We start from the raw sequence: 55,312 nt of genomic DNA on the forward strand, positions 1-55,312 counted from the left end.
TCAGTCGGTCTTCTAAGGCTTCGACTGATAAGCTCTCTCTCTATGTGCGCATCTTGCGGATGGTCCACCAGACCGTCCGCTTTTTTTTGCCGCACACTGTAGGAGCGAGCTTGCTCGCGATGAATGCAAGGGTACCGCGTGTCTCCAGTTGCCCCGCGTTATCGTTGACGTTCATCGCGAGCAAGCTCGCTCCTACAGGTGGATAGATGCAAATGGTTTGGTGATTTCAGGATTCGCGGCACATGCATGAGCAACCGCTACAACGCTTTTTCAAATCCCGGCGCGAGCAACCGGTGTTCCAGTGGGAGCGCTTTCAACAGCGTGAAGTGCTGGTGATCGACCATCCCTTGTGCCAGGCGGTCTTCAGCCGCCAGGGTGCGCAACTGTTGCACTTCCAGCCCCAGGGGCAGAAGCCCTGGTTGTGGTGCGCGGCCAAATGGCCACAGGTCGGGGCGATTCGCGGCGGGGTGCCGGTGTGCTGGCCCTGGTATGGTCGGCACCCGAGCGAAAACGCCTGGCCGTCCCATGGTTGGGCAAGGCTGATCGACTGGAAACTGCTGGAAAGCAGTAGCGACGAGGAGGGCGTCAGCCTGCACTGGCGTTTGCAGCTCTGCGACTGGCAGGTCGACCTGCATGCGCGCCTGGGAGAAAGCATGGACCTGCGCTTGAGCACTGAGCATCAGGACAGCGAACCGTGCCAGTTGAGCCATGCGCTGCACGCCTATTGGCGTATTGGTGACGTCGGTGAGATAGCGCTGTCTGGGCTCGACGGCGCCGAGGGCTATGACCAGCTGAATCGTCAGGCCTGCCGGCAGGAAGGCGAGTTGCGGGTCGATGGCGGTTGCCAGCGGGTGTTCCAGCATGACGGTGAACTGCACCTCAAGGATCATGCCTGGCAGCGGGAGTTGTGCATCGACACCGGCGACAGCGCCGACACCGTGGTCTGGCATCCGGGGCACCGGCCGTTGCTGGGGGTGAGTTGGAATGAAGTGATGGGGTTTGTCTGTGTCGAGGCCGCCAGTGGCGGCACCGACAGCCTGTGCCTGGCGCCCGGGGAGCGGGCGCATCTGAGCCTGCAGGCGCGTGCTTCGGTTTAGGCGGCGTGGCGGATGACGTCTTCGCGGGCAAGCTCCGCTCCCACAGCTTGACCGCGAATCACCTGTGGGAGCGGAGCTTGCCCGCGAAGGCGATATCAGCGTTTCACCTTGCTCAGGGCCTCAGTTGAACTCGTCACCCACCGGATAACGGCTGGCGTTGAGGCTTTCCTTGATCTTGCGCAGGTGCGGCTGGAAATCCACGCCACGGCGCAGGGTCATGCCGGTGGCCAGCACATCCAGCACCGTCAACTGGATGATCCGCGAGGTCATCGGCATGTAGATGTCGGTGTCTTCCGGCAGCGGAATATTCAGGCTCAGGGTGCTCGCCTTGGCCAGCGGCGAACCCGCCGCCGTCAAGCCCAGCACAGAAGCGCCGTTCTCCCGGGCAATACGCGCCACTTCCACCAGTTCCCGGGTACGCCCGGTATAGGAAATGATCACGAACAGCTCACCGGTGTGGGCCACTGAAGCGATCATCCGCTGCATCAGCACATCGGCATGGGCGGTGACCGCCAGGTTGAAGCGGAAGAACTTGTGCTGGGCATCCAGGGCCACCGGTGCCGAAGCGCCCAGGCCGAAGAAGTGGATCTGCCGGGCCTGGATCAACAGGTCGACGGCGCGGCTGATCAGGTTCGGGTCCAGGGCCTGGCAGGCGCTGTCCAGGGACGCGATGGCACTGCCGAAGATCTTTTGCGTGTAGGCCTCGGGATTATCGTCGGCCTCCACCGCACGGCTCACATAGGCCGCGCCGCTGGCCAGGCTCTGGGCCAGTTGCAGCTTGAGTTCGGGGTAACCGCTGACACCGAACGAACGGCAGAAACGGTTGACCGTCGGCTCGCTGACCGAAGCCGCCTGGGCGAGGGCGGCGATGCTGAAACGGGTCGCCTGCTGCGGGTTGAGCAGGATGACTTCGGCGACTTTGCGCTCGGCCTTGTTCAGGTCTTCGAGGCGGCTCTGGATCTGCTCCAGTAAATTTCGCACGCGGTCCATTTGGTGATTCCTTGATTCGAGGCAACTTGGGTTCTGCAAGGCCCGGAACAATGCCCTTGGGCAGCTCCCGGCGGTGGCCTATCCTACTGATGGCGTGTGATGACCACCACTCGGAATCATCATATTGATAAAATGTTGTGGTTATTACTACATTTTTCCTTGAGTGATGCCTCGAAAAAAGGTATTTATCGTTTAACTTGATAAAAGAACAAACATCATGCCTTCGATAACGGTTGAACCGTGCACCTTTGCCTTGTTTGGCGCCCTGGGCGACCTGGCGCTTCGCAAGCTGTTTCCTGCCTTGTATCACCTCGATGGCGCAGGCCTGCTCCATGAGGACACGCGCATCCTGGCCTTGGCCCGGGAGCCCGGCAGCAATGCCGAGCACCTGGCGACCATCCAGGAAGAACTGCGGGTCTTTGTCGAGGACCGGGAAATCGACGAAGTGGTGCTTGAGCGCTTCCTCGCCCGCCTCAGCTACCTGCACGTGGACTTCCTCAAGCCCGACGACTATGTCGCCCTGGCCGAGCAAGCCGGCACCAGCCAGTGCCTGATCGCCTATTTCGCCACGCCGGCCTCGGTCTATGGTGCGATCTGCGAGAACCTGGCCAAGGTCGGCCTGGCTGAAAACACCCGGGTGGTGCTGGAAAAACCCATAGGTTCGGACCTCGAGTCGTCGCGCAAGGTCAACGACGCCGTGGCACGCTTCTTCCCGGAAAACCGCACTTATCGCATCGACCACTACCTGGGCAAGGAGACGGTGCAGAACCTGATCGCCCTGCGTTTCGCCAACAGCCTGTTCGAAACCCAGTGGAACCAGAACTACATCTCCCACGTGGAAATCACCGTGGCCGAGAAGGTCGGTATCGAAGGCCGCTGGGGTTACTTCGACAAGGCCGGCCAGCTGCGGGACATGATCCAGAACCACCTCCTGCAACTGCTCTGCCTGATCGCCATGGACCCGCCGGCCGACCTCTCGGCCGACAGCATCCGTGACGAGAAGGTCAAGGTGCTCAAGGCCCTGGCGCCGATCAGCCCGGAAGGCCTGACCACCCAGGTGGTGCGCGGCCAGTACATCGCCGGGCACAGCGAAGGGCATTCGGTGCCGGGTTACCTGGAGGAAGAAAACTCCAACACCCAGAGCGACACCGAGACCTTCGTCGCCCTGCGCGCCGATATCCGCAACTGGCGCTGGGCCGGCGTGCCGTTCTACCTGCGCACCGGCAAGCGCATGCCGCAGAAGCTGTCGCAGATCGTCATCCACTTCAAGGAACCGTCGCACTACATCTTCGCCCCCGAGCAGCGCCTGCAGATCAGCAACAAGCTGATCATCCGCCTGCAACCGGACGAAGGTATTTCCCTGCGGGTGATGACCAAGGAGCAGGGCCTGGACAAGGGCATGCAACTGCGCAGCGGGCCGCTGCAACTGAATTTCTCCGACACTTATCGCAGTGCGCGGATTCCGGACGCCTACGAGCGTCTGTTGCTGGAAGTGATGCACGGCAACCAGAACCTGTTTGTCCGTAAAGATGAAATCGAAGCCGCGTGGAAGTGGTGTGACCAGTTGATCGCCGGTTGGAAGAAGTCCGGCGATGCGCCCAAGCCGTACGCGGCCGGGTCCTGGGGACCGATGAGTTCCATTGCTCTGATCACGCGGGATGGGAGGTCGTGGTATGGCGATATCTGAATTGAAACTGCCCCAGGGCGTACAGGCGCACGAGTTCAGCAGCCCGGCGCTGTTGGCCGAGGGCCAGGCGCAAGCCGTGGCCGAGCAACTGCGGGCAGCCATTGCCGCACGCGGCGCGGCGACCCTGGTGGTGTCCGGCGGGCGCAGCCCGGTGGCGTTTTTCCAGAGCCTGGTGAAACAGGACCTGGACTGGTCCCGTGTGGTGGTCAGCCTCGCCGACGAACGCTGGGTACCGGTGGAGCACGCCGACAGCAACGCCGGCCTGCTCAAGCGTTATCTGCTCCAGGGCCCTGCGGCCAAGGCGCGGTTTATCGGCTTGTACAGCGCCGCGGCAAACCTGGACGCGGCGGCCGAACAGGCCGATCAATTGCTTGCAGAGCTGCCGGCTATCGACGTGCTGGTCCTGGGCATGGGCGATGACGGTCACACCGCCTCGCTGTTCCCCGGCAGCCCGAACCTGGCGGCGGCCCTGCAAGTGGATGGCTGCCGGCGCGTCTGGCCGATGCTGGCGCCGACCGTGCCGCACCAGCGCCTGACCATGAGCCGGGCCCTGCTGGCTTCGGCGAGCTTCACCGTGCTGGCGATTTCCGGGCAGTCGAAACTGGCCACCCTGAATGCCGCATTGGCCGGCGATGATCTCGCCGCCATGCCGATTCGCGCTTTCTTGCAACCTACCCTGAATATTTACTGGTGCCCATGAGTCAAGGATCCGCTGCTATGACAAAAAATGTCCCGACCGTCTCCATGGCAGACAAGGTCGCCCTGATCGATGAGCTCTGCACCCGTGCACGGATTCTTCCGGTGATCACCATTGCCCGTGAGCAGGATGTCCTGCCGTTGGCCGATGCCCTGGCCGCCGGTGGCCTGACCGCGCTGGAAGTGACCCTGCGCTCGCAGTTCGGTCTCAAGGCCATCCAGATCCTGCGTGAAGAGCGTCCGGAACTGGTGACCGGTGCCGGCACCGTACTCGATCGGCAGATGCTGGCGGCGGCGGAGGCGGCGGGTTCGCAATTCATCGTCACCCCGGGCATTACCCGTGACCTGCTGGAAGCCAGTGTCGACAGCCCGATTCCGTTGTTGCCCGGCATCAGCAATGCCTCGGGGATCATGGAGGGCTACGGCCTGGGTTATCGTCGCTTCAAGCTGTTCCCGGCGGAAGTCAGCGGCGGCGTGGCGGCGATCAAGGCCCTGGGCGGTCCGTTCGGCGAAGTGAAATTCTGCCCGACCGGCGGAGTCGGCCCGGCCAATATCAAGAGCTACATGGCGTTGAAAAACGTGATGTGCGTGGGTGGTAGCTGGATGCTCGATCCCGAGTGGATCAAGAACGGCGACTGGGCGCGGATCCAGGAGTGCACCGCCGAGGCGCTGGCCCTGCTGGACTGATTCATCGTTACTGAATTTCGTTGTGTGTTCTACGGCTTTACGGTGCGCTTGGTCGGCGCACCGTTTTTTTTTTGCCCGATGAAAAGTTTTCCGGTCCGAAGGTTGGGTGTTTGTGCCGGCCCCTTCGCGGGCAAGCCCTGCTCCTACAGGGTTGTGTCCTACATAAAAGCGGTGAACGACAACACACCGTAGGAGCAGGGCTTGCCCGCGAACCCGCGCAGCGGGCCATTCAACCGCTTAGTTCGCCCAAGGCCCGCGCCAACAGCTTCAGGTCCTCGGCCGAGTTGGCCAGCCCCGGCGTGACCCGGATGCAATTGCCATGTGCCGTGCCTTCACGGACCACGGTAAACAGGTTGTACTCCGCCAGGAGTCGGTCGACCATCCGCTGCTGGTCCGGCTCATGCCGAAAGCGCAGCGAGGTGATACCGCAATACAGCCGCGGATCATCCGGTGTCAGCACCTCGATACCGGGCATCCCGCGTGCCGCGCCCACCCAGATATCCCGCAGGTAATTGAGTCGTGCGCCCTTGGCCTCCGAGCCACCCAGTGCCCGATGTTCCTCGAAGACCAGGGGCAAGGTCATCCAGGCTGGGATATTCGGCGTGCCATAGGGGGCGCGGGAGCGGATATCGGTGGGCGCATAGCGCTCCTCGCCCATGTCCGGGTCGATATCCGCCAGGCGCTTGGGATCGATATAAAGAAAGCCCAGGCTCAGCGGCGCGCCCATCCATTTCTGCAGGTTGAAACCGGCAAACAGGATGCCCAGTGCTTCGAGGTTGAAGTCGATCTGGCCCAGGGCATGGGCACCATCGAGAATCACGTCGACCCCATGCTCGCGGGCCAGGGTCGCGATGGCCTGCACGGGCATCACCAGCCCGCTGCGATGGGTGACATAGGTCAGGGCCATCAGCTTCAGTCGGGGATAACGTTCGAAGGCTTCCTGGTAGGTGCTCACCAGGCTGGCGAAACTCACTGGGGAGGGGTGGCTGATCTCGATCAGCTCGACGCCGCGGTTGCGCGCCAGCCAGCGCATGGCACCCAGTACGCTGGGGTATTCCTGGTCGCTGACCAGTAACTGATCACCGGGCCGCAGGGCGTTGTAGTTGCGGATCAGCGCGTGCAGGCCATCGCTGGCGCAGCGGGTCAGGGCCACGGCCTCGTGATGGCTGCCCAGCAGGTCGGCCAACTGCGCGCGAATCTCCAGGCTTTCGATGGTTTCGAAGCGCTGGCGCACATACACCGAGTTGCTGCGGTTGATGAACTCGATATGGCCTTTGTAGGCCTCCACGACACTACGGGTCATGCGGCCGAAGTAGCCGTTTTCCAGGTTGATCGGACCGGGCTCTACATCGTAGCGCTCGGCCACGTTTTGCCAGAAGTGTTCATCGCGGGCGTGTTCTTCATTCCTTGGCATGGCGCGGCTTCTCTCGACAACGGGGATCAATGGCGGGGTTTGGGTTTGCCGTGCTTGGCGCGTAGCGGGTCGAGCAGGTCGGACAAGCCGTTGTGGTCGATCTCCTGCATCAAGGCGAGCAGGCCACCGAGTTCACCGTGGGGGAACCCCTCGCGGGCGAACCAGTTCAGGTAGGGGCCGGGCAGGTCGGCGATGATCCGCCCCTTGTATTTGCCGAACGGCATTTCGCGGGTGACCAGCAGTTCGAGTTTCTCGGGATTCATGGGGCAACCTTGTCTTGCGCTGTTCAAGCGTCTTGAAAAATACAGGCATTCTGCATGCAGGCCAATTGACAGTTCATGCAAATAACCGCCATACAGATCTTTGGCTTATTTTCAAGTATATGAAATATAAGTAAAAAATAATCGATCAAGGCTTGGCATGGTGACTGCAACAGTTCTTGGTAACTTTCACCACCAGAAGGAATTGAGCCATGACCAACATCAATAAAGAAGCCGTATCGATTCTCAATGATCTGATCGAAGTCAGTAAAGACGGTCAGAAAGGTTTTCAGACCTGTGCTGAAGACATCAAGAATCCCGAACTGAAGGCGTTGTTTGTGCACCGTGCCAGCGAGTGTGCGGCATCTGCCGCGGAACTCCAGGCCGAGGTGCGCAAATTGGGTGGCGATCCGGAGACTAGCACCAGTGTGGCCGGTGACCTGCACCGTCGTTGGGTGGACGTGAAAGCGCTGTTCACCGGCAAGGGTGAAGAGGCGGTGCTCAACGAGGCCGAGCGCGGTGAAGACCACGCCAAGAAAGCCTACAGCGAAGCGCTGGTGAAACTGGCCAAGCACAATCTGGTGGGCCTTACCGACCTGGTGAACCGTCAGTATCAGGGTGTGCTGCGCAATCACGACCAGGTGAAGGCGCTGCGTAATATCGCCCGCGCCAGCTAAATTTCACGCTGCCATAAAAAAACGCCGGTTGATCCGGCGTTTTTTTATGCATCAGCCAATGGTGATCGGCGGCGGGCTGGTCAGGGTCACGGTCTGCTGCTTGCGTGGTGCGAGGATTTCGGCCTCGCCGTCGACCACCAGCTCATCGCGCTGGTTGAACACCCGGGTGGCGATGCGCACGCGGAATTTCGGCAGCTTCTCGAGGATCTCCAGGCGCACGGTCAGGGTGTCGCCGATCTTCACCGGCTTCTGGAAGCTCATCTGCTGGCCCAGGTAGATGGTGCCCGGCCCGGGCAGCTCGCAGGCCACGGCGGCGCTGATCAGCGCACCGCTGAACATGCCGTGGGCAATACGCTCCTTGAACATGCTCGCCGCGGCGAACTCGGCGTCCAGGTGCACCGGGTTGTGATCGCCGGACATGGCGGCGAACAACTGGATATCGCGCTCTTCAACGGTCTTGCTGTAGCTGGCGGTCTGGCCGACTTCAAGGGCTTCGTAAGGCGTGTTGGTAACCTGGGTCATCGCAAGGTGGTCCTGTAAGGGTGTTATCTGAAATCAACGGATTGATTTCAAAGTTGATGATTGAGCCGGCGATCATTCCGAGCGCGACGGGCGACGATGGGCCAGGGCCTGTTCCAGCCACTGGATCAGGTCTCGGGTGACTTCCTCGCGGTTGGTCTCGTTGAACACTTCATGCCGTGCCTGTGGGTAGACGTTCAATTGCAGGTTCTGGCTACCGGCGGCGCGCAAAGCGTCGGCCAGATCCTTGAGACGCTTGCCCTCGCTGACCGGATCACATTCGCCGCCGATCACCAGCAGCGGCAGGCCCGGGTCGATCTGCGCGAGGTTTTTCGCCTTGCTGATCTGCTGCAGGCCGCCGAGCAGATCAATCCACAATTGGTTGGTGCAACGGAAGCCGCATAGCGGGTCGTTGACGTATTTGTCCACTTCATCCGGGTCACGGCTCAGCCAGTCGAAAGCCGTGCGATTGGGCTTGAAGGCCTTGTTGAACGAGCCGAACGACAGCCAGTCGATCAGCGCGCTACGCCCGGTAGGGCCCTGGCGCCAGCGTTCGAAGCGGGCAATCGCGCTGGCCGCGCGGTACAGCGCCACCGGCTGGAAGTTCGAGCCGCTGAGGATCGCGCCCTGCAGGCTGGCGCTGTGGTGCAGCAGGTAGGCCTGGGCGATGTAGCTGCCCATGCTGTGGCCGAGCAGGATGATCGGCACCCCGGGGTGTTGCTCGCCGATGCGCTGGTTGAGGCTGGCCAGGTCACTGACCATCGCGCACCAGCCGTCCTGGTCGGCGTAGTGGCCGAGGACGCCGTGTTCGGCGGTCTTGCCGTGGCCGCGCTGGTCGAAGGCATACACACCATGGCCGGCGGCGCACAGGGCCTCGGCCAGGCGGGCATAACGACCGCTGTGTTCGGCCATGCCGTGGGACAGCAGGATCACGGCCTTCGGTGGGCCGTCCGGCAACCAGCGATTGACGTACAGGCGGCTGTGGTCACTGACGGTCAACCAGAAGGTGTCATGGATCATGGCGGTTCCTTTGCGCGGGGACGAGGCGGACATCGGCCGGGGCGTGTTGTCGCTCCATTGTATAGCGCATCCTCGCACAGGAAGCAGACCCTCCTGCGCATTGGCAGCAAGATTCATGATGTTAATGACTGTGTCCGGCATATTTGCCTGATGCCCGTTAGCTGCTAACGTCCGCTAAGCACCGCTTTTTTCGCCTTGGGCGCAGGCGGCCCCGCAGAGGCTCAGGTAAGAGGACAAAAACAATGCAACCTGATTTCTGGAATGACAAACGCCCCACCGGCGTACCCCTGGACATCGACCTGGGCGCCTACAAGTCGGTGATCGAGGTGTTCGAGCGCTCCTGCAAGAAGTTCGCCGACCGTCCGGCCTTCAGCAACATGGGCGTGACCCTGACCTACGCCGAGCTCGAGCGCTACAGCGCGGCCTTCGCCGGTTACCTGCAAAGCCACACCGAGCTGAAACCGGGCGATCGCATCGCGGTGCAGTTGCCCAACGTCCTGCATTACCCGATTGCCGTGTTCGGCGCGTTGCGCGCCGGGCTGGTGGTGGTCAACACCAATCCGCTGTACACCGTTCGCGAGATGCGCCATCAGTTCAAGGACTCCGGCGCCCGCGCGCTGGTGTACCTGAACCTGTTCGGCCAGCGGGTCCAGGAAGTGCTGCCCGATACCCAGATCGAGTACCTGATCGAAGCGAAGATGGGCGACCTGATGCCCGCCGCCAAGGGTTGGCTGACCAACCTGGTGGTGGACAAGGTGAAGAAGCTGGTCCCGGCCTATGACCTGCCCCAGGCGGCCTCGTTCAAGAGCGCCTTGCGCCTGGGCCGGGGCCACGCCATCCGGCCGTTGAGCGTCGGCCTGGAGGATATCGCGGTGCTGCAATACACCGGCGGCACCACGGGGCTGGCCAAGGGTGCGATGCTGATCCACGGCAACCTGGTGGCGAACATGCAGCAGGCCCGGGGTTGCCTGTCCCAGCCCGGCGACGACGGCCAGCCGCTGCTCAAGGAAGGCCAGGAGGTGATGATCGCGCCGCTGCCGCTGTACCATATCTATGCCTTCACGGCGAACTGCATGTGCATGATGGTTACCGGCAACCACAACGTGCTGATCAGCAATCCACGGGACATCGGCGCCTTTATCAAGGAGTTGAAGAACTGGCGCTTTTCCGCGTTGCTGGGGCTCAACACCCTGTTCGTGGCGTTGATGGAGCATCCGGAGTTCAAGACCCTGGATTTCTCCAGCCTGAAACTCACCAACTCCGGCGGCACCGCGCTGGTCAAGGCTACCGCCGAGCGCTGGCACAAACTCACCGGTTGCCGCATCACCGAAGGCTACGGGCTGACCGAGACGTCGCCGATCGCCTGCACCAACCCCTATGGCGACAAGGGCAAGCTGGGCACGGTGGGTTTGCCGGTGCCCGGTACGGCCTTGAAGGTCATTGACGACAACGGGGTCGAGCAGCCGTTGGGCGAGCGTGGCGAGTTGTGTATCAAGGGGCCGCAGGTCATGAAGGGCTACTGGCAGCAGGTCGAGGCCACGGAACAGGTGCTGGATGCCGAGGGCTGGTTCAAGACCGGCGATATCGCGGTGATCGACCCGGACGGCTTCGTGCGTATCGTCGACCGCAAGAAGGACATGATCATCGTTTCCGGTTTCAACGTGTACCCCAATGAAATCGAAGATGTGGTGATGGCCCACCCGAAAGTCGCCAATTGCGCGGTGATCGGGGTGCCGGACGAGCGTTCCGGCGAGGCGGTGAAGTTGTTCGTGGTGGCGCGGGATTCGGGGGTCAGCCTCGAAGAACTGAAGGCCTACTGCAAGGAAAACTTTACCGGCTACAAGGTACCCAAGCACATCGTGCTGCGTGATTCGCTGCCGATGACGGCGGTGGGCAAGATCCTGCGGCGGGAGTTGCGGGATATCGCCTAGGCCGCGATAGATGTGGCGTTATTGAGGGGCTCTTCGCGGGCAAGCCCTGCTCCTACAGTTCGTCGTCGTTCACCGATTTTGTGTACGACACAATACTGTAGGAGCAGGGCTTGCCCGCGAAGCTTTTTGGGCCTGAAACCCTCGATCCAGAGCGAGATTCCAACAAATAGAATCTTTACTCTAAAAATGACCATTGGTATTTCTTGAGTCATTTTTATGACCGTAAGGGCCTCGTTTGGCTCTAGGCGACCCTCGGCAAAGCTGCTACTCTCGGCGCGCTTTGTGACTTCTCGGCGTAGGTTAAAGCCGGATTCACCCAATAAAAAACACAGACAAATAATAATCGCATCAAATGCGGTGCTGAATTCGCGTTGCTGAGGAGTAGGCTTCCATGATCGAAGACTTTTGGAAGGATAAGTACCCGGCTGGGATTGCTGCCGATATCAATCCCGACGAGTACCCGAATGTTCAGACGGTATTGAAACAGTCTTGCCAACGATTCGCCAGCAAGCCGGCCTTCAGCAACCTCGGCAAGACACTCACCTATGGTGAGTTGTACGAACTGTCGGGTGCTTTTGCCGCTTACTTGCAACAACACACCGACCTGCAACCGGGCGATCGTATCGCCGTGCAGTTGCCCAACGTGCTGCAATATCCGGTCGCGGTCTTCGGTGCCATTCGCGCCGGGCTGATCGTGGTCAACACCAACCCGCTGTACACCGCGCGGGAAATGGAACACCAGTTCAACGACTCCGGCGCCAAGGCCCTGGTGTGCCTGGCGAACATGGCGCACCTGGCCGAAACCGTGGTGCCCAAGACCGGCGTCAAGCACGTTATCGTCACCGAAGTCGCCGACCTGTTGCCGCCGCTCAAGCGCCTGCTGATCAACAGTGTCATCAAGTACGTGAAGAAGATGGTCCCGGCTTATCACCTGCCCAAGGCCGTCAAGTTCAACGACGTGCTGAGCAAGGGCCATGGCCAGCCGGTCAATGAAGCCAACCCGGCCAGCAGCGATGTCGCCGTGTTGCAATACACCGGTGGCACCACCGGCGTGGCCAAGGGCGCGATGCTGACCCACCGCAACCTGGTGGCGAACATGCTGCAGTGCAAGGCGCTGATGGGCTCGGACCTTAATGAAGGCTGCGAGATCGTCATCACCCCGCTGCCGCTGTACCACATCTATGCCTTTACCTTTCATTGCATGGCGATGATGCTGATCGGCAATCACAACATCCTGATCAGCAATCCGCGCGACCTGTCGGCGATGGTCAAGGAGCTGTCGAAGTGGAAGTTCAGCGGCTTTGTCGGCCTGAACACCCTGTTCGTTGCTCTGTGCAACAACGAGGGTTTCCGCAAGCTGGACTTCTCCGCGCTGAAGGTCACCCTGTCCGGCGGCATGGCCCTGCAACTGGCCGCGGCCGAGCGCTGGAAAGCCGTGACCGGCTGCGCCATCTGCGAGGGTTACGGCATGACCGAAACCAGTCCGGTGGCAACGGTGAACCCGAGCCAGAGCATCCAGATCGGCACCATCGGCATTCCGGTGCCTTCGACCCTGTGCAAGGTGGTCAACGATGCCGGGGAAGAACAGGCCCTGGGCGAAATCGGCGAGCTGTGCATCAAGGGCCCGCAAGTGATGAAGGGCTACTGGCAGCGCCAGGACGCCACCGATGAGATCCTCGACAGCGAAGGCTGGTTGAAGACCGGCGATATCGCGATCATCCAGCCGGACGGCTACATGCGGATTGTCGATCGCAAGAAGGACATGATCCTGGTGTCGGGCTTCAACGTCTATCCGAACGAATTGGAAGACGTGCTGGCGACCTTGCCGGGTGTGCTGCAATGCGCGGCCATCGGCGTGCCGGATGAGAAATCCGGGGAAGTCATCAAGATCTTTATCGTCGCCAAGCCGGGGGTGACCCTGACCAAGGACCAGGTGATGGAGCATATGCGTGCCAATGTCACCGGCTACAAGGTGCCCAAGTTCGTCGAGTTCCGCGATGCGCTGCCGACCACCAACGTCGGCAAGATCCTGCGTCGCGAGCTGCGCGATAGCGAGCTCAAGAAGCTGGGCCTGAAGAAAATCGCCTGACCCGCTGAAACGACAAAGCCCCGCCATGCGGGGCTTTGTCATTTATGGCATTCGCTATTCAAGACTGCTGGAATGGCGAGAAATCCACACCGGTACCAGCCGGGCGTACGTCCTTGAGGAACGAGTCCTTGTCGGCGCTCAGCTCCAGGCTCAAGGTTGGGCGGCGCTTGCCGGCGTTGCGCACCACCAGGCCTTCCATCTTCTCGCGCAGGAACGCGGTCGTCACCTTCAGGTGCAGCAACTGGTCGTTGCTCGGGGTGTGCAACAACAGGTGTACCCATTCGTACTGGCCGATCGCCAGGCGAGCCACCGGGATATCGAACCACCAGATGTTCTTGTTGCGGTTCAGTTCGGTGAAGTGACAGTTGTTGACGCCCAGCACCGCGCCGCCCAGTTCCTGGTTGCGGCGGGCGATGGCCTGCTTTTTATCGAGTTTCATGACTTTCCTACCGTTATCGATCTTCAGCGCCAGAGCCTGAATCTGGCGCGCATTCTCAGGGGTTGGCGGGCAAACATAAAGCCAAACCTGAATTCTTCGATGAAAAGCCGTGGGCAAACACCGACTGTAAATAAATGAAACTCCGCGCGCAGGCCCTGGGTCAACCTTATGTCGAGACATGACACCCGCATTTCTTATTGGAGAAATATCATGAGCAGCACCAGCGATAAAATCAAAGGCACGGCGAACGAAGCGGTGGGTAACGTCAAGCAAGCCGTCGGCAAGGCCACCGGCAACAACCAGATGCGCGCCGAAGGCAAGGCCCAGGAACTCAAGGGCGATGTCCAGAAAGCTGTAGGAAAAGCTAAGGACGCCATCAAGAAAGGCGTCGACCGGGCCTGACCCTTCGCGGGCACGGACCATGCGGCCATCCCGGGATGGCCGTTTTCGCGTGGCGGCTACACTGGTTAAGATCGAGAAATGTTTTGAGGGTCGCCAACCGCGTTGCTTTGGGTTAGAAAGAGCTGTAGTGGAACCCCTTTGAGTCGCCTTGACTCGCTACCTTTATTTGCGGCGAAAGGAGACGCTATGATTTTCCCTGAGTTGCGCGACCTGCCCCTGCATCGCGTGATGATGCGCACGGTCACAGAATTCGTCGCCGACGAAATGTCGACCTATGCCTCGGCACTGGCCTACCAGATGCTGTTTTCGCTGTTTCCCTTCCTGTTGTTCCTGATCGCCCTGATCGGTTTCCTGCACCTGCCGGACTTTTTCACCTGGCTGCGCCTGCAGTCGGAGCTGGTGTTGCCGCCCCAGGCCCTGGACCAGGTCAACCCGGTGATCGACCAGTTGCAGCAATCCAAGGGCGGCCTGCTCTCCGTGGGTATCGTCATTGCCCTGTGGACTGCCTCGGCCGGCGTGCGCCTGATGATGAGCGCGATGAACGCCGCCTACGATGTGCTCGAGGGACGGCCGATCTGGAAGCGTTTTCCGCTGTCGATCTTCTACACCGTCGGCATCGCCGTGATGCTGCTGGCCGCCGCCGCGCTGATGGTGCTCGGGCCGCAGGTCATGAGCTGGCTGGCGGGACAGATCGGCATGGAGGAATACGTCGTCACGCTCTGGACCTGGCTGCGCTGGCCGGTGGTGGTGGTGCTGCTGATGTTCGCCGTGGCCCTGATGTACTACGTGATGCCGGACGTGAAGCAGAAATTCCGCTTTATCACCCCGGGCTCGGTGCTCGCGGTGGTGGTCTGGATCGTCGCGTCCCTGGGCTTCGGCTATTACGTGAAAACCTTCGCCGACTACAACGCAATGTATGGCAGTATCGGGGCGATCATCGTCCTGCTGCTGTACTTCTATATTTCCGCGGCGGTCCTGTTGCTCGGGGCTGAAATGAATGCGGTGATCGAACACATGTCGTCCGAAGGCAAGAATCCTGGCAAAAAGGACTTCCACGAGCATGACGACACCCTGCCTATCTCCGGATTGGGGCGGGACCACTCCCTCAAGCCGACTATTGACGAAACCTGATCATGATCCGTGAAATCCTGAAAATGGGCGATGAGCGCCTGCTGCGTATCGCTCCGCCGGTGCCGCCGGAATTGTTCAACAGCAAGGAGCTGTGGGAGCTGATCGACGATATGTTCCAGACCATGGAGCACGTCGGTGGCGTCGGCCTGGCCGCGCCGCAGATCGGCGTCGACCTGCAACTGGTGATCTTCGGTTTCGAGCATAGCGAACGTTATCCGGACGCCGAGGCGGTGCCGCAGACCATCCTGATCAACCCGCTGATCACGCCCCTGGGGCCGCAGCTGGAAGAAGGCTTTGAAGGTTGCCTTTCGGTACCGGGCCTGCGCGGCGCGGTGGACCGCTACTCGCGTATCCGCTACGAAGGCTTCACGCCCAATGGCGAACCGCTGGTGCGGATCGCCGAGGGCTTCCACGCCCGTGTGGTGCAACACGAATGCGACCACCTGATCGGCCGCCTGTACCCGTCGCGGATCAGCGACTTCAGCAAATTCGGTTTCACCGAAGTGCTGTTCCCCGACCTGGACCCGACGGCGGACGATTGACCGCCGAAGTTTCCAGTTTCCCTTACTGGGCCGCCACCTTGCCGGGTTTGACGAAGCGCAGGGTCAGGCGGTCCGATTCGCCGATGGCCACATACCTGGCTCGGTCCTGGTCACCCAGCCTCAGCGACGGCGGCAAGGTCCAGACGCCGCCGGGGTAGTCCTTGGTGTCCTTGGGGTTGGCGTTGATTTCGCTCTGGCCTTCCAGCGCGAAGCCGGCATCGGTGGCCAGTTTCACCACGTAGGCGGTGGGCAGGTAGCCGCTTTGCTTGATACTGGCCAGGTCCGCGCCATCCTTGGCCCGGTGATCCACCACACCAAGCACGCCGCCCGGCTTCAGTACCTTGAAGAAGGCGCTGAACATCGCCGGGGCGTCATCGGCCATGACCCAGTTGTGCACATTGCGGAAGGTCAGCACGCGGTCCGCCGAGCCAGGCTTGCCGAACACCGGTGCCTGGGGATCGAACTCGACCACGCCGGCCTTGGCGTAGTGGCTCGGGTCCTTGGCGAATTTCTGCTTCAGGTTGTCGGCCGAGCGTTTGGCGAACTCACTGGTCGCGGGCGCCTGCACGGCCGCAATGTAATGGCCGTGGCCCTTGAGCAACGGCGCGAGCACTTCGCTGTACCAGCCACCGCCGGGGGTGATTTCGATCACCGTCTGGTTGGCCTGCAAACCGAAGAACTGCAAGGTCTGTTGGGGATGGCGGTAGCCGTCGCGAGCGCTGTTTTCCGGCGCTCGCCACGGGCCTGCGAGAACCTTGGCGTATTGTGCGTCGGTGATGGCGCTATTGGCGGTGGCGGCCTGGCTGGCGAGAGGGGCGAGAAGGGCGGTCAAGGATAAAGCCACGAGCGTGCGTTTCATGATCATCCTGGTAAAAACGAGTGTGGGTTGGAGGCTAGCACGGGCAAATGCACCGCCGATCACACATTTTGCGCAGTCGACCTCACCAACGGTTCTATACCCAGGGCAATCATCGGCTTGCTGCGTGAGTAGCGCGCCAGGCGCTCCGCCAGCGGCTGGGGCAGGGCCGGGTCGCCGTGGAAGCCCAGGCGTTCATAGAACCCGCGCAGTTCGGGATGGCAGAACAGCCAGACCGGGCCGCAGCAGTTGCCGAGCGCTTGTTGCACCAATTGCGCGGCGATGCCCTGGCCGCGTCGTGATGGGGCGACAAACAGCCCGGTAAGCCAATGTCCCTGGGCAATCGGGGTCAGCGACAACCCGCCGATGATCTCCCCTTGCCGGGCCACCCACAGCTGTCCGTTGCTGGCCGAACGCATCGGCGAGTTGTGCGCGCGGTAGAACTTGTTCAGCAGTGGCCGTAGCGCTTCCGGCAGTGGGGCGTAGTCGGGATTGGGCATGGCATTTATCGCTGGAGGGGGCTGGCGCGGGATTATAAGAGAGCCGAAGTGCTCGGATGGGTGTATACCTGAGTCTACATCCATCTGGAGTACGCATCATGAGCAAGGGCATGGATTCAAAAAAAGCCACCAAGAAGAAACCCGCCAAGAGCGCCGACGAAAAGCGTGCGGCGAAGAAGGTCAAGAAGGTCGATGTGCTCGGCCACTGAGGGGTCTAAGGATATAACCAATCGATCTGCAAGATTTTCCGTCGGTAATCCACATCAGGGGATAAAGCCGGGGTTTATCCATCGGCTGAACCTGTGTGAAGCCGACCGATGCCCAATTATCTTGATGTTGCCCAACGCGAAGAAATCCTGCACCTGAAACAGACCTTCACCGGCCGTACCGAATGGCCGACCTGGCTATTGCTGATCGGTGTCTATTCAAGCTGGTTCGCCGTGCTGCTGGCCAGTCCCTGGCTCGGCCTGTGGCCGAGCACGCTCTTGCTTATTCCCATCGTTACGCTGTGGATGTCGGTGCAGCACGAATTGCTGCACGGTCATCCGACCCGTTTCGTCTGGCTGAACAAGCTGATGGGTTATGCGCCGTTCGCCGTCTGGTATCCCTACACCCTCTATCGTGACAGCCACCTGTTGCATCATCGCGACGAGGACCTGACCTTGCCCGGTATCGACCCGGAAAGCCGCTATTTCCGTCAGCAGGATTGGCAGCACCGCTCGGCTCTGCAACGCAGCGTGCACTATTTGAACAAGACGGTCCCGGGACGCCTGCTGCTGGGGGCGCCGCTGGCCTTGTTCGGCCTGGTCAAGGAGGAAGGCCAGCGCCTGCGCCGTGGCGAGCGCCAGGCCTGGCTGATGTGGCTGACCCACGGCACGCTGGTCCTGTTGATGTTGGCGTTCATCGCCCATTACAGCCTGATCCCGGTCTGGCATTACTTGCTGCTGATCAGCGTTCCGGCGCTGTCAGTGGGGGCGCTGCGGTCTTTTTATGAACACCGCCCGAGTACCTTGCCGGAGCAACGCACGGTGCTCAACGAAGCGGGCTGGCCCTGGCGTTGGTTGTTCCTCAATCTGAACCTGCACCTGGTGCACCACGACCTGCCGAAACTGCCGTGGTATTTCCTGCCGCGGGTCTATTACGCGCGGCGCGATGCCTGGTTGGCGCGCAGTGGTGGCTACCTGGTAAAAGGCTATGGCGAGCTGGCGCGACGGCATGCGCTGCAAGTCGTCGATAGCCCACGGCATCCGTTTGCCTGAGGACGATTCATGACTCACCGTTATGCAGAACTGTTGATGTATGTGGCGCCGCAGGAAGTGCGGGAGGCCAACGAGCGCTGGATCGAGCGGATTGTGGAAACGCTTGGCATGCGCCGTGGTTCTGCCCGGGGCCTGGATCTGATGCAGCTCTGGCTGTCGCCGCAGTTGTTGTTTACCCAGACCTGCGGTTATCCGCTGATGACCCTGTTGCGCGGCCAGGTCAGGCTGATCGGGCGTCCGCGTTATGAACTGGAATACGCCTCGGGCGGTGACCATTGCAGTCTGTTGCTGAGTCGTGAAAGCGAGGGCCGTCGTACCCTGGAAGACTTCTACGGCAGCCGCGGCGTGATCAACGATGAGGGCTCCAATAGCGGGATGAACCTGCTGCGACATTCCCTGGCACCCCTGCATCAGGACGGTCGGTTCTTCGCCAGTGTCGGGCAGAGTGGCGCTCACCGCGAAAGCCTGCGCTGGTTGCGCGAGGGCCTGGCCGACCTGGCGGCGGTGGACAGTGTGACCTTCGCCTACCTGGCACGTTTTGCAGCCCATGAGGTGGCCGGATTGAGAGTGGTGGCGCGTAGCGCCTTGAGTCCGTGCCTGCCTTTTATTACCCATGCCGAGTCGAGCGTCGAGGAGATCGAACGCATTCGGGCAGCGATGAACCTGGCGCTGCAGGCACTTCCCGATGTCGCGGCGACGTTGGGTTTGAGTGAAGTGTTGCCGGCGAGCGAGGCGGACTATCAGGTCTTGCTGGATTACCGGGACGAGGCCCGGGCGCTGGGATTTGCGTCAATTTATTAAATAGCTAAATAGAATATTAAAATAGTTTTTAAGTATTATTAAAGAATAAGCCGTGTTGGTAGGATCCCTGCCACCGGACCACCGGACATACAGCGCATCTCTCTTCAATTGGAGCCACTATGTCCGGCGCCGACACACCTCACCGCGATTACGTGGGCGGATTGTTCCGTAGTCATTACCCATGGCTGTGCGCCCGTTTGCGCCGCCACCTGGATTCCAGCGCCAGCGCCGAAGACATCGCCGCCGACACTTTCGTCCAGTTGCTGATGGCCCCCGACGCCGTGCCGATTCGTCAGCCACGGGCGCTGCTGACCACCATTGCCCAGCGCCTGATGTACCAGCTCTGGCGCCGCCGCGACCTGGAGCGCGCCTACCTCGATGCCTTGCAACAGGCCCCCGACGTCGAAGTGCCGTCGCCTGAAGACCTGGCCCAGATGCTCGAAGCCCTGGAAAACATCGACTGCCTGCTCGACGGTCTGCCGGACAAGGTCAAGGCCACCTTCCTGCTGTCCCAGGTCAATGGCCTGACCTATCCCGAGATCGCCGCCGAGCTGGGCATTTCCCAACGCTCGGTCAGCGACTACATGACCCGGGCCATCAGCCGCTGCCTGCGCGCGAGGAGCGATTGAGATGAGCCGCGAGCCGCAAGACCCGCTGATCGAAGAGGTCACCCGCTGGATCGTCCTGCTGCATTCCGGTCATGCCAGTGACGCCGACCAGCGCGCCTACCGCCACTGGCGCAGCCAGGACCCGCGTCGCGAGCAACTTTGCAGCCAACTGGAAACCCGCCTCGGGGTGTTCCGCATTCCCATCGCCCAGGGCGTCGATGCGCAATTGCTGCAGCGCACCCTGAGCGCGCCGCCCAACCGCCGCAAGGTTTTGCAGGGTGCGCTGGCCGGAGTCGGTGTGATCCTCGGTGTCGCTCTCCTGGCCCGTGACGGCGGCCTGCCGCTGGCCGAACTGAGCGCCGACTTGCGCACCGGCACCGCCGAGCGCCGCAGCCTGGAGCTGCCGGATGGCAGCCGCTTGCAGCTCAACGCGCAAAGCGCCGCCGACATCGATTTCAGTCCCCGGCAGCGGCAACTCCGGCTGTTGGACGGTGAACTGCTGGCGCAGGTCGCCAATGACGCGGCCCGGCCTTTTGTCGTGCAGACCACCCAGGCGCGGGTGCACGCCTATGGCAATCGCTTGCAGGTGCGCGAAAGGGCCGGCAGCGGCCATGTCGTCGCGCTCAGCGGTGCCCTGGAAATCCACGGACCCGCCGGCGAATACCTGCAATTGCCGAGCGGTCACGAGGTGTCCTACGACCGCTATCGATTCGGCCCGATCCTGCCCAGTCGCATGGGGGCCACGGCCTGGGTCGAGGGACTGCTGGAAGTGCGCGACGCGGCACTGTCCGAGGTGATCGAGGCTTTGCGCCCTTATCGCCCGGGTGTGCTGAGACTGGACCCGGCCATCGCGCAACTGCGGGTCAGCGGTCTGTTCCGGCTGGACAACCCGCAGCAGGTACTCGACACCCTGGCCCGCACCTTGCCGATTCGTATCGCCCGGCACACCGACCTGTGGGTGACCTTGAGCCCTGCCTAGGCGCTTGGTTCTAAGACCATAACCAAAGGGTCTGCAAGTTTTTCATCGGCCATTGCACATCACTCCCGTAAGCGCTGCCGAGGGAGCAGCGCTGTTCGATTCCATGGGGGGAATCACTTTGCGTCCGTACAACACCAACACAGCAGCACGCCGTTCACTGCGCAGTTTTGCCATCGCACCGCTGGCCGGATTGTTTCTCACCTGTGCCCAGGGCGCCGAAGAAGCCCGGCAGGTTTATCACATCGCACCCGGTCCGCTGGACGAGGTGCTGCTCAATATCAGCCGGCAAAGCGGCCAGGTGATTTCCTTCACGCCGCAATTGAGCAACTACTCGTCGGCCCAGGTGGACGGTTCCCTGTCGGTCCAGCAGGCGGTGAACGAAGCCTTGCGCGGGACCGGCCTGCAATTGCAGGTCAGCCCCGAAGGCGCGTTCATCATCAAGGAGGGCGCCGCTTCGAGCCAGGCCGCCAGCACCGCCAAGGCCGCTGCACGCAACACCGACGCCGCCGCGCCGACCCTCGACCGGGTGGTGGCCATCGGCACCCGCCGTAGCGATGCCACGGCCCTGACCAGCACCGCGCCGGTGGACGTGATCAATGCCGAGGAACTCAAGCAGACCGGTGCCACCAGCCTCAACCAGGCCTTGTTCCAACTGCTGCCGTCCTTCAACTTTCCGCAGAACCAGAGCGCGACCCGCGGCCAGGACCCCAAGGGGGCGTCCTTGCGCGGGTTGGCCCCGGACCAGACCCTGGTACTGATCAACGGCAAGCGCCGGCACGCCTCGGCGGTGGTGAACATCTCCGGCGGCGTGCCCTTCGTGGGCGCGCAGCCGGTGGACCTGGACATGATCCCGATCAGCGCCATCGACCATGTCGAAGTGCTGCGCGACGGCGCCTCGGCGCAATACGGCTCCGACGCCATCGCCGGGGTGATCAACATCGTGCTCAAGGAGCGCGACAGCGGCGGCCAGATCAATACCCAACTGGGAAAATTCGCCCAGGGCGACGGTTTCTCCAAGGCCGCAGACGGCTGGTATGGCGTGGGCCTGCCGGGGGACGGTTTCCTGACCCTGAGTTTCAACAGCCTGAACAACAAACCCGATGATATCGGCGACAGCTACCAGGCCAACGGCCAGACCCAGGACCCACGCTGGGGCGGCGCCGGCCGCGACAAGTACAACCTGGCGGCCAACGCCGAGATCGGCCTGAGCGAGCAATGGCGGCTCTACAGCTTTGCCACCTTCGGCCAGGACACCTCGGTCAACAACACGCCGCCGTTGCTGGCGGGCAACCCGAACAACGTGGCGGCGATCTACCCCAACGGCACCATTCCCAAGTACCGCTATCGCTACGAGGACGGTGCATTGACCGTCGGTTCGCGCTACGAGGACGCGAGCCTGGGGCGCTTCGACCTGAGCGCCACCTACGGTCGCGATACCCATGACGAAACCGCTTTCGACACGGTCAACCCGAGCTTCGGCGCGGCCAGCCCGACCCGCTTCAATGTCGCCACGCTGATCAACGAACAGACCAACCTGACCCTGGACTACGCCAAGGACCTGGATGTGGATTGGTCAAAACATCCGCTGACGGTCTCTGCTGGTGTTGCCTATCGCAACGAGCGTTATCGCCTGGAGGCGGGTGACGCCGATTCCTACTCCTTCGGTGGCATCAATGGTGTCCAGGTCGGCGCGGTGCAGGCTTCGGGGCTGACGCCGGACGATGCCGGAACCTACAGCCGGAATGTCGGCGGGGTGTATTTCGGCCTGGAAAACCAGCTCACCGACAAATTCCAGTTCGGCCTGGCCGGGCGTACCGAGCACTATTCGGACTTCGGTTCGGCCACCACCGGCAAGGTCTCGGCGCGCTATGACTTCACCCCACGGGTCGGCCTGCGGGCCACGGTGAACAACGCCTATCGCGCCCCGACCCTGGGCCAGATCGGCACTTCCTGGACCACCACCACCAACGTCGACTCCAACGGCAACCCGGTGCTGACCCGCATGCTGCCCGCCGACAACCCGGCGGCGCGGGCGTTGGGCGCGCAGCCGCTGAAACCGGAAAAGTCCACCAACTTCTCCCTTGGCCTGGTGCTGCGGCCTACCGACCAGGCCTCGGTGACCATCGATGCCTACCAGATCAGCATTCGCGATCGCCTGCTCTACAGCGGCGGTATCTCGGGGCCCCAGGCCGAGCAGATCCTCCAGGCCGCCGGCTACGGCCAGTACACCTGGGCGCAGTTCATGACCAACGCCGCCGACACCCGCACCCGGGGTATCGACATCGTCGGCAAGTACAACCTCGACCTGCAGCAGTTCGGCAGCCTGGCCTTGTCGGCGGGCTACACCAAGGCCAGGACCGTGATCGAGCGGATCAACTCCAACCCCTACGGCTTTGATGTGCTGACCCGTGAAGCGCGGGGCTTCCTCGAACACGGCTACCCGGAAGACAAGCTGGTGTTCGGCGCGGTGCATCGTTATGGCGCCTGGACCGTGGCGCTGAACGAGACCCGTTATGGCCAGTACCGCAAGTACGCGACCAGCGATGCCGCGGCGCAGTACGACCAGACCTTCTCGGCGCAATGGACCACCGACCTGGACGTGAACTACGCCTTCACCAAACAGCTGCGGCTGTCGGTGGGGGCCAACAACCTGTTCGACAGCAAGCCGGACACCTTCAACCCGCAACTGCGCCAGACGGCGGGGCAGCAATACAGCTTCCTGTCGCCGGCGGCACCGGAGGGGGCCTTCTACTACACACGGCTGAGCTACGACTTCTGATTTCCAGGGCGACACATCCCTCCCTGGAGGAACGCAATCCCTGTAGGAGCAGGGCTTGCCCGCGAAGAGGCCCTCAAGATCGCTAAAAGCTTCGCGGGCAAGCCCAGCTCCTACAGGTCCGTATTCCAAGGGGAAATCCCTGTGCGGCACAACGATTGACCATGAAAACCAAACCACCACGAGGTGAACATGAAATCCATCAAGACCCTGTTCGGCGGCTCCATATTGGCCCTGAGCCTGCTGTCCCAGCCGGCACCCGCCGCTGAAAAGAACGCCCCGATCCACTTCGGTGACATCACCTGGGAGAGCGGCAGCCTGATCACCGAAGTCCTGCGACTGATCGTCGAGAAAGGCTACGGCTACTCCACCGATACCCTGCCCGGCAGCACCGTGAGCCTGGAAGCCGCCCTGGCGAAAAACGATATCCAGGTCATCGGCGAAGAGTGGGCTGGACGCAGCCCGGCCTGGGTCAAGGCCGAAAGCGAAGGCAAGGTGTTCGGCGTCGGCGACACCGTCAAGGGCGCCACCGAAGGCTGGTGGGTACCTGAATACGTGATCAAGGGTGACCCGGCGCGGGGCATCAAGGCATTGGCACCGGACCTCAAGTCGGTGGCCGACCTGCCACGCTACAAGGACGTGTTCCGTGACCCGGAAGATCCGTCTCGCGGACGCTTCCTCAACAGCCCGACCGGCTGGACCTCGGAGATCGTCAACAGCCAGAAAATCAAGGCCTATGGCCTGAGCGACAGCTTCGTCAACTTCCGCACCGGCTCCGGCGCGGCGCTGGACGCGGAGGTGGCCTCCTCGGTCAAACGCGGCAAGCCGGTGCTCTTCTACTACTGGTCGCCGACCCCGCTGCTGGGCCGCTTCAACCTGGTCAAGCTGGAAGAGCCGCCGTTCGACGCCGAAGCCTGGAAGACCCTGGCCGACGGCAACAACCCGCACCCCCGTGGTACCCGCTCGATGCCGGCGCACCTGGCGATCGGCGTGTCCGCACCGTTCAAGGCGCAGTACCCGGATCTGGTGGAGTTCTTTACCAAAGTCGACCTGCCCATCGACCTGCTGAACCGTACCCTGGCCGAGATGGGTGAAAAACGCCTGCCGCCACGCCAGGTCGCCGAAGCCTTCCTGCGTGAGCAGCCACAGGTCTGGAACGCCTGGGTGCCCGCGGCCGTGGCCCAGCGTGTGAGTGGCAGCCTGTGATGTTCAAACGGTTATGCCTGCTGCTGGGCTTGGGCCTGGCCAGTGCCGGCCCGCTGCTGGCCGCCGATCCCGCCACCGTGCGGATCGGCTACCAGAAAAGTTCGGTGAGCATGGTCCTGGCCCGTGAGCACCATCTGCTGGAGCAGGCGTTGCCCGGCACCCAGGTGCAATGGATCGAGTTTCCCGGCGGCCCGCAACTGATCGAGGCGCTCAACGGCGGCAGTGTCGATATCGGCAACAGCGGTGATATTCCGCCGATTTTCGCCCAGGTCGCCGGCATCGACCTGCTGTATATCGGTGTCGAGCCCAGCGACGGCAAGACCGAGGCGATCATCGTGCCCAAGGACAGCCCGGTGCGGCAACTGGCCGATCTCAAGGGCAAGCGGGTCGCCTTGCTCAAGGGCTCCAGCGCCCACAATCTGTTCCTCAAGAGCCTGGTCAAGGCCGGCCTGAGTCTCAGTGACGTGAACCTGGTCTACCTGTCGCCGGCTGATGCCCGCGCCGCGTTCGAGCAGGGCAAGCTCGATGCCTGGGTGATCTGGGACCCTTACTACTCGGCCGCGCTGATCGATGGTCGGGCGCGTTTGCTCAGCGACGGCCAGGGGCTCAATTCCGGTGGCAGTTTCTATATCGCCAGTGGCACCTTTGCTCGTCAGTATCCGCAGGCTATCGGCCCGTTGCTCAAGGCCTTCGGCGGGGCCCAGCAACTGTCGTTCGACGAGCCGCAGGCGTCCATCGACAGCATGACCCGGGTCCTCGGCCTGCAACGCGGGGTGATCGAGGGCTACTTCGCCCACCGCACCCATGCACCGCTCAAAGCGGTCGACCCGGCGACGATGCTCGACCAACAACGCACCGCCGACCGCTTCTACGCCAATGGCCTGATTCCCAAGGCGGTCCAGGTCGACCGGATCGTCTTCAAGGCCCCTTGAACCCGCAGAGGAAACCCCCTCCATGCAACCTGTCTACATCGATTTTCTCAACGGCCTGGACATCGCCGCCCTGGACCTGGGCAACGACGAAATCCTCGCCGCCATCGAAGCCAGCCTGGCCATCCAGGGGCGGGGAGAGGCGGTGATCGAGCCGCGTACCCACCTGATTCCGGGTGGCGGCATCAACGGCCACTTCAATGTGCTGCGCGGCGTATTGGGCGGAGACATCGGTTATGCCGGGGTCAAGGTGGTCGGCGATTTCGTCGACAACTACCGCAAGGGGCTGCCGTCGGAACTGGCGATCCTCAACCTGCTCGACCCGGCCACCGGCGTGCCCAAGGCGATTCTCGATGCCTCGGCGATCACTGATATGCGCACTGGTGCGGTCACCGCCATCGGCGCCAAGTACCTGGCCAATCCCGGCAGCAAGGTGCTCGGGCATATCGGTGCGCGGGGCACGGCCTACTGGAATGTGCGCCTGCTCGATCATCTGTTCGACTTCGACGAGATCCGCGTGCATTCGCGGCGCGAGGAAAGCCGCGAGGCCTTTGCCGAAAAACTGCGCCGCGACCTGGGCAAGCCGGTCACCGTGACCCATGACTGGGAAAGCACGGTGCGCGGTGCCGATATCGTGGTCGAGGCCTCGCGCCTGGACCAGCCGCAACCGCTGTTGCGTACCGAGTGGATCAAGCCCGGAGCCTTTGTCGTGCCCTATGGCACCATGAGCGCGGTGGAGCTGTCGCTGACCGATATCATGAGCAAGCTGGTGGTGGACGATTGGGGCCAGTGCAAGGGTGGCATGTTCGGTTCACTGCGGGCTCATGTGGAGGCGGGCAAGCTCAGTGAGCAGACCCTGCACGCCGAATTGGGGCAGATTGTCGCCGGCTTGAGGAGCGCGCGGCAGAGTTCCGAGGAAACCATTCTGTTCTGGCACCGGGGCCTGAGTCTGAGTGATATCGCCCTGGGGCATGCGTTCTTGCAGAAGGCGACGCGTCTGGGGATCGGCCAGCGATTGAGGTTCGCATGACGGCGGTCGAGCTGGACGGACAAGGTCTGGCGCTGGAGGACTGGCTGCGGGTGGTACGCGATGGCGTGCCGCTGGTTTTCAGTACCGCCGCGCGCCAGCGGATCGCCGACGGGCATGCCTTGTTGCTGTCTCGCGCCGAAGCCGGGGAGGCGATCTATGGCGTGACCACCGGCCTCGGCGCGGCGGTGGATGTGCGTTTGCCGCTGGATGATGGGCAGCTGCAGCAGCTTATTCCCCTGGGGCGCGCGGTGGGTGTCGGACGCCTGGCGAGTGCCGAGGAGGTGCGGGCGATTCTGTGCTCGCGCCTGGCGGGATTGGCCCAGGGCCGCTCGGGGATTTCCCCGGCCACGGCGGATGCGTTGCTGGGCTTGCTTGAGGCCGGGATCTATCCCGAGGTGCCGTTGACCGGTTCCATCGGCGAAAGTGATCTGGCGCCGCTGGCCCATCTGAGCCTGGCCTTGCTGGGGCAGGGTTGGGTGAGCTGGCGCGGCGAGCGTTTGTCGGCGGCCGAGGTGCTTTCGCGCAATGGGCTTGAGCCGGCCCGGTTGATCGGCAAGGACGGTCTGGCGCTGGTCTCGGCGAATGCTGTCAGCATCGGATTGGGCGCCCTATTGGTGGCTGAGGCTGAGCGGGCGCTGGAGACTTTGCTGGCGGCCTTGGCGCTGTCCTGCGAGGGCTATCGCGCCAACCTCAGTCCGTTCCAGCCCTGGGCGTCGCGTTTGCGTCCGGCGGCGGGGCAGAGCGAAGCCTCGGCGGCCTTGCTGGCGTTGCTGGCCGCCGGCGAGCTGAATGAAGAAGGGGCGGCGAGGCGCTTGCAGGACCCCTTGAGTTTTCGCTGTGCAACCGTGGTCCAGGGCGCGGCGCTTCAGGCGTGGCAGCAGTTGCGCGATACCGTGGCGCTGGAGTTGGCGAGTGGCGCGGACAACCCGGCCTTGATCGTCGAGGCGCAGAGTGTGTTGGCCAATGCCAATTTCGACAGTACCCACCTGGCCTTGGCCGGGGAGGGACTGGGCCTGGCCTTCAGTCGGCTGGCGGCCTGTTCGGCGGAGCGCATGGCCAAGCTGCTGTCGCCGGGCTCCAGCGAACTGCCGCGCTTTTTGATCGAGCAACCGGGGCATGTGGGCCTGGCGGCCTTGCAGCGCACGGCGTCGGCGTTGGTGGCGAAGATCGGCCATCTGGCCAATCCGTTGCCGGCGGTGAGCATTGCGGTGGCGGATCGGGTGGAGGATTACGCCGGACAGGCACTGGCGGTGATCGAGAAAACCCGTGAGCTGACACGGCACCTGACCACGCTGGCGGCCATCGAGCTGATTGTCGCGGCGCAGGCGGTGGACCTGCGCGGCGCATTGCGTCTGGGGGAGGGCAGTGGGGCGATCTACCGGGCAGTGCGCAGTCAGGTGGCGCGGCTCGACCATGATCGCCCAACTGCCTGGGATGTCGAGGCGTTGCTGGGATTGATCGAGACGCGGGGGATCACCTGATGACTCAGGCCGCCAGTTCTACCGCTAGCGCAGCGATCACCGCCGGGCGCTGATCGATCCGGGCCATGAATCGTTGCAGTGCCGGCCACGGTCCCAGGTCCAGGCCAAGGAAGGCCGTCCAGCGCAGCACGGTGAACAGGTAGGCATCGGCCACGCTGAAGTGCTCGCCCAGCAGGTAGTCGCGCTGCTCCAGCGTCGTGCTCAGCAAGGCGAAACGCTTGTACAGCTTCTCCCGGAAAATCGCCTTCACTTCATCCGGTATCGCACTGTTGAACAGTGGCCCCATCCCGCCATGCACTTCGCCGGAAATGAAGTTCAGTGCTTCCTGCAAACGTGAGCGCTCCCAGCTGCCATTGAGCGGTGCCAGTCCGGCCTCGGGCTTGAGATCCGCGAGAAACTGCACGATGGCCACGCCTTCGGTGAGCACCTGGCCATTGTCCAATTGAAGGGCGGCCACATAACCCTTGGGATTGATCTTGAGGAAGTCCTCTCCGTGCTCGGTGACTTTGCTCTGGTTGTCGACCCGTACCAGCTCGAAGGGCAGGCCCAGCTCACGCAGGACAATATGCGGTGACAACGAGCAGGTGTTTGGGACGTAGTACAGCTTCATGACAATGAGACTCCCTGAATAGGAACTGTGTTCAGCCTTGACGGCCTTGGCGAGCGGCAGTGTCATATGGCGCCCTGACCTGGGTAAAATTAATTCTTGAGAAACCAGCCATAAGGTCAGCTACTGTCATGATGAATCTGCTGCATTGGCGTTTACTGGTAGCGGTACTCGATACCGGCACCCTGACCCGGGCCGCCGAACAGGTTGGCATGACCCAATCGGCGGCCAGCCAGGCGCTGGCGGCGATGGAGCAGATCCTCGGCGTCCAGCTGTTCACCCGCCATGCCCGCGAGTCATTGCCCACCGCCATCGGCCAACAGGTCCTGGCACAGGCGCGGGTGATGCTCGCGGCCCTGGAAAATATCCGCCAGTTGGTCGACAGCGAGAAAGGACTGGTCGGTGGCAGTATTCGCCTGGCGAGTTTTCCGATGATCCTGGGCTCCTTGCTGCCACCGCTGTTGCGTCAGTTCCGCCAGCGCCATCCCGGTATCGAAGTGGTGGCGCTGGAGGTCAGCGACCATGAAGTGCAGGCCATGCTCGCCAATGACACCGTGGATGTCGGCGTGGTGCTCAACCCCGACATCGAAAGTGGCGCTCTGGAGCTGGGGCACGACACCTGGGTCGCGGTGGTTCCCATGGCCCATCGACTGGCCGCCAGGGGCGCCGATGGCTGCGTGAGCCTGGCCGAGTTGGTCGCAGAACCCTTTGTACTGGCGACCGGCGGTTGCGCGGTCAACGCCCGGAGCATTGCCGCCGAAATCGGCCTGTCGCTGCAGGATATTCGCGTCGAGGTCCGTGAGTGGAGCAGCGCCTACACCCTGGTGCGGGAAAACCTCGGCGTGACGCTGGTTCCCGAACTGGCCCTGCCTGCCGAGCGCAAGGGCCTGCGGGTGTTGCGCCTGGAGGTGCCGATCGAACGACGCTTCGGCTTGCTGCCGTCGGCCGTGGGGGCTCGCTCGGCGGCGGTGCAGGCCTTGTTCGAAATGTTGCGCTGATCTACGGGGATCGGTATCGAATAAGCTGGCAACAGTTGGTTGCTGGCCACTGGTTTTTGCAGGAGCCGGCTTGCCGGCTGGACGTCAGCGATAACGCGGCAAGCCTGACACCGTGCGGTGCTTGGGCTGCCATCGCCGGCAAGCCGGCTCCCACTGAATCTGGGAACCGTGCCGGTCGGTTTACTGGCTGGCGGTGGCCAGGAAGGCTCCGGCCGCCTGCTGGTCGGCAGGGTTGGCCTTGTTGTCCGCGGTCTTCGCGTTGAACTCCATCTTCATGCGCTCGGCAATCTTGTCTTCGATGCCTTTCTGTTTTTCCGGCGACATGCTTTTCAGGTCGTCCTCGGTCAGTCCCTCTTCCTTGAGTATCTGATCACGGATGCGTTGGGCCACCGGCTTGCTCATGTAGTCCTTGAAGGCCTTCATCGCGTCGCTGTCGTTGCTCGCGGCGGCAGGCGGGGCCGTGCGGGTCGTCGGTGCGGTGGCGGTCAGGGTCGCCGGAAGCGCGACGGTCGGCACTGCCGCCTGCAGCTGCACACGGGTCTTGGCGAAGGCCGCATTGACGTTGTCGGCGATCTGGTCCGCGGCGTTCTGGGTGCCGGGGACGGTGCTGGCTGCACTGGCCGCCTGGGCATTCTGGATAAAACCACTGGACAGTGCGTTGGCGGCAGCGGTGGTCGGATCCTGGTCCGTGCGATGGCTGGGTTGAACCACTGGGTTATAACGGGCATTGATCAACATGGGATAAACCCCTGAATGAGGGAACATGACCCGTGTCAGCAATTTGTATGCCTGTTGGTACAAACCAAGGCTTATCAAGGCATGACGGGTACATGCCGGACAAACGGGCAGCGGCAGGCGGAGGCGCATTGCCGCCTGGGTTGCCGCTCCCGGCAGTGTGCTTCCGGCTTCAGCGGATCGGCAGGTCGAACTCGCGGAACGCGTCGTCCACCGGTTGATAACCCAGTACCCGGACGGTCTCGCTCAGGTCCAGGCGCTTGAAGCGGTTGTTGGAAATACCGTGGGCCACCAGGTGTTGCACGCCTTTGACCTCGATGGCCTTCTGCAACAACTGCACGGCGTCGCGTGGGCTGAGCCAGGCACTCAGGTCGCGGGCGTTGCGCAGGTCATGATCGTCGGGAAACTCGAAGGCGCCGATGCGCAGGACAATGGTCGATAAGCCGTGCCGTGCCGAATAGAACGCACACAGCGCTTCGCCATAACATTTGCTCACCCCGTACAGATTGGCCGGCATCACCGGCATGCCCGGGGTGATCTGCCGGTCCACCGGGTAACCCTCGATGGTCTGGGCGCTGCTGGCGAACACCACGCGTTTGCACTGGGCGTTTGCGGCGGCCTCCAGCAGGTAGGTGGTGGCCAGGATATTGTTCGGCAGCAGTTCCTCGAAGGAGGAGTCGGCAAAAGGAATACCCGCCAGGTGCACCACCACGTCGATACCATCGACCAGGGCCGCGAGTTCTTCCTTCTCAGCCATGTCCAGGCGGACAAAGCGGTGCTCGCCGATGGCAAAGTCCGGATGGTGGCGGTCGGCGAGAACAAAGTCGTATTGGTGTTGCGTCGCCTGGAAAAACGTCTTGCCGATACGACCGCAGGCCCCGGTCAGCAATACCTTGAGTAGGTTCATATACAACTTCCGTGTAGGTTTTCTGACCTTAATATGAAGGTTATGTGACGATTAAAGGTAGACCATGGCCGCCAGTCTGTCTGGTCAATAAATCTCTGGCTCAGGGTTCGCGTGGCGTTTTAGGATAGTGGCCTGTCGCTTTCATCCAACCCCCTGAGGTCCCCGCTAGATGCACAAGGCATTGCGTAAATTCGGCTGTGTGGCCGGATTGTTGACGCCCTTCTGGTTACTCGTCGGGCTGGCCCTGGCCGGGGCGCTGTATCCGGGCTATAGCCATCTCAACCAGGCCATGAGTGAACTGGGTGCGCTGGGCGCACCGACCCACGAGTTGTCGCCGTTGATCAACAACCTGCCGTTGGGGCTGTTGTTCTTCGCCTTTGGTGTGACGGTCTTTGCCTGTTTCGAAGGGCGCGGCCTGGCGCAGATCAGTGGGGTGCTGATTGCGCTGCACGGCATCGCCAGCCTGTTTACCGGTTACTTTTCCTGCGACGCCGGCTGTGGGTTGCAGCACCCGTCCTTCAGCCAGACCGTGCATAACAGCGCGTGGCTGATGATGTTTCTGACCCTGGTGATCGCCAACGCCCTGTGGGTGTATCTCGCCGCGCGCTTGCTGGGTTCGAAAGTCTTCGCCTGGTTTTCCCTGGCGTGCACCCTGGTGGCTGTGGCGGCGTTGCCGTTGATGGGGCAGGCGGTGGCGGCGGGCGAGGGCTTCGGTCTGTACCAGCGCCTGAACTACGGCGCTTCGGTGGTCTGGATCGGGGTGTTTGCCGCGCTGCTGCTGGTCAGGGAAAAGCGTCGCACCGATCAGGCTTGATGCCGCTCAATCCCCGCCGAGCCGGGGATTGATTTCTGTGGCTGAGGCCCTTCAACTGCTCTCACGCACCATCAGTTCAAAGCCCATATCCTGCACCGGCTGGGCCACCGGGTTGCCGGCCATCAAGCTCAGCATCTGTTCCGCCGCCCGCCGGCCGATGGCTTCCCGGGGCGTGCGGATGCTGCTCAGGCGCGGGACCATGAAGGCCGAGCCGGGCAGGTCGTTGAAACCCACCACCGCGACCTGCTCCGGAACCTTGATACCACAGCGTATTGCCTCTAGCAGGGCGCCCTGGGCCAGGTCGTCGTTGCCGAAGAAGATCCCGTCGACCTGCGGATGGCTCTGCATCAGTTGCAGGAACAGTTCGCCGCCCAGGCCCACCGACGAGGGGCGCGGGGTCAGCAGTTCCAGGTCCGGGTGGTACAGCCCGGCCGCCTGCAGCGCCTGGCGAAAGCCTTCGCCGCGCAGGAGTGTGCGCTGGTCCAGTTGTGCGCCGATATAGGCCAGGTGCTTGCGACCACGGGAGATCAGGTGCTCGGCCACGGTGGCGCCGGCGTTCTGTTGCGAGAAGCCGACGCAGTTCACCCCGGCGCCTGGGTCCAGGTCCATCATGTAGACGCAGGGCACGTTGCTCGCCTCGATCATCCGCCGCGCGCTTTCCGAACGGTCGAAACCGGTCAGCAACAAGCCCCGTGGCTGGTAGGACATGTAGTTGCGCAGCAGGTTTTCTTCTTCGTCGCGGGAATAGTGATAGTTGCCGATCAGCACCTCGAAGCCCCGCGGGCGCAGCACCGAGTGAATGGCTTCGAGGGTGTCGATAAACAGCAGGTTGGACAACGACGGCACCAGCACCACCACCGAATGGCTCTGGGCCGAGGCCAGGGCGCGGGCGGCCGGGTTGACCACGTAGTTCAGTTCTTCCGCCGCCTGTCGGACCTTTTCCACCAGGTCCGTAGCCACGCTGCTGATGCCACGCAGGGCCCGCGACGCGGTGATCGGACTGACGCCGGCCAGGCGCGCGACTTCGCTAAGGGTAGGGCGTCCCGTGGTACGGGTATTCTTATCGGTTTTGGTGGAGGTCATCGGACGGCTTGCCAAACAAAATTCAAGGCACTAAGGTAGCGCTGTCTCGACGAGCCTGCAATTGTTCGAGCGCGGTTGGCCTGATCGCGTCGGATGCTGTCGTGGATGTTTAGCGCATCACCCCATAAAAATGACAAGAAAGCGTCGGTAGTCTGTGTTTTGTGCTTTGCTTTCCGAGTATGGAAGCTTCGACAAAGACAGCGCTGTCTGCGTGCTGAGGTGTTACATGAGTCAACCCATCACTGCCCTGGTCATCATGGGCGTCTCCGGTTGCGGCAAGTCCAGTGTGGGCGAGGCCCTGTGCCGGCTCAACGGCGCGACCCAGATCGAAGGCGACAGCTTTCACCCCGCCGCCAATATCGCCAAGATGAGTGCCGGCATCCCCCTGACCGATGATGACCGTGCCGGCTGGCTCGACAGCCTGTGCGACGAGTTGCGCGCGGTCCTGGCCACGGGCGGGCATCCGGTGCTGACCTGTTCGGCGCTCAAGCACAGCTACCGCGAACGCCTGCGCAGCGCGGCACCGGGCCTGGGCTTCGTATTTCTCGAACTGAGCCGTGAAGTCGCCGCCGAGCGGGTGGCCCATCGTCCCGGGCACTTCATGCCCTCGACCCTGATCGACAGCCAGTTCGCCACCCTTGAATCGCCGGTCGGCGAGCCCCTGACCCTGGCCCTCGATGCTTCGACCCAGAGCATCGAGCGTCTGGCCCAGTCGGCCCATCGCTGGTGGCAGGCACACGGGCTGGAACGTTCGGCCTGATTTTCGTTTCGAAAAGATAGCGCTATCCCATTGGGCTATCGTCAAATCACGCAACGCATAAAAACAACAAGCAGGAGACACCTTATGTTCGGACTGTCCCACGAGACCTATCTGTTGCTGGATGCAGTGGTCACGATTATCGGGCTGATCGTGTTGATCACCCGCTTCAGGATTCACCCCTTTATCGGCTTGATCATCGCCTCGGCGTTTCTCGGCCTGACCTCGGGCATGCCCGCGGACAAGATCATCAAGGCCTTCCAGGACGGCTTCGGCGGCGTGCTGGGGTTTGTCGGAATCATCCTTGCGCTGGGGACCATGCTTGGCAAGATGATGTCCGATTCCGGCGGTGCCGATCAGATCGCCCAGACCCTGATCCGCGCCTTCGGCAAGGAGCGGGTGCAGTGGGCGATGATGTGCTCGGCGTTCCTGGTGGGCATTCCGCTATTCTTCGAGATCGGCTTCGTGCTGCTGATTCCGCTGGTGTTCATCGTTGCGCGGCGGACCGGCGTGCCGCTGATCAAGATCGGTATTCCGCTGTTGGCCGGGCTTTCGGCGGTGCACGGCCTGGTGCCGCCGCATCCGGGGCCGCTGCTGGCTATCGGAGTGTTCAACGCGGACATCGGCAAGACCATTTTCTACGGCCTGATCGTCGCCCTGCCGACCGCCATCATCGCCGGTCCGATCTACGGGACCTTCATCGCCAAATACATCCCGGGCAACCCTTCCCAGGAACTGGTCGACCAGTTGGCCCGTGAGCCGCAAGTGAAAGCGCTGCCGAGTTTCAGCGTGACCCTGGTCACCGTCTTGCTGCCGGTGTTCCTGATGTTGCTCAAGACCTTTGCCGACATTGCCCTGCCGGACGGGCATTTCTTCCGCATCTGGATGGACATGATCGGTCACCCGATCAGCGCCTTGCTGCTGGCCCTGCTGTTGGCGCTCTACACCTTCGGCAAGCGCCAGGGCATGGATTCCAAACGCGTGCTCAAACTGCTCGATGCCAGCCTGGCGCCGACCGCGGCGATCATCCTGATCATTGGTGCCGGCGGTGGCTTCAAGCAGATGCTGGTGACCAGTGGCGTGGGTGACGTGATCGGGCATATCGCCGTGAGTGCGCAGATTTCACCGATCCTGCTGGCCTGGCTGGTGGCGGCGGTGATCCGCATCGCCACGGGTTCGGCGACGGTGGCGACCATTACCGGGGCGGGCATCGTGATGCCGGTGGTGGACCTGATCCCAGGGGTGAACCGTGAACTGCTGGTGCTGGCGACGGGGGCGGGTTCGTTGATCCTGTCCCACGTCAACGATGCCGGGTTCTGGCTGGTCAAGCAGTACTTCAATATGACCGTGGCCGAGACGTTCAAGACCTGGACGGCCATGGAGACCATCCTGTCGGTGGTGGGGCTGGTGTTTATCCTGCTGTTGTCGCTGGTGGTCTAAACGAATCGGGGCCGACACCTGTGAAGGTGTCGGCCCCGAATCATGTGGCAAGCGCACTCGCTACACAGGTTATTCCGCGGTAGCTTTCTTCAGCAGGCCATCGGTGCGGAACATCCCGCGAATCCCGCGTACCGCCTGGCGGATGCGGTCGAGGTTTTCAATCAGGGCGAACCGCACATGGTCGTCGCCGTACTCGCCAAAGCCGACCCCCGGCGAGACGCAGACCTTGGCTTCGGCCAGCAGCTTCTTGGCGAACTCCAGCGAGCCCATCTGGGCATATTCCTCGGGAATCTTCGCCCAGACGTACATCGAGGCCTTGGGGTTCTCGACCATCCAGCCCAGTTCATGCAGGCCCTTGACCAGCACGTTGCGTCGTTGGCGATACTGCTCGGCGATATCCTTGACGCATTGCTGATCGCCCTCCAGCGCGGCGATGGCCGCCACCTGCAACGGCGTGAAGGTGCCGTAGTCGTGGTAACTCTTGATCCGCGCCAGGGCGCTGACCAACTCCGGATTGCCGACCATGAAACCGATGCGCCAGCCGGCCATGTTGTAGCTCTTGGACAGGGTGAAAAACTCCACCGCGATGTCCTTGGCACCGGGCACCTGCATGATCGACGGGGCTTTCCAGCCGTCGTAGACGATGTCGGCATAGGCCAGGTCGTGGATCACCAGCACGTCGTACTGCTTGGCCAGGGCGATCACCCGTTCGAAGAAGTCCAGTTCCACGCACTGCGCGGTGGGGTTCGAGGGGAAACCGAGAATCATCATCTTCGGCTTGGGAATGGAGCCACGGATGGCCCGCTCCAGCTCGGCGAAGAAGTCTACGCCCGGCACCAGCGGCACCGAACGGACCTGGGCGCCGGCGATCACCGCGCCGTAGATATGGATCGGGTAGCTGGGGTTGGGCACCAGCACCGTGTCGCCCTGGTCGAGGGTGGCGAGCATCAGGTGGGCCAGGCCCTCTTTCGAACCGATGGTGACGATGGCTTCGGTTTCCGGGTCGATATCGACCTGGTAGCGATCCTTGTACCAGTGGGAAATCGCCCGGCGCAGCCGTGGGATGCCCTTGGACGTGGAGTAGCCGTGGGTGTCTTCGCGCTGGGCGACGGTGACCAGTTTTTCGACGATATGTGGCGGAGTGGCGCCGTCGGGGTTACCCATGCTCAAGTCGATGATGTCTTCGCCACGACGACGGGCGGCCATCTTCAGCTCGGCAGTGATATTGAATACGTAGGGGGGGAGTCGATCAATGCGCGCAAAGCGGCGCGGCGAACCTGGGTCTGCCATGTAAACCTCTGACACGTAAGCGCCCGGAACCGTCCGAGCGACGTCGGCCACTGCGGTGGCCTGCGGAGCAGACAATAAGGGCGATGCTGGTCATCTGTCCAGATGGGCGACGGAAAATATTTTCCGCCGGGGGGACAAGCGTCGGGTCGCCCAACGACAGGATTATTTGCTTCTATACTGCTTTTCGGAGTTGTTTCCCCTATGGAGTTTGCCCTCATGGACGCAGCACATAACCTTGGCTACACGCAGGCCTTGCCAGCGCCACGCTTCGAGCACGGTCACTTTCAGTTGATTGCCGGCCTGGGCGCACGTTTTACCGCCGAGACGTCGGGATCTATCCCCGATCTGTGGGATGCCTTCGTGCCGCACATCGGAAAAGTCCCCAGCCAGGTGGGTGAGGTGACGTACGGTATCTGCTGCCATCCGGATGGCGAGGGCGGCTTCGAGTACATCGCCGGAGTGCAGATCAGCAAGCTCGACGACCTGCCTGAGCTGTATCGCTGGGTGGAATTGCAGGACCAGCAATACGCGGTGTTTGAACACCAGGGCTCCCTCGACACCCTCAAGCACACCTTCGAGGCCATCTGGAACCACTGGTTGCCGCAATCCGGCTACCTGGCGGCCGAAGCGCCGGAGTTCGAGCGCTACAGCGCCGATTTCAATCCGGAAAAAGGCACCGGCACGGTGGAAATCTGGTTGCCGATCAAGGCCTGATTCTGTGCCGCTGACGTTCCCCTTCGGCAGAAGGGGAGCGTTCTTCTATACGCCATCTTAACGTCCCCCCCGGTAATCAGTGCCCGACCTTAATACCCGCGCCCGTACCCTTTGATCTGGCTTGCGGCGCCCTTGCGTGCGCTTGAGCGAGCCGACCGATTTGGCAAGGGGACACCTGTGTTGACACTCAAACTCATCTACCTGCTCAGCGGCCTGGGCGCGGCCGGCCTGTTCGTCTATCTGGGTTACGCGCTGATCCGCGCCGAAGACTTCTGATTCCTGCGCACGCCTCGTCGCAGGCGCTTTGTGCGGTCCGCAAGGACCCTATCGAACAAGGAAACCAACCATGTACGACCTGATTTTCCTGGGCGCGACCCTGGTGTTTTTCGGCGCGACAGCCTTGTTCATTGTCGCCTTGAACAAGATTTGAACGGAGCTTGCACATGTTGACCGTACTGCTGGAATTTGCGCTGGTCCTGGGTCTGATGACCGGGCTTGCCGTCTTGATGGGGCGCTGGTTGAGCCGGGTCTTTTCTCACCCTGGCCATGCGCTGCCGGAGCGTCTGACCTATCGCCTGCTGGGCGTCGATCCACGGGAAACCATGGGTTGGGCCCGCTACGGCTCGGCGCTGCTGTTGTCCAACGGCGCGATGATGCTGCTGGGCTACCTGCTGTTGCGCCTGCAGGGTTCATTGCCGATCAATCCGCTGGGCCTGGCCGCCCAGACCCCGGACCTGGCGTTCAACACCGCCGCCTCGTTTATCACCAACACCAACTGGCAGGCCTATTCGGGCGAAACCAGCCTGTCCAACTTCAGCCAGATGGCGGTGATCACCTTCCTGATGTTTGTCGGTGCCACCTCCGGTGTGGTCGCCGCCGCCGGATTTATCCGCGGCTTGAGCCGCAGCAGCGCGACGGATATCGGCAACTACTGGGTGGACTTCACCCGCATCCTCTACCGGGTGATGTTGCCGTTGTGCTTCGCCATGGCGCTGGTCTATGTCTGGCAGGGTATGCCGCAGACCTTCTCCTCCCAGGCCCTGGCGACCACCCTTGAAGGTGCGCAACAACAACTGATCGTCGGTGCGGTCGCGAGCTTCGAGTCGATCAAGCATATCGGTACCAACGGTGGCGGCTTTTTCAGCATGAACGCCGCGCACCCGTTCGAGAACCCGACGCCACTGACCAACATCCTGCATATCTTCAGCATGTTGCTGATCCCCTCGGCGCTGACCTATGCCTTCGGCAGCCTGTTGGCCCGTCGGCGCCAGGGCTGGGTGTTCTTCGGCACCTTCCTGATGATGTTCGTCGGCTTTCTCGCGGTGGTCTATTTTGCCGAGCAGGCTGGCAACCCGCTGTTGACCCGGCTGGGCGTCGACCAACTGCTGTCGGCGACCCAGAGCGGCGGCAATATGGAAGGCAAGGAACTGCGTTTCGGCATCGCCGATACCAGTCTGTTCATCGCCACCACCACCGGCGCCACCACCGGCTCGGTGAATGCCATGCATGACTCGCTGATGCCCATGGGCGGCTTCGTGCCCATGGCGCAGATGATGCTCAACTGCGTGTTCGGCGGCGACGGCGTGGGCTTTATCAACCTGATCCAGTACGCCCTGCTGACGGTGTTCCTGGTGGGCATGATGATCGGTCGCACCCCCGAGTTCCTCGGCAAGCGCATCGAAGCCCGGGAGATGAAACTGGTGATGCTCTCGGTGCTCGCGCATCCGATCTGCATCCTCGGCTTCACCGCCCTGGCCGCGCTCTGGCCGGGCACCCTGGACAGCCTGAACAACGTCGGGCCCCACGGTTTCAGCGAGGTGCTCTACGCCTACACCTCCGGCACCGCCAACAACGGTTCGGCCTTCGCCGGGCTGAACGCCAACACCCCGTTCTTCAACACCACCATCGGCCTGGCGATGTTGCTGGGGCGTTTCTTCACCCTGCTGCCGATGCTCGCCGTGGCCGGCTCCCTGGCCTTTAAAAAGACCACCCCGGCCGGTGCCGGGACCATTCCCACCGCCACGCCGCTGTTCATGTTCCTGGTGGTGTTCGTGGTGCTGGTGGTCGGCGGTTTGACCTTCCTGCCGGCGCTCGCGCTGGGGCCAGTGGTCGAGCAGTTGCAACTGCTCTCCAGCCAGACCTACAAGTGAGGATATTTGCATGACTACGCGTATTTCCACGCCGCCGCTGGCGGTGACTCAAGGGCTGTTCCGCGGCCTGGGGCGCCCGGTGCTGGTGTCCTCGGTGATGTTCATGTTGCTGACTGGCCTGGCCTATCCGGCGCTCACCACCCTGGCGGCCAACCTGCTGTTTCCGTTCCAGGCCCAGGGCAGCCTGCTGGAGCGCGACGGCCAGGTGGTCGGCTCGGTGCTGATCGGCCAGGCGTTCAGCCGCCCGGAGTATTTCCAGGCCCGCCCCAGCGTGACCCAGAGCGTCGATCCGAACGACGCCAGCAAGACCGTGACCACGCCCTACAACGCCGGCCTCAGCGGGGCCAGCAACCTGGGCCCGACCAGCCAGCGTCAGCTCGACGCGGTCAAGGAGCGGGCCGTGGCCTATCGCGCCTCGAACGGCCTGGACCCGCAAGCGCCGGTGCCGGTCGACGCGGTGACGGCTTCGGCGTCCGGCCTGGACCCGCATATTTCAGTGGCCAACGCGCTGATCCAGGCGCGGCGCGTCGCACCGCTGCGGCAGCTGTCCGAAGACGCCCTGCTGACCTTGGTCCGGGCGTCGACCGAGACGCGTACCTTCGGCCTGCTCGGCGAGCCGCGAGTCAATGTGCTGCAACTCAACCTGGCGCTGGATGCCTTGGCGACACCCCGCCAGTCCCCAGTCGTCGTCACTGAGTAAGAGAATCGATCATGAGTGACATGAAAGCCCGTTTGCCTTTGTTCGACCGCGAGCTGTTGCTGGCCGCCGGCGTGGATGCCTTCCGGAAACTGCTGCCCCAGGCCCAGTGGAAAAATCCGGTGATGTTCGTGGTGTACCTCGGCAGCCTGCTCACCACCTTGTTGTGGGTGCAGTCCTGGGGCGGCCAGGGCGAGGCACCGAGTGCTTTTATCCTGAGCATCTGCCTGTGGCTGTGGTTCACCGTGCTGTTCGCCAACTTCGCCGAAGCCCTGGCCGAGGGGCGGAGCCGCGCACAGGCGGCGAGTCTGCGCGGGATGAAGCGCCAGACCCTGGCCAAGGTCCTGCAAAAGCCGCGTCATGGTGCGCAATGGTTGCCGATGGCGGCCAGCGAGTTGCGCAAGGACGCGGTAGTGCTGATCGAGGCCGGCGACCTGGTGCCCCTCGATGGCATCGTTATCGAGGGCGTGGCGTCGGTGGATGAAAGCGCGATCACTGGCGAATCGGCTCCGGTGATCCGTGAGGCCGGTGGTGATTTCTCTTCGGTGACCGGCGGCACCCGGGTTCTCTCGGACTGGCTGGTGGTGCGTATCAGCGTCAATCCCGGCGAATCCTTTCTCGACCGGATGATCTCCATGGTCGAATCGGCCAAGCGCCAGAAGACCCCCAACGAAGTGGCCCTGACCATTCTGCTGGTGGGGCTGACGGCCTTGTTCCTGCTGGTGATCGTCACCCTCAGTCCGTACTCGATCTTCGCCGTGGTCATGAGCGGCAGCGGCAGTGTGGTCAGCGCGACGGTGCTGGTGGCCTTGCTGGTTTGCCTGATTCCCACCACCATCGGCGGCCTGCTCTCGGCCATCGGCGTGGCGGGCATGAGCCGGATGATGGCGGCCAATGTGATCGCCACCTCCGGGCGCGCGGTGGAAGCGGCCGGCGATGTCGACGTGTTGCTGCTGGACAAGACCGGCACCATCACGCTCGGCAATCGCCAGGCCAGTGCCTTCCTGCCGGCACCGGGGATGAAAGAGCGTGAACTGGCCGAGGCGGCGCAACTGGCGTCCCTGGCCGACGAAACACCGGAAGGGCGCAGCATCGTGCTGTTGGCGCGACAGAAGTTCGAGCTCAATGAGCCGGATCTGGAAAGCCTGAACGCCAGCTTCGTCGCATTCACCGCTCAGACCCGCATGAGCGGCGTCGACCTGGCCGATGGCCGGATGATCCGCAAAGGTGCGGCCGATGCGATTCGCCGGCATATCGAGGCACTGGGCGGTGGTTTCCCGGCGGCCCTGCAAGCGCGGGTGGACGAAGTCTCACGGCGCGGCAGCACACCGCTGGTGGTGGCTGATGGCGCGCGGGCCCTTGGGGTGATCGAGCTCAAGGACGTGGTCAAGGCCGGCATCAAGGAGCGGTTCGGCGAGTTGCGACGCATGGGTATCAAGACCGTGATGATCACCGGCGACAATCCGCTGACTGCGGCGGCGATTGCGGTGGAAGCCGGGGTCGATGACTACCTGGCCGAGGCCCGGCCGGAAGACAAGCTGCAACTGATCCGTGACTACCAGGCCCAGGGCAAGCTGGTGGCGATGACCGGCGATGGCACCAACGACGCCCCGGCGCTGGCCCAGGCCGACGTCGCGGTGGCGATGAACAGCGGCACCCAGGCGGCCAAGGAAGCGGGGAACATGGTCGATCTGGACAGCAATCCGACCAAGCTGATCGAGGTGGTCGAGGTCGGCAAGCAGATGCTGATGACCCGTGGTGCCCTGACCACTTTCAGCGTGGCCAACGATGTGGCGAAGTATTTTGCTATTGTGCCGGCGGCGTTCGTGGCGACTTATCCGCAGCTCGGCGCCTTGAACGTGATGCACCTGGGCAGCCCGAACTCGGCGATCCTCAGCGCGGTGATCTTCAATGCCCTGATCATCGTGTTCCTGATCCCGCTGGCGCTCAAGGGCGTGGCATACCGGGCCATCGGCGCGGCGGCGCTGCTCAATCGCAACCTGCTGATCTATGGACTGGGCGGGGTGCTGGTGCCGTTTGCCGGGATCAAGCTGATCGATATGCTGCTGGTTGGCTTGGGCGTGGTCTAGGTGACCGGCATGGGTGCGTCTGACAAGGAATGACATGAGTTTGAATGACACCTCCCGCGACATCCGCGACGGTAGACCCGATCCGGATGCGCTGCTGGAGCAACTGCAAGCCGACGAGAAGGCCGCCCAGCGCGGCCGTTTGCGTATTTATTTCGGCTCGAACGCCGGGGTCGGGAAAACCTGCGCCATGCTCCAGGCCGCGCACCGCGAGCGGGCTCTCGGATGCGATCTGGTCGCCGGCCTGATTGAAACCCACGGGCGCGGTGATACCGCCGCCTTGCTCGCCGGCCTGGAACAACTGCCGCGCCATCGCCTGGCCCATGGCGACAGCACGTTGCCGGAGTTCGATCTCGATGCGGCACTGGTCCGCCGTCCGGCGGTGTTGCTGGTGGACGAGTTGGCCCACAGCAATGTCCCCGGCTCACGCCACCCCAAGCGCTGGCAGGATATCGAAGAGCTGCTGCGGGCCGGGATCGAGGTCTGGACCAGCCTGAACGTCCAGCACCTGGAAAGTCTCAATGACCTGGTCAGCGGCATCATCGGCACCCGTGTGCGGGAAACCGTCCCCGACCATGTGTTCGACAGTGCCCATGAAGTGGTGCTGATCGACCTGGCCCCCGACGAACTGTTGCAGCGTCTCAAGGACGGCAAGGTCTACCAGGGCCCGCAGGCCGACCGGGCGTCGCGGCACTTCTTTCGCAAAGGCAACCTGCTGGCCCTGCGTGAACTGGCCCTGCGCCGTACCGCCGACCGGGTCGATGCGCAAATGCGTCTCTATCGTCGCGAGCGTTCCATCGACACCTTGTGGGCCGCTCGTGAGCGCTTGTTGGTGGGGGTTGCCGGTGAGTCCTCGGATGAACGTCTGGTGCGCGAAGCCGCGCGCCTGGCGCAGAAGCTCGAAGCCGACTGGATCGTGGTGCATGTCGAGTCGGTGTCGACGGGCGGCATGGCCCTGCGGCGACGCGCAGCGGCGGTGAAGACCCTGGCCCTGGCCGCTGAGTTCGGTGCCGATACCGCGATCCTGGCGGGTATCGATGTCGCCGAAACCCTGGTGGCCTGTGCCCGCGAACGCAATGCCAACCGCCTGTTGCTCGGCCATCGGCCACGACGGGTCTGGCAGTTCTGGCACCAGACGGTCAGCGACCGGATCAGCCGCCACCACCCGCAGATCGACCAGATCGTGATCGCCCATGGCGAGCTGCCGCGCACGGCGCCGTCCCGACCGGAAGCGGAACCGAGACTGGCACCGGGCAGGGGCCTGGCCTACCTGTGGGCGACCCTGGCCTGTTTCGCCGCCACGGCGGTAGCGGCGTTGTTGCTGCAAGTCTTCGACCCGGCCAACGTGGTCATGCTGTTCCTGCTGACGGTGGTGTTGGTGGCGCTGCGCCTGGGCCGCGGGCCGGGTGTCTGGGCGGCGATGCTGGCGGTGCTGTGTTTCGATTTTTTCTTTGTCCAGCCGGTGCTGTCGTTCACCGTCAACGACACCCAGTATTTCTTCACCTTCGCCTTGATGCTGGGCATTGCCCTGATCACTGGCCAACTGACCGCGCGCCTGCGCCATGAGGCGCGTACAGCGGCGGCCCGTGAGCGCCGGGCGACCTCGCTGGCGCTGTTGGCTCGCGACCTGTCCGCGGCCCTGACCGTCGAACAGCTCGGCGCGGTGGCGCTGCGCACCTTCAGCGGGGTGTTCGAGGCCCGGGTCGGCCTGGCCTTGCCGGATGCCGGCGACCGGGTCGGCACCCTGGCCGGCAGTGTCTTCCCGGTGGATGAAAGCATCGCCCAGTGGACCTATGAACACGGACGCCCGGCCGGACAGGGCAGTGATACCCTGGCGGCCGCCCCCGGTTGCTACTTTGCCCTCAAGGCGCCGATGCGCGTGCGCGGTGTGCTGGTCCTCGACCTGAGTGATGCCGAGCGCCTGAAGGACCCCGATGAGCAACGCCTGTTGGAAGCCTGCATGAGCCAGTTGGCGATTGCGCTGGAACGGGTGCATTTCGTTGAAGTGGCGCAAAGCACCCTGGTGCAGATGGAAGGCGAGCGCATGCGCAACACCTTGCTGGCGGCCATTTCCCATGACCTGCGTACGCCCTTGACCAGCATTATCGGCGCCGCCGACGCCGCAGCGCCCCATGTGCGTGACGCGTTGGTCGGCGGGTTATTGGGCGGGATTCACGATCAGGCCTGTGCCATGCAAAGGCTGATCGAAAACCTGCTGGATATGGCGCGCCTGCAGGAACATGGGGTGCGCCTTAACCGTCAGTGGCACTCCCTGGAAGAGGTGGTCGGCAGCGCCTTGCGCCAACTGCGCGAACCCCTCGCCCGGCATCCGGTGCGGGCGCTGTTGCCGGCGGACCTGCCCCTGGTGGAGATCGATGCGCTGCTGATCGAGCGAGTGTTGGTCAACCTGTTGGACAACGCGGCGAAATACACCCCGGCGGGTACGCCGATCGAGATCACGGCGAGCCAGGTCGATCAGCAGATCGTCCTGGAGATCGCCGACAGCGGACCGGGCTGCCCGTCGGGTATCGCCCCCGAGCAACTCTTCGAAGCCTTCAGCCGTGGCCGGCAGGAATCGGCGGTGTCCGGCATCGGCCTGGGGCTGGCCCTGGTCCGGCGGATCGTCGAAGCCCACGGCGGCCGGGTCGTCGCCCGGCCGCGGCTGCCGAACGGCCTTTGTTTTGTTATCAGCTTACCGGCGGGTCAACCGCCGTCCATGGAAACCTTATGACCAGCACCCGTATCCTGATTGTCGAGGATGAAGCCAATATCCGTCGTTTCATCGGCATTGCCTTGCAGGACGAAGGCTTCCAGGTCTTCGAGGCCGACAGCAGCAAGCGTGCCCTGATCGATGCGGCGAGCCGCCAGCCGGACCTGGTGATCGTCGACCTGGGCTTGCCCGACGGTGACGGCAAGGACCTGATCAGTGAACTGCGTGGCTGGATGAGCGTGCCCATCCTGGTGCTGTCGGCCCGTGACCGCGAAGACGAAAAGGTCGCCGCACTGGACGCCGGCGCCGATGACTATCTGGTCAAGCCGTTCGGTGTGCCCGAGTTGCTGGCGCGTATTCGTGCGCAGTTGCGGCGGCAGGTGCAAAGCGGCACGGCGGCGGTCAGCAGCAAGGTGCGCTTCGGCGAGGTCGAGGTCGATCTGGCGACCCATGAGGTGCGACGTGGCAGCGAGGGCGTGCACCTGACACCCATCGAGTTCCGCCTGTTGATCGCGTTGATCCGGGGTCAGGGCCGGGTGCTGACGCACCGGCAATTGCTGCTGGATGTCTGGGGGCTGGACTATGCCGATCGGGCTCATTATCTGCGGGTACACATGGCGCATCTGCGGCAAAAACTCGAAGCCGACCCGGCGCAGCCGCAACACCTGATCACCGAATTGCAGGTGGGCTATCGTCTGGTCGGCCTGTAACGGCTTATTTGTTCTCCCTTTGCGTCTTGGACGCACGCCAGAAGTCGAGGTAGAGGGTGATCACACCGAACGCGCTGATGCCCAACAGCATAAGCAGGCCGATCTGGATATGGGTCATGGCAGGTCTCCGGAAAACACCGCGGCAGGCGGCGACCTGCAGAGAAATAGTCGAAATGGCGGGCAAATGACATCGACTATATGAAAGCTTTACGAGGCGTTCGCGCAACAATATAGGGCGGATACGAACTGGGTTGAAATCGCCATCCCGATGCCGCTGAGCATTGTCTCGACCCCGTCGTCGGCTTTTGATCAAAGGGGCGTTCGGGGGCGCGATAGCCACTGAGCCGCTGGTGTTTTTCGTATTCCTGAAAGGAATGCATTGCATTAAAAACATGAATTTTCTTTATTTTCGCAGGGCGACTACCTTGGGCTGAAGTTCCCCGCCAAGAGAGAAAGCCCATGTCGTCCGAACCTCTGGATTCCGCTCGGAAATTCGATGTATCCCGTGCCGGTGAGTACGCCGAGCAAAGCCGTATCGCCCTGGCCGGTTATGACGCCTGTCACGAGTTGGTCGCCTGCATGCTGGCGGCCAGCCTGGGCAGCGGGGGCGAGGCGAGGATTCTGGTGGTGGGCGCCGGCGGTACCGCTCAGGAAATCCTGACGGCGGCGGCGCTTGAGCCGCTTTGGCGGTTCACCGCGGTAGACCCCTCGGCACCGATGCTTGAGTTGGCGCAGGCCAGTCTCCAGGCCCAGGGGCTGCTGGCGCGCACGCGGGTATTCCTGGGCACGGTCGAGGAACTGACCGACGAGCCGCCCTATGATGCCGCGACCCTGATCGGTGTGTTGCATCACCTGCCCGGCGATCAGGCCAAGCACGACATTCTCAAGGCGATTGCCGCCCGGCTCAAACCGGGAGCTCCGTTGATTGTGGCGGGCAACCATCAGGCCTATGCCAGCCAGCCGCTGTTGTTGGCGGCCTGGGGCGAGCGCTGGCGCCAGCAGGGCGCGAGTGCTGACGCTGTTCGCGCCAAGCTTGGCAAGATTCTCCAGGGGGCCGATCCGCCACACTCGGAGGCGGCGGTTCAGCACTTGCTTGAGAAGGCCGGGTTTGGCACCGCGACGCGGTTTTTTTCCAGCCTGTTCTGGGGCGCCTGGGTGGCATCGAGGAACGCCGTATCACCGACATGACCTTGCCTTTCCCCAGGCGCTACGTGCTCAGTTGCCGTAACAGCGAATCACCGCCGAATGGGTGGCGTAGCGTCCGGAGAGCAGGATCTTGCCATCCGGCTGCAACTCCAGGTTGGAGAGGTAGCTGGTGGAATCGCCGATGTAGATCAGGCGGCTGATGCCGTTGTCGCCAAAATCAGGGTCCAGTTCGCCGTTGTTCAAGTGGCGCATCAACCAGCAGCGGCTGCCGCTGTTGATATGACCGGCGCTGACGATTTTCCCGTCCTCCTGCACCGCCAGGGCGAAGGCGATATCCAGTTCCGGCAGCTCCCAGGGCACTCCGGCATTGAAGGTGACGTCCAGCTTGCCGTCGGCTGTGACACGGGTGAGCAGGGCGATATTGTGGGACAGATCCGCGGAGCCGGTGACGACGATTTTCTGATCGGGTTGCACGGCGAGATCAAAAAACGCGGCGTGGCCGTCGCGGGCCGGCTCCAGCTCCAGATAGCCGGCGCAACCGAAGGTCTTGTCCGGCAGGCCGGTGGCCCCGTAGCGCATCAGCATGGCCTTGCGGCCGCGTCGGCCGGCCACGATCAGCTTGCCATCGGCCTGGACCTGAACCGCCTCGAACGCGATGTTCGGTTCCGGTGCCGTGACCACGCCGCAGGTGCCGAAGCGCGGGTCGAAACTGCCGTTGCGGTCGAGACGCACGATAACGTCGCGTGCCGACTCGCCCACGGCGCTGTTCCTCAGGGCCAGGACGATAAAACCGTCCTGGGGTTGCACGGTGAGCCGGCGGCCATAGCCGATCCAGGGGGCCGTGTAAGGCAGGGCAACCTGACCGTTGTCGCCGAAATCGGGGTCCGGCATGCCGTCTTCAGTGATACGGGCGCAGAAGACCTGTTCACCGGAGCGGAAGTGGCCGAGCAGGAGGAACTTGTCGTCTTCGTCGAGGACCGCCTTGATCAGTCTTCGGCTGGAACTTCCGAGTGACTGGGCGAAGTCATGATAATAAAGGCCGTCTTCGCTGAAGTCGGCCTGGGTGATACTTTCTGGCTGGTCTTCATGTACGCCGATAAACCGATGGCGGCCGTCGGGCCGCAATAAAGAAGGGCCGACAAAGCCAGGACCTCTTTCTGAAAAAATAACCAGGCCGTCGCGGTGTTCACCAAATTCCAGATCAAATCTTCCGGCGCTGCCCGGCCGTTGGATGGCCGCGGAGGGCGAGGTTTTGGGGGCGCTGTTCGAGATTCGATTTTTTGCATCCATGGGTATTGAGTCCTTTCAGTTTATTAAATGGCTACTTGAGTTAAATAACGGCTTATCAAGTAGCGATGCGCTGGCTGATGCAGCAGCGACGTCATCGATTTAATAACTGGAAGGCGAATTTGCCCAGCGATCAAGTTTTACTGTAAATGACCAACTGATCTCATACTTATGGCCACCGGCAACTTTAAAGTGTCAGGGTCAATCGTCGTTCGCCGCGATAGGCTTCACCGGTATCCACCCAACCCTGTTTCAGGTAAAGACTCATCGCCGCCTGGTTATCGGTTCCTACCGACAGCAGTAATTGACGGACCTGGGGCCAGGCCTGGCGTGCCGCTGCGGGCAAGGCTTGCAGGCAGGCCGCGCCGAACCCCCGGCCTTGAAGCCTTTTGTCGACCTGCAGGGCATGCAGGGTGGCGCTGCCTTTGTCGGCCCAATGGGGGACGAAAGGATGGCGCTTGAGCAACAGGAAGGCCACCGGGGTGTCATGGTCGAGCAGGGCAAAACCGAGCACGCCGTCATGGGGCTCCCGTGGCAGGAAGTGCAGGGCCGCCTGGATATCACCGCAAAATTGCAGCTGTCCGGGGTGGACTTCGAGGGCCGCGAGCTGTTCGCGTTGCAGGGCGCTCAGGTCGTCGTAGCGGGTCAGTCGGGCATTCATGACAATCTCCCGCCTCAGAGTGGCAAGGTCAGCCGACGTTCTTCACCGACCCGCCCGTGAAAGGTCTCGCCGCTGTCGACAAATCCCTGTTTGAGGTAGAGCCCGCGGGCGGCGTCATTGTCTGCGTCGACCATCAGCATCAGCTGGCGGGTAGCCGGCCAGGCGCCGCGAGCGGCGTCCGGCAGGGCTTGCATGCAGGCGCGCCCGAGGCCCTGGCCCTGGTAGTTTTTATCCACTTGCAGGCCATGCAGGGTGCAGACATTGCCGCTGGCCCAGGCCGGTGATGCCGGGGGCCGCTTGAGCAGCAGGAAACCCACCGGCAGCGCATCGGCCAGCAGTACAAAACCCTTCACGTCATTGCCCGTGTGGGCCAGCAGCACCGCCAGGCCCCGGGTGATATCGCTGGAAAATTCCCGTTGCGCCGCATCGACCTGGATCAAGGCCAACTGCTCGCGTTGGGCGGGGGTCAGCGTGACGTAGTCGACAAGGGAAATTCTCACAGCGGCATATCCTGTTTCCGGCAGTAGGGGAGGCCGAATTCTATCGGCTTTAGCGGGATGGATATTATTTTTCCTACGAGTTTTTACGCCTGTCGATTTCCTTTGCTTCCAAGCGACTATTCGTACACTTGCTGATCGTCAGCCGCTTTCGCCAAAGCGCGGAACAGCAGCCATAGTTGTTCGACCGCCCTGGAGACATCCCATGAAATACCTGTGCCTGATCTACAGTAATGAGGAACTGCTGCATTCCCATCCCGACAGCCCCAAGGACCCCGAGTGCCTGGCCTACGGCGAGTCGATCCGGGCCAGTGGTCGCCTGCTCGCCGCCGAGCCGCTGGAGCCGGTGAGCACCGCCACCACGGTGCGCATGCGCGGCGGCAAGCTGTCGATCGTCGACGGGCCGTTTGCCGAAACCAAGGAACAACTGGCCGGCTTCTATCTGGTGGAGGCCCGCGACCTGAACGAGGCCTTGCAGATTGCCGGGCATATCCCGGCCGCGCGAGTGGGCAGTGTGGAAGTGCGGCCGGTGCGGGAACTGAATCTCTGAGCTTTCGAACGGCAACCATAAGAATAAAAGGAGCCTGAACATGAACCGTCAACCGCTGCCCCTTTCGGGAGCTGAACATGAGTTGTCCATCAGTCGCCTGATCGAGGCGCCACGCAACCAGGTCTTTCGTGTCTGGACCGAACCCCGTCTGCTGAGTCAATGGTGGGGCCCCCATGGCATGACCATGCCGGTCTGCGAAATGCAGCTGTGGGTTGGCGGTTCGTTTCGCACGCTGATGCGTACGGCGGAGGGTGTCGAGTACCCTTATCAGGGCGTGTTCCTGGAGATCGCCGCACCGGAGCGGATCGTCTTCACCGACGCCTTTACCCCCGACTGGACGCCCTCGGGCAAGCCCTTCATGACGGCGCGAATCACCCTCGAAGAGGCCGATGGTCATACCTTGTATACCGCCCGGGCGATGCACTGGTCGGCGGAGGAAAAAGCGGCCCACGAACAGATGGGGTTTTATCAGGGCTGGGGTGAAAGCCTGGATCGATTGGCCCTGTTGGTCCGCCAGGGGCTGCTGGATTGACCCTCGAAGTCGAGAGCGTCAAGCAGCAGGTCGAGGCGGTGTATCGCCAGGAATCACGGCGGATCCTGGCGACCCTGATTCGCTTGCTGGGGGATTTCGATCTGGCGGAGGAGGCCTTGCACGAAGCCTTCTTTATCGCCATCGAACGCTGGCAGCGCGATGGCGTGCCGGCCAATCCCCGGGCCTGGCTGGTCTCCACCGGGCGTTTCAAGGCCATCGATGTATTGCGCCGCCGGGCGCGTTTTGCCGCATCCCAGGGGCAGTTGATCGCCCAGGCCGAAGCGTTGGAGCAGAGTGAATGGAATGACGAGGATGTCGAGGACGATCGCCTGCGGCTGATCTTTACCTGCTGTCACCCGGCGTTGTCGGCGGATGCCCAGGTGCCGCTGACATTGCGCGAGGTCTGCGATCTGACCACCGAAGAAATCGCCCGCGCCTTTCTCTCGAGCCCCTCGACCATCGCCCAGCGCATTGTGCGAGCGAAGACCAAGATTCGCGATGCGAAGATTCCTTATCAGGTGCCTTCCCTGGCGGAGTTGCCCGCGCGGTTGGACAGTGTGTTGCGGGTTATTTACCTGGTGTTCAACGAGGGGTATTCCGCTTCCCTCGGTGCCAGCCTGACCCGCGACGAGCTGACGGCGGAGGCCATTCGCCTTGGGCGCCTGTTGCTGGAGTTGCTGCCCGATCCCGAGGTCATGGGGTTGCTGGCGTTGATGTTGTTGCATGAGTCGCGGCGTCAGGCGCGGGTCTCCGAGAGCGGGGAACTGGTGCTGCTCGATGCCCAGGATCGTTCGTGCTGGAACGCGACGCTGATTGCCGAAGGCTGTGGGTTGGTGGAACGCGCACTGGGTACCGGACGTTTCGGGCCCTATGGTTTGCAGGCCGCGATCGCGGCCGTGCATGCCGAGTCGGCGACGGCCGAGGACACTGACTGGCGGCAGATCGTCGGGCTCTATGACCTGTTGCTGCGGGCCGTGCCTTCGGCGGTGATAGAGCTCAATCGGGCGGTAGCGGTGGCCATGCGCGACGGGCCGTTGGCGGGACTGGAACTGGTGGAGGGCATCCTCGGGCGCGGCGACTTGCTGGATTATCACCTGGCGCATTCGGCGCGGGCGGATTTCTGCCGGCGGTTGGGGCGGGTGGAGCAGGCACGGGAGGCCTACCAGCGCGCGTTGGAATTGACGCAGCAGGCACCAGAGCGGCGTTTTATCGAGCGTCGGTTGGAGGCGTTGAAAGGCGCCGAGCGTGGGCCTGGAAATTTGTAGGCGTCGGTCGAGAGTAACGGTGAATGTGGCACCGTAATCGCTGGCAAGCCAGCTCAAGGGTTCGTTACTCCAGCATCCTGGCCAGTAACCAACTGCCCGCCGGCCCTGGTGGATGCAGGCGTGACCAGAGTGCATCCACCGCCACCGGCCTCGGCCAGCCGCGCAGCGGCAGTTCCACCAGCGAAGCATTGTCGAAGCGCTCCACCAGCCAGCGTGGCAGCGGAGCCCAGCCGAACCCGCGCTGGGCCATTTCCAGCAGCATCAGGTAACTTGATGCCGACCAGAAGCGACCCTGGGCACGACTCTCGTAAGGATTGACGATGCTCGCCAGGCGCAGTTCGCGGTGCTGCTGCAGGCAGGCTTGATCGACCTTGGCCTGTTGCGCCAAGGGGTGCCCGCGATGGACGAACACGGCAAATTCGGTGCGTTCATCCACGGTTGCATTGCCCAGGTCCGGCGGGTAGCTGTCTTGCCGTTCGGCAAACGCCACTTGGGCCCGGCCTTGGCGGACCAACTCCACCAGATCGTCGCACTCGGCGATCAGGCACTCCAGCTCGAGGTCCGGGTAGCGGGCTTCGAAGTCGCCCAGGGTGGCCTCGAAACGGTTGGATTGGTAGGTGTCGGAAATCACCACTGTCAGCTTTGCTTCCAAGCCCCCGGCCAATTGGCGCGCGCTCATTTCCAGGCGGTTGCTGGCGGCGAGGATGTCCTCGGCTTTTTGCAGCATGACATGGCCGGCCGCGGTCAGGCCGGGCTTGCGGGTACTGCGGTCGAACAGTTCCAGGCCGAGGTCGATTTCCAGGCTCGCGACTGCGGCACTGATGGTCGACTGGCTCTTGCCCAGCTTGCGCGCCGCCGCGGAGAAGGAGCCCAAGGTCGCGGCCTGGACAAAGGCCTGGAGCATTTCATTGGAGGCCATGAACTATCGCTTTTGTCGATGGTAATCGACTTTTAGTATCTGTCCGGGGGGCGATAATGACAACCCTCGGATATCAATGGAGGCGTCCATCATGACCCCCTGCAAGTCTTTTACCGAACGTGTTTTGCAAGCCATCGGCTTCGAGGTCTTCGCGGTGCTGCTGTGTACGCCGCTGTTTGCCTGGGTGATGAGCAAACCGCTGTTGGAGATGGGCGTGGTGACGATCGCCAACTGTTTTATCGCCCTGGGTTGGAACGTCCTGTTCAACGGGATGTTCGACCGGATGCGTGAGCGCTTTGCCCTGGTGCAGAACGTCTGGACGCGCCTGCTCCATGCCTTGCTGTTCGAAGGCGGCCTGGTGGCGGTGAGCGTGCCGCTGGTGGCCTGGTGGCTGGATCTCAGCCTGTTGACGGCGCTGCTGCTGGATATCGGCGTGCTGCTGTTCTTCCTGCCCTATACCTACCTGTATCACTGGGCCTATGACGGCATACGCGAACGTCTGCTGCCACGCACAACCTTGTAGGAGCAGCCGGTCGACGCTCGATTGCTCGCGAACCGCCGAAGGCGGCCATGCACATTGTCTCGAGACCCCCAACCGCATCAAGCAGCACTCAACCCAATAATAAAATCCAGAAACGCCCTGACCTTGGCCGGCGGCAGATGCCGGGACGGATAAAGGGCATACAGCGGAAAGCGCTCGTCCGGCCAATCGGGAAACAGCTCCACCAGCCGACCCGCGTCCAAGGCCGGACGTACCCCCAGGTCAAGCACCTGGGCGATGGCATGGCCGCTTTCACACAGGCTGTGCAGGGTGCCGACATCGTTGAGCACCAGCCGCGCGTTATTGCGCACATCCACCCGCCGGCCGGCACGGTGAAACTCCCAGGGGAAGGGCCGCCCGGTTTCCGGGTCGCGGAAGGACACGCAGACATGCCGTTCGTCCTCCATGTCCAGCGGTGTCAGAGGTCGCCCGTGGCGTTTCAGGTAGGCCGGCGCCGCGCAGGTCAGCACCCGCACGTCCAGCAGCTTGCGCGCCACCAGGGAAGAATTGGCCGGGTGGCCGAAGCGTACGGCCAGGTCGAAACCGTCGGCCACCACGTCGCCCAGTTGGTCGCGGGTATAGAGCTCCAGGTGCAACAGCGGATGGCGGCTCATGAACTCGCCCAGGGCGGGGCCGAGGATCAGGCGGGAAAAGTACGGATCGATATTGACCCGCAAGCGCCCGCGTACCTGGCTGGCGCTGCCGCTGGCGGCATGGGCCGCTTCTTCGAGGCCGGCCAGCAACGGGGTGACTTCCTCGTACAAGCGACGACCTTCGTCGGTCAGCTTGACCGAACGGGTGGTGCGGTCGAACAGCCGGATGCCCAGGCGTTTCTCCAGCCGGGCGATGGCCCGGCTGACGCCGGAGGCGGTCATGTCGAGGGCTTCGGCGGCCTTGACGAAGCTGCCGCCGTCCACCACCGCGTTGAGTACGCCAAGGCCGCTGGCCAGGTTGGAGTCGAAGCTCATTACTGATTACCAGTCAGTTATTCAATGACATCCATGCTATCGGAGAATCTCGATACGCGGCGGAGAATTCCTCCATCGCGACAGAGGTCGCCGCTTACTGGAGGAACTTGCATGTACGCAGTCATGGGTATTACCGGACAAGTGGGCGGTGCCGTCGCCCGTACGCTGCTCAGCGCCGGGCAATCGGTACGCGCCGTTGTGCGCAGCGCCGAGAAAGGTGCGCCGTGGGCCGGACAAGGCTGCCAGGTGACCCTGGCCGATGTGGATGACGGGCGGGCTCTGGCGCGGGCGTTCAGCGGTGTCGAGGGGGTGTTTATCATGATGCCGTCGAACTTCGATCCGACGCCGGGCTTTCCTGAAGCCCGCCAAGTGGTGGAAACCCTGCGCGCGGCGCTGGAACAGGCGCGGCCGGCGAAGGTGGTGTGTTTGTCGACCATCGGTGCCCAGGCGACCCAGCCGAATCTGTTGAACCAGTTGCAGTTGTTGGAACAGGGCTTGAGCACGCTGGATCTGCCGGTCACCTTCCTGCGTCCGGGCTGGTTTATGGAGAATGCCCTGTGGGATGTGGCGGCAGCGGTGGAAACGGGAGTGATCCCCAGCTTTCTGCAACCGCTGGACAAGCCGGTGCCGATGATCGCCACGGCGGATGTCGGACGCCTGGCCGCGCAGTTGGTGCAGGAATCCTGGAGTGGCAAGCGGGTGGTTGAACTGGAAGGACCGGAGCGAGTGACGCCCGAGCAGATTGCCGGCGGTTTTGCCGAGTGGCTGGGCAAGCCGGTGCGCATGGAAGTGGTGGCGCGTGATACCTGGGAGGATTTGTTCACCTCCCAGGGGATGAATAACCCGCTGCCGCGCATGCAGATGATCGACGGTTTCAACGAAGGCTGGATCGAGTTCGCCGGAACGCCGCGCAAGGGCGAGGTGCCGTTGCGCAGCGTGCTGAAGGATTTGTTGATCCGCAGTGGCGTGTCCGGCTGACGGGCCCCATCGCCGGCAAGCCGGCTCCCACAGGTTTTGTGTTGTGCCATTGAGGCGGTGTGGCTTAGAAAATCTGCGTGAACAACCAGTACAGGCTGCCCGACAACAGGATCGCCGCCGGCAAGGTCAGGACCCAGGCCATCATCAGGTTGCGGATGGTGCGCATCTGCAAGCCGCCGCCATTGGCGACCATGGTCCCGGCCACGCCCGAGGACAAGACGTGGGTGGTCGATACCGGCAAACCGTAGATGTCCGCCGCACCG

At 62.8% G+C, this 55,312-nt stretch carries 56 protein-coding genes (2 of these 56 running past the window's edge); 37 read left to right on the forward strand and 19 right to left on the reverse strand.

Annotated features, from left to right (window positions below):
• A protein-coding gene (locus M5C56_RS16585; RefSeq protein WP_247263207.1) for a carbohydrate porin crosses the window boundary here: on the forward strand, positions 1-16 show its 3' portion. The gene continues 1,331 nt to the left of window position 1, outside the view; 16 of the gene's 1,347 nt are visible here — the last part of the coding sequence; its start codon lies off the left edge, out of view; the stop codon is at positions 14-16.
• 226 nt (positions 17-242) lie between these two features.
• Positions 243-1,097 carry a D-hexose-6-phosphate mutarotase gene (locus tag M5C56_RS16590; RefSeq protein ID WP_103497606.1) on the forward strand — a complete coding sequence of 285 codons (855 nt, stop codon included), beginning with the start codon at positions 243-245 and terminating at the stop codon, positions 1,095-1,097.
• Between the two features lie 120 nt (positions 1,098-1,217).
• On the opposite strand, the gene M5C56_RS16595 is transcribed toward M5C56_RS16590, so the two are convergent.
• Entirely contained in the window at positions 1,218-2,078 is an 861-nt protein-coding gene (locus tag M5C56_RS16595; protein ID WP_177096979.1) for a MurR/RpiR family transcriptional regulator, read from the reverse strand.
• A 226-nt stretch (positions 2,079-2,304) separates the two neighbouring features.
• Here M5C56_RS16595 and zwf point away from each other — a divergent pair, with 226 nt between their 5' ends.
• From zwf to M5C56_RS16610, 3 genes are read left to right on the forward strand one after another with little or no spacing between them, the layout of a single operon-like run.
• Positions 2,305-3,774, forward strand: a complete 1,470-nt coding sequence (zwf, locus tag M5C56_RS16600) for a glucose-6-phosphate dehydrogenase (RefSeq protein ID WP_103497605.1) — start codon at positions 2,305-2,307, stop codon at positions 3,772-3,774.
• Complete coding sequence (pgl, locus tag M5C56_RS16605) at positions 3,761-4,474, forward strand: 6-phosphogluconolactonase (protein WP_103497604.1); 714 nt, start codon at positions 3,761-3,763, stop codon at positions 4,472-4,474. The genes zwf and pgl overlap by 14 nt, the downstream gene beginning before the upstream one ends.
• Positions 4,475-4,491: 17 nt before the next feature.
• Positions 4,492-5,157, forward strand: a complete 666-nt coding sequence (locus M5C56_RS16610; RefSeq protein WP_100944088.1) for a bifunctional 4-hydroxy-2-oxoglutarate aldolase/2-dehydro-3-deoxy-phosphogluconate aldolase — start codon at positions 4,492-4,494, stop codon at positions 5,155-5,157.
• Positions 5,158-5,386: 229 nt separating this feature from the next.
• On the opposite strand, the gene M5C56_RS16615 is transcribed toward M5C56_RS16610, so the two are convergent.
• Both M5C56_RS16615 and M5C56_RS16620 read right to left on the reverse strand, forming a co-directional pair.
• Positions 5,387-6,571: an aminotransferase class V-fold PLP-dependent enzyme gene (locus M5C56_RS16615; RefSeq protein WP_103497603.1), complete on the reverse strand. Its 1,185-nt coding sequence runs from the start codon at positions 6,569-6,571 to the stop codon at positions 5,387-5,389.
• A gap of 26 nt (positions 6,572-6,597) precedes the next feature.
• Positions 6,598-6,834, reverse strand: coding sequence for a DUF3820 family protein (locus M5C56_RS16620; protein WP_027619874.1), 237 nt, complete (start codon positions 6,832-6,834; stop codon positions 6,598-6,600).
• Positions 6,835-7,043: 209 nt separating this feature from the next.
• On the opposite strand from M5C56_RS16620, the gene M5C56_RS16625 reads away from it, so the two are divergent.
• A complete protein-coding gene (locus tag M5C56_RS16625) occupies positions 7,044-7,508 on the forward strand; it encodes a PA2169 family four-helix-bundle protein (RefSeq protein WP_103497602.1) in 465 nt (154 codons plus the stop codon).
• A gap of 51 nt (positions 7,509-7,559) precedes the next feature.
• Here the strand turns inward: M5C56_RS16625 and M5C56_RS16630 are convergent, their stop codons facing one another.
• Positions 7,560-8,030 (reverse strand): MaoC family dehydratase, encoded by a 471-nt coding sequence (locus M5C56_RS16630; RefSeq protein WP_017126221.1) that lies wholly within the window; start codon positions 8,028-8,030, stop codon positions 7,560-7,562.
• A gap of 72 nt (positions 8,031-8,102) precedes the next feature.
• On the reverse strand, positions 8,103-9,047 hold the full coding sequence (locus M5C56_RS16635) for an alpha/beta hydrolase (protein ID WP_103497601.1): 945 nt from the start codon (positions 9,045-9,047) through the stop codon (positions 8,103-8,105).
• A gap of 242 nt (positions 9,048-9,289) precedes the next feature.
• Here M5C56_RS16635 and fadD2 point away from each other — a divergent pair, with 242 nt between their 5' ends.
• Both fadD2 and fadD1 read left to right on the forward strand, forming a co-directional pair.
• Positions 9,290-10,978: a long-chain-fatty-acid--CoA ligase FadD2 gene (gene fadD2 / locus M5C56_RS16640; protein ID WP_103497600.1), complete on the forward strand. Its 1,689-nt coding sequence runs from the start codon at positions 9,290-9,292 to the stop codon at positions 10,976-10,978.
• Positions 10,979-11,369: 391 nt separating this feature from the next.
• A complete protein-coding gene (gene fadD1, locus M5C56_RS16645; RefSeq protein ID WP_103497598.1) occupies positions 11,370-13,067 on the forward strand; it encodes a long-chain-fatty-acid--CoA ligase FadD1 in 1,698 nt (565 codons plus the stop codon).
• A 58-nt stretch (positions 13,068-13,125) separates the two neighbouring features.
• Here fadD1 and M5C56_RS16650 read toward each other — a convergent pair whose 3' ends face one another.
• On the reverse strand, positions 13,126-13,506 hold the full coding sequence (locus M5C56_RS16650; protein WP_103497597.1) for a hypothetical protein: 381 nt from the start codon (positions 13,504-13,506) through the stop codon (positions 13,126-13,128).
• Positions 13,507-13,716: 210 nt separating this feature from the next.
• On the opposite strand from M5C56_RS16650, the gene M5C56_RS16655 reads away from it, so the two are divergent.
• From M5C56_RS16655 to def, 3 genes are all read left to right on the forward strand, one after another.
• Positions 13,717-13,908 carry a CsbD family protein gene (locus M5C56_RS16655; RefSeq protein WP_103497596.1) on the forward strand — a complete coding sequence of 64 codons (192 nt, stop codon included), beginning with the start codon at positions 13,717-13,719 and terminating at the stop codon, positions 13,906-13,908.
• A 186-nt stretch (positions 13,909-14,094) separates the two neighbouring features.
• Positions 14,095-15,039: a YihY/virulence factor BrkB family protein gene (locus M5C56_RS16660; RefSeq protein WP_103497595.1), complete on the forward strand. Its 945-nt coding sequence runs from the start codon at positions 14,095-14,097 to the stop codon at positions 15,037-15,039.
• Positions 15,040-15,041: 2 nt separating this feature from the next.
• Positions 15,042-15,581 (forward strand): peptide deformylase, encoded by a 540-nt coding sequence (def, locus tag M5C56_RS16665; protein ID WP_103497594.1) that lies wholly within the window; start codon positions 15,042-15,044, stop codon positions 15,579-15,581.
• Between the two features lie 22 nt (positions 15,582-15,603).
• On the opposite strand, the gene M5C56_RS16670 is transcribed toward def, so the two are convergent.
• Together M5C56_RS16670 and M5C56_RS16675 are read right to left on the reverse strand one after the other, a co-directional pair.
• Positions 15,604-16,440, reverse strand: coding sequence for a class I SAM-dependent methyltransferase (locus tag M5C56_RS16670; protein ID WP_103497593.1), 837 nt, complete (start codon positions 16,438-16,440; stop codon positions 15,604-15,606).
• Between the two features lie 59 nt (positions 16,441-16,499).
• The gene (locus M5C56_RS16675; RefSeq protein ID WP_103497592.1) at positions 16,500-16,937 is read right to left on the reverse strand and encodes a GNAT family N-acetyltransferase; all 438 of its coding nucleotides are present in this window, start codon (positions 16,935-16,937) and stop codon (positions 16,500-16,502) included.
• Positions 16,938-17,254: 317 nt separating this feature from the next.
• On the opposite strand from M5C56_RS16675, the gene M5C56_RS16680 reads away from it, so the two are divergent.
• The 9 genes from M5C56_RS16680 (at position 17,255) to M5C56_RS16720 (ending at position 28,006) form a co-directional block, all read left to right on the forward strand.
• Positions 17,255-18,196 carry a fatty acid desaturase gene (locus M5C56_RS16680; protein ID WP_103497591.1) on the forward strand — a complete coding sequence of 314 codons (942 nt, stop codon included), beginning with the start codon at positions 17,255-17,257 and terminating at the stop codon, positions 18,194-18,196.
• Positions 18,197-18,205: 9 nt separating this feature from the next.
• On the forward strand, positions 18,206-18,997 hold the full coding sequence (locus M5C56_RS16685; RefSeq protein WP_103497590.1) for a PhnD/SsuA/transferrin family substrate-binding protein: 792 nt from the start codon (positions 18,206-18,208) through the stop codon (positions 18,995-18,997).
• Between the two features lie 119 nt (positions 18,998-19,116).
• Positions 19,117-19,626, forward strand: coding sequence for a sigma-70 family RNA polymerase sigma factor (locus M5C56_RS16690; protein WP_103497589.1), 510 nt, complete (start codon positions 19,117-19,119; stop codon positions 19,624-19,626).
• Position 19,627: 1 nt separating this feature from the next.
• Positions 19,628-20,584: a FecR family protein gene (locus M5C56_RS16695; protein ID WP_103497588.1), complete on the forward strand. Its 957-nt coding sequence runs from the start codon at positions 19,628-19,630 to the stop codon at positions 20,582-20,584.
• Positions 20,585-20,687: 103 nt separating this feature from the next.
• On the forward strand, positions 20,688-23,363 hold the full coding sequence (locus M5C56_RS16700) for a TonB-dependent receptor (protein WP_103497587.1): 2,676 nt from the start codon (positions 20,688-20,690) through the stop codon (positions 23,361-23,363).
• 189 nt (positions 23,364-23,552) lie between these two features.
• Entirely contained in the window at positions 23,553-24,566 is a 1,014-nt protein-coding gene (locus M5C56_RS16705; protein WP_103498863.1) for an ABC transporter substrate-binding protein, read from the forward strand.
• Positions 24,566-25,498, forward strand: coding sequence for an aliphatic sulfonate ABC transporter substrate-binding protein (locus tag M5C56_RS16710; protein WP_103498862.1), 933 nt, complete (start codon positions 24,566-24,568; stop codon positions 25,496-25,498). Before M5C56_RS16705 ends, M5C56_RS16710 begins: the two co-directional genes overlap by 1 nt.
• Before the next feature lie 22 nt (positions 25,499-25,520).
• Positions 25,521-26,525 (forward strand): ornithine cyclodeaminase family protein, encoded by a 1,005-nt coding sequence (locus M5C56_RS16715; RefSeq protein WP_103498861.1) that lies wholly within the window; start codon positions 25,521-25,523, stop codon positions 26,523-26,525.
• A complete protein-coding gene (locus tag M5C56_RS16720) occupies positions 26,522-28,006 on the forward strand; it encodes an aromatic amino acid lyase (protein ID WP_103498860.1) in 1,485 nt (494 codons plus the stop codon). Before M5C56_RS16715 ends, M5C56_RS16720 begins: the two co-directional genes overlap by 4 nt.
• A gap of 4 nt (positions 28,007-28,010) precedes the next feature.
• Here the strand turns inward: M5C56_RS16720 and gstA are convergent, their stop codons facing one another.
• Positions 28,011-28,616 (reverse strand): glutathione transferase GstA, encoded by a 606-nt coding sequence (gene gstA, locus M5C56_RS16725; protein ID WP_103498867.1) that lies wholly within the window; start codon positions 28,614-28,616, stop codon positions 28,011-28,013.
• A gap of 128 nt (positions 28,617-28,744) precedes the next feature.
• On the opposite strand from gstA, the gene M5C56_RS16730 reads away from it, so the two are divergent.
• Positions 28,745-29,611, forward strand: coding sequence for a LysR substrate-binding domain-containing protein (locus tag M5C56_RS16730; protein ID WP_103498859.1), 867 nt, complete (start codon positions 28,745-28,747; stop codon positions 29,609-29,611).
• Between the two features lie 180 nt (positions 29,612-29,791).
• On the opposite strand, the gene M5C56_RS16735 is transcribed toward M5C56_RS16730, so the two are convergent.
• The gene (locus M5C56_RS16735; RefSeq protein ID WP_103498858.1) at positions 29,792-30,349 is read right to left on the reverse strand and encodes a hypothetical protein; all 558 of its coding nucleotides are present in this window, start codon (positions 30,347-30,349) and stop codon (positions 29,792-29,794) included.
• 169 nt (positions 30,350-30,518) lie between these two features.
• On the reverse strand, positions 30,519-31,253 hold the full coding sequence (locus tag M5C56_RS16740; RefSeq protein ID WP_103498857.1) for an NAD(P)-dependent oxidoreductase: 735 nt from the start codon (positions 31,251-31,253) through the stop codon (positions 30,519-30,521).
• 169 nt (positions 31,254-31,422) lie between these two features.
• Between M5C56_RS16740 and M5C56_RS16745 the strand changes: the two genes are divergently transcribed.
• Complete coding sequence (locus M5C56_RS16745) at positions 31,423-32,067, forward strand: DUF998 domain-containing protein (RefSeq protein ID WP_103498856.1); 645 nt, start codon at positions 31,423-31,425, stop codon at positions 32,065-32,067.
• Between the two features lie 51 nt (positions 32,068-32,118).
• Here M5C56_RS16745 and M5C56_RS16750 read toward each other — a convergent pair whose 3' ends face one another.
• Complete coding sequence (locus M5C56_RS16750) at positions 32,119-33,150, reverse strand: LacI family DNA-binding transcriptional regulator (RefSeq protein WP_103498855.1); 1,032 nt, start codon at positions 33,148-33,150, stop codon at positions 32,119-32,121.
• Between the two features lie 226 nt (positions 33,151-33,376).
• On the opposite strand from M5C56_RS16750, the gene M5C56_RS16755 reads away from it, so the two are divergent.
• Entirely contained in the window at positions 33,377-33,910 is a 534-nt protein-coding gene (locus M5C56_RS16755; RefSeq protein WP_103498854.1) for a gluconokinase, read from the forward strand.
• 84 nt (positions 33,911-33,994) lie between these two features.
• Positions 33,995-35,347: a GntP family permease gene (locus M5C56_RS16760; RefSeq protein ID WP_103498853.1), complete on the forward strand. Its 1,353-nt coding sequence runs from the start codon at positions 33,995-33,997 to the stop codon at positions 35,345-35,347.
• A 69-nt stretch (positions 35,348-35,416) separates the two neighbouring features.
• Here the strand turns inward: M5C56_RS16760 and alaC are convergent, their stop codons facing one another.
• Positions 35,417-36,637, reverse strand: a complete 1,221-nt coding sequence (gene alaC, locus M5C56_RS16765; protein WP_103498852.1) for an alanine transaminase — start codon at positions 36,635-36,637, stop codon at positions 35,417-35,419.
• Positions 36,638-36,853: 216 nt separating this feature from the next.
• On the opposite strand from alaC, the gene M5C56_RS16770 reads away from it, so the two are divergent.
• The 8 genes from M5C56_RS16770 to M5C56_RS16805 all read left to right on the forward strand — a co-directional run bounded on the left by M5C56_RS16770 (position 36,854) and on the right by M5C56_RS16805 (position 46,893).
• Complete coding sequence (locus M5C56_RS16770; protein ID WP_103498851.1) at positions 36,854-37,351, forward strand: GyrI-like domain-containing protein; 498 nt, start codon at positions 36,854-36,856, stop codon at positions 37,349-37,351.
• A gap of 177 nt (positions 37,352-37,528) precedes the next feature.
• Entirely contained in the window at positions 37,529-37,627 is a 99-nt protein-coding gene (locus M5C56_RS16775; protein ID WP_103498850.1) for a potassium-transporting ATPase subunit F, read from the forward strand.
• Between the two features lie 167 nt (positions 37,628-37,794).
• Positions 37,795-39,501: a potassium-transporting ATPase subunit KdpA gene (gene kdpA, locus M5C56_RS16780; protein WP_103498849.1), complete on the forward strand. Its 1,707-nt coding sequence runs from the start codon at positions 37,795-37,797 to the stop codon at positions 39,499-39,501.
• Positions 39,502-39,511: 10 nt separating this feature from the next.
• A complete protein-coding gene (gene kdpC, locus M5C56_RS16785; RefSeq protein ID WP_103498848.1) occupies positions 39,512-40,201 on the forward strand; it encodes a potassium-transporting ATPase subunit KdpC in 690 nt (229 codons plus the stop codon).
• A 20-nt stretch (positions 40,202-40,221) separates the two neighbouring features.
• Complete coding sequence (gene kdpB / locus M5C56_RS16790; RefSeq protein WP_103498847.1) at positions 40,222-42,288, forward strand: potassium-transporting ATPase subunit KdpB; 2,067 nt, start codon at positions 40,222-40,224, stop codon at positions 42,286-42,288.
• A 34-nt stretch (positions 42,289-42,322) separates the two neighbouring features.
• Positions 42,323-45,016, forward strand: a complete 2,694-nt coding sequence (locus M5C56_RS16795; RefSeq protein WP_103498846.1) for a sensor histidine kinase KdpD — start codon at positions 42,323-42,325, stop codon at positions 45,014-45,016.
• On the forward strand, positions 45,013-45,705 hold the full coding sequence (locus tag M5C56_RS16800) for a response regulator (protein ID WP_103498845.1): 693 nt from the start codon (positions 45,013-45,015) through the stop codon (positions 45,703-45,705). The genes M5C56_RS16795 and M5C56_RS16800 overlap by 4 nt, the downstream gene beginning before the upstream one ends.
• Positions 45,706-46,164: 459 nt before the next feature.
• Positions 46,165-46,893 (forward strand): class I SAM-dependent methyltransferase, encoded by a 729-nt coding sequence (locus M5C56_RS16805; RefSeq protein ID WP_103498844.1) that lies wholly within the window; start codon positions 46,165-46,167, stop codon positions 46,891-46,893.
• A gap of 27 nt (positions 46,894-46,920) precedes the next feature.
• Here the strand turns inward: M5C56_RS16805 and M5C56_RS16810 are convergent, their stop codons facing one another.
• From M5C56_RS16810 to M5C56_RS16820, 3 genes are all read right to left on the reverse strand, one after another.
• Positions 46,921-48,141, reverse strand: coding sequence for a hemolysin (locus M5C56_RS16810; protein WP_103498843.1), 1,221 nt, complete (start codon positions 48,139-48,141; stop codon positions 46,921-46,923).
• 184 nt (positions 48,142-48,325) lie between these two features.
• Positions 48,326-48,799, reverse strand: coding sequence for a GNAT family N-acetyltransferase (locus M5C56_RS16815; protein WP_103498842.1), 474 nt, complete (start codon positions 48,797-48,799; stop codon positions 48,326-48,328).
• Between the two features lie 14 nt (positions 48,800-48,813).
• A complete protein-coding gene (locus tag M5C56_RS16820) occupies positions 48,814-49,299 on the reverse strand; it encodes a GNAT family N-acetyltransferase (protein WP_103498841.1) in 486 nt (161 codons plus the stop codon).
• A 202-nt stretch (positions 49,300-49,501) separates the two neighbouring features.
• On the opposite strand from M5C56_RS16820, the gene M5C56_RS16825 reads away from it, so the two are divergent.
• The 3 genes from M5C56_RS16825 to M5C56_RS16835 are packed head-to-tail and all read left to right on the forward strand — an operon-like array spanning position 49,502 to position 51,643.
• Entirely contained in the window at positions 49,502-49,846 is a 345-nt protein-coding gene (locus M5C56_RS16825) for a YciI family protein (protein ID WP_103498840.1), read from the forward strand.
• A 40-nt stretch (positions 49,847-49,886) separates the two neighbouring features.
• A complete protein-coding gene (locus tag M5C56_RS16830; RefSeq protein WP_103498839.1) occupies positions 49,887-50,378 on the forward strand; it encodes an SRPBCC family protein in 492 nt (163 codons plus the stop codon).
• Positions 50,375-51,643 carry an RNA polymerase sigma factor gene (locus M5C56_RS16835; RefSeq protein WP_103498838.1) on the forward strand — a complete coding sequence of 423 codons (1,269 nt, stop codon included), beginning with the start codon at positions 50,375-50,377 and terminating at the stop codon, positions 51,641-51,643. The genes M5C56_RS16830 and M5C56_RS16835 overlap by 4 nt, the downstream gene beginning before the upstream one ends.
• A gap of 64 nt (positions 51,644-51,707) precedes the next feature.
• Here the strand turns inward: M5C56_RS16835 and M5C56_RS16840 are convergent, their stop codons facing one another.
• Positions 51,708-52,562, reverse strand: coding sequence for a LysR family transcriptional regulator (locus M5C56_RS16840; protein WP_103498837.1), 855 nt, complete (start codon positions 52,560-52,562; stop codon positions 51,708-51,710).
• 91 nt (positions 52,563-52,653) lie between these two features.
• Here M5C56_RS16840 and M5C56_RS16845 point away from each other — a divergent pair, with 91 nt between their 5' ends.
• Positions 52,654-53,085 carry a multidrug/biocide efflux PACE transporter gene (locus tag M5C56_RS16845; RefSeq protein ID WP_103498836.1) on the forward strand — a complete coding sequence of 144 codons (432 nt, stop codon included), beginning with the start codon at positions 52,654-52,656 and terminating at the stop codon, positions 53,083-53,085.
• Between the two features lie 77 nt (positions 53,086-53,162).
• On the opposite strand, the gene M5C56_RS16850 is transcribed toward M5C56_RS16845, so the two are convergent.
• A complete protein-coding gene (locus M5C56_RS16850) occupies positions 53,163-54,071 on the reverse strand; it encodes a LysR family transcriptional regulator (protein ID WP_103498835.1) in 909 nt (302 codons plus the stop codon).
• 111 nt (positions 54,072-54,182) lie between these two features.
• Here M5C56_RS16850 and M5C56_RS16855 point away from each other — a divergent pair, with 111 nt between their 5' ends.
• Positions 54,183-55,049, forward strand: a complete 867-nt coding sequence (locus M5C56_RS16855; protein WP_103498834.1) for an NmrA family NAD(P)-binding protein — start codon at positions 54,183-54,185, stop codon at positions 55,047-55,049.
• Between the two features lie 64 nt (positions 55,050-55,113).
• On the opposite strand, the gene M5C56_RS16860 is transcribed toward M5C56_RS16855, so the two are convergent.
• Positions 55,114-55,312, reverse strand: the 3' end of a protein-coding gene (locus M5C56_RS16860; protein WP_103498833.1) for an inorganic phosphate transporter. Its footprint extends 1,415 nt past the window's final position; 199 of the gene's 1,614 nt are visible here — the last part of the coding sequence; the start codon falls outside the window, past its right edge; it ends in the stop codon at positions 55,114-55,116.

This window comes from Pseudomonas sp. MWU13-2862, assembly GCF_023242495.1.
In the GTDB taxonomy this organism is placed as follows: Bacteria; Pseudomonadota; Gammaproteobacteria; order Pseudomonadales; family Pseudomonadaceae; genus Aquipseudomonas; species Aquipseudomonas gingeri_D.

What these genes read in the sequence shown, in the direction of transcription:
- M5C56_RS16590 (WP_103497606.1), top strand. Translation starts at nt 243, where the DNA reads ATGCATGAGCAACCGCTACAACGCTTTTTCAAATCCCGGCGCGAGCAA.
- zwf (WP_103497605.1), top strand. Translation starts at nt 2,305, where the DNA reads ATGCCTTCGATAACGGTTGAACCGTGCACCTTTGCCTTGTTTGGCGCC.
- pgl (WP_103497604.1), top strand. Translation starts at nt 3,761, where the DNA reads ATGGCGATATCTGAATTGAAACTGCCCCAGGGCGTACAGGCGCACGAG.
- M5C56_RS16610 (WP_100944088.1), top strand. Translation starts at nt 4,492, where the DNA reads ATGACAAAAAATGTCCCGACCGTCTCCATGGCAGACAAGGTCGCCCTG.
- M5C56_RS16615 (WP_103497603.1), bottom strand. Translation starts at nt 6,571, where the DNA reads ATGCCAAGGAATGAAGAACACGCCCGCGATGAACACTTCTGGCAAAAC.
- M5C56_RS16620 (WP_027619874.1), bottom strand. Translation starts at nt 6,834, where the DNA reads ATGAATCCCGAGAAACTCGAACTGCTGGTCACCCGCGAAATGCCGTTC.
- M5C56_RS16625 (WP_103497602.1), top strand. Translation starts at nt 7,044, where the DNA reads ATGACCAACATCAATAAAGAAGCCGTATCGATTCTCAATGATCTGATC.
- M5C56_RS16630 (WP_017126221.1), bottom strand. Translation starts at nt 8,030, where the DNA reads ATGACCCAGGTTACCAACACGCCTTACGAAGCCCTTGAAGTCGGCCAG.
- M5C56_RS16635 (WP_103497601.1), bottom strand. Translation starts at nt 9,047, where the DNA reads ATGATCCATGACACCTTCTGGTTGACCGTCAGTGACCACAGCCGCCTG.
- fadD2 (WP_103497600.1), top strand. Translation starts at nt 9,290, where the DNA reads ATGCAACCTGATTTCTGGAATGACAAACGCCCCACCGGCGTACCCCTG.
- fadD1 (WP_103497598.1), top strand. Translation starts at nt 11,370, where the DNA reads ATGATCGAAGACTTTTGGAAGGATAAGTACCCGGCTGGGATTGCTGCC.
- M5C56_RS16650 (WP_103497597.1), bottom strand. Translation starts at nt 13,506, where the DNA reads ATGAAACTCGATAAAAAGCAGGCCATCGCCCGCCGCAACCAGGAACTG.
- M5C56_RS16655 (WP_103497596.1), top strand. Translation starts at nt 13,717, where the DNA reads ATGAGCAGCACCAGCGATAAAATCAAAGGCACGGCGAACGAAGCGGTG.
- M5C56_RS16660 (WP_103497595.1), top strand. Translation starts at nt 14,095, where the DNA reads ATGATTTTCCCTGAGTTGCGCGACCTGCCCCTGCATCGCGTGATGATG.
- def (WP_103497594.1), top strand. Translation starts at nt 15,042, where the DNA reads ATGATCCGTGAAATCCTGAAAATGGGCGATGAGCGCCTGCTGCGTATC.
- M5C56_RS16670 (WP_103497593.1), bottom strand. Translation starts at nt 16,440, where the DNA reads ATGAAACGCACGCTCGTGGCTTTATCCTTGACCGCCCTTCTCGCCCCT.
- M5C56_RS16675 (WP_103497592.1), bottom strand. Translation starts at nt 16,937, where the DNA reads ATGCCCAATCCCGACTACGCCCCACTGCCGGAAGCGCTACGGCCACTG.
- M5C56_RS16680 (WP_103497591.1), top strand. Translation starts at nt 17,255, where the DNA reads ATGCCCAATTATCTTGATGTTGCCCAACGCGAAGAAATCCTGCACCTG.
- M5C56_RS16685 (WP_103497590.1), top strand. Translation starts at nt 18,206, where the DNA reads ATGACTCACCGTTATGCAGAACTGTTGATGTATGTGGCGCCGCAGGAA.
- M5C56_RS16690 (WP_103497589.1), top strand. Translation starts at nt 19,117, where the DNA reads ATGTCCGGCGCCGACACACCTCACCGCGATTACGTGGGCGGATTGTTC.
- M5C56_RS16695 (WP_103497588.1), top strand. Translation starts at nt 19,628, where the DNA reads ATGAGCCGCGAGCCGCAAGACCCGCTGATCGAAGAGGTCACCCGCTGG.
- M5C56_RS16700 (WP_103497587.1), top strand. Translation starts at nt 20,688, where the DNA reads ATGGGGGGAATCACTTTGCGTCCGTACAACACCAACACAGCAGCACGC.
- M5C56_RS16705 (WP_103498863.1), top strand. Translation starts at nt 23,553, where the DNA reads ATGAAATCCATCAAGACCCTGTTCGGCGGCTCCATATTGGCCCTGAGC.
- M5C56_RS16710 (WP_103498862.1), top strand. Translation starts at nt 24,566, where the DNA reads ATGTTCAAACGGTTATGCCTGCTGCTGGGCTTGGGCCTGGCCAGTGCC.
- M5C56_RS16715 (WP_103498861.1), top strand. Translation starts at nt 25,521, where the DNA reads ATGCAACCTGTCTACATCGATTTTCTCAACGGCCTGGACATCGCCGCC.
- M5C56_RS16720 (WP_103498860.1), top strand. Translation starts at nt 26,522, where the DNA reads ATGACGGCGGTCGAGCTGGACGGACAAGGTCTGGCGCTGGAGGACTGG.
- gstA (WP_103498867.1), bottom strand. Translation starts at nt 28,616, where the DNA reads ATGAAGCTGTACTACGTCCCAAACACCTGCTCGTTGTCACCGCATATT.
- M5C56_RS16730 (WP_103498859.1), top strand. Translation starts at nt 28,745, where the DNA reads ATGATGAATCTGCTGCATTGGCGTTTACTGGTAGCGGTACTCGATACC.
- M5C56_RS16735 (WP_103498858.1), bottom strand. Translation starts at nt 30,349, where the DNA reads ATGTTGATCAATGCCCGTTATAACCCAGTGGTTCAACCCAGCCATCGC.
- M5C56_RS16740 (WP_103498857.1), bottom strand. Translation starts at nt 31,253, where the DNA reads ATGAACCTACTCAAGGTATTGCTGACCGGGGCCTGCGGTCGTATCGGC.
- M5C56_RS16745 (WP_103498856.1), top strand. Translation starts at nt 31,423, where the DNA reads ATGCACAAGGCATTGCGTAAATTCGGCTGTGTGGCCGGATTGTTGACG.
- M5C56_RS16750 (WP_103498855.1), bottom strand. Translation starts at nt 33,150, where the DNA reads ATGACCTCCACCAAAACCGATAAGAATACCCGTACCACGGGACGCCCT.
- M5C56_RS16755 (WP_103498854.1), top strand. Translation starts at nt 33,377, where the DNA reads ATGAGTCAACCCATCACTGCCCTGGTCATCATGGGCGTCTCCGGTTGC.
- M5C56_RS16760 (WP_103498853.1), top strand. Translation starts at nt 33,995, where the DNA reads ATGTTCGGACTGTCCCACGAGACCTATCTGTTGCTGGATGCAGTGGTC.
- alaC (WP_103498852.1), bottom strand. Translation starts at nt 36,637, where the DNA reads ATGGCAGACCCAGGTTCGCCGCGCCGCTTTGCGCGCATTGATCGACTC.
- M5C56_RS16770 (WP_103498851.1), top strand. Translation starts at nt 36,854, where the DNA reads ATGGACGCAGCACATAACCTTGGCTACACGCAGGCCTTGCCAGCGCCA.
- kdpA (WP_103498849.1), top strand. Translation starts at nt 37,795, where the DNA reads ATGTTGACCGTACTGCTGGAATTTGCGCTGGTCCTGGGTCTGATGACC.
- kdpC (WP_103498848.1), top strand. Translation starts at nt 39,512, where the DNA reads ATGACTACGCGTATTTCCACGCCGCCGCTGGCGGTGACTCAAGGGCTG.
- kdpB (WP_103498847.1), top strand. Translation starts at nt 40,222, where the DNA reads ATGAAAGCCCGTTTGCCTTTGTTCGACCGCGAGCTGTTGCTGGCCGCC.
- M5C56_RS16795 (WP_103498846.1), top strand. Translation starts at nt 42,323, where the DNA reads ATGAGTTTGAATGACACCTCCCGCGACATCCGCGACGGTAGACCCGAT.
- M5C56_RS16800 (WP_103498845.1), top strand. Translation starts at nt 45,013, where the DNA reads ATGACCAGCACCCGTATCCTGATTGTCGAGGATGAAGCCAATATCCGT.
- M5C56_RS16805 (WP_103498844.1), top strand. Translation starts at nt 46,165, where the DNA reads ATGTCGTCCGAACCTCTGGATTCCGCTCGGAAATTCGATGTATCCCGT.
- M5C56_RS16810 (WP_103498843.1), bottom strand. Translation starts at nt 48,141, where the DNA reads ATGGATGCAAAAAATCGAATCTCGAACAGCGCCCCCAAAACCTCGCCC.
- M5C56_RS16815 (WP_103498842.1), bottom strand. Translation starts at nt 48,799, where the DNA reads ATGAATGCCCGACTGACCCGCTACGACGACCTGAGCGCCCTGCAACGC.
- M5C56_RS16825 (WP_103498840.1), top strand. Translation starts at nt 49,502, where the DNA reads ATGAAATACCTGTGCCTGATCTACAGTAATGAGGAACTGCTGCATTCC.
- M5C56_RS16830 (WP_103498839.1), top strand. Translation starts at nt 49,887, where the DNA reads ATGAACCGTCAACCGCTGCCCCTTTCGGGAGCTGAACATGAGTTGTCC.
- M5C56_RS16840 (WP_103498837.1), bottom strand. Translation starts at nt 52,562, where the DNA reads ATGGCCTCCAATGAAATGCTCCAGGCCTTTGTCCAGGCCGCGACCTTG.
- M5C56_RS16845 (WP_103498836.1), top strand. Translation starts at nt 52,654, where the DNA reads ATGACCCCCTGCAAGTCTTTTACCGAACGTGTTTTGCAAGCCATCGGC.
- M5C56_RS16850 (WP_103498835.1), bottom strand. Translation starts at nt 54,071, where the DNA reads ATGAGCTTCGACTCCAACCTGGCCAGCGGCCTTGGCGTACTCAACGCG.
- M5C56_RS16855 (WP_103498834.1), top strand. Translation starts at nt 54,183, where the DNA reads ATGTACGCAGTCATGGGTATTACCGGACAAGTGGGCGGTGCCGTCGCC.